This window comes from Pantoea sp. WEP (genome assembly GCF_041678305.1).
Lineage (GTDB): Bacteria > Pseudomonadota > Gammaproteobacteria > Enterobacterales > Enterobacteriaceae > Pantoea > Pantoea dispersa.
In genome coordinates, this window is sequence record NZ_JBGNXB010000002.1 from 56,825 (window position 1) to 114,495 (window position 57,671).

General features: G+C 58.6%; 48 protein-coding genes and 1 pseudogene (1 of these 49 cut by a window edge). 27 read left to right on the plus strand and 22 right to left on the minus strand.

What is annotated here, in order from left to right:
- The first annotated feature begins 255 nt into the window (after positions 1-255).
- Together ABVR31_RS19425 and ABVR31_RS19430 are read left to right on the plus strand one after the other, a co-directional pair.
- A complete protein-coding gene (locus ABVR31_RS19425; RefSeq protein ID WP_372774158.1) occupies positions 256-3,780 on the plus strand; it encodes an autotransporter outer membrane beta-barrel domain-containing protein in 3,525 nt (1,174 codons plus the stop codon).
- Between the two features lie 73 nt (positions 3,781-3,853).
- A complete protein-coding gene (locus ABVR31_RS19430; RefSeq protein WP_371221426.1) occupies positions 3,854-4,279 on the plus strand; it encodes a thiol-disulfide oxidoreductase DCC family protein in 426 nt (141 codons plus the stop codon).
- Here ABVR31_RS19430 and arsC read toward each other — a convergent pair.
- The 3 genes from arsC to ABVR31_RS19445 form a co-directional block, all read right to left on the minus strand.
- Positions 4,276-4,704 (minus strand): arsenate reductase (glutaredoxin), encoded by a 429-nt coding sequence (arsC, locus tag ABVR31_RS19435; protein WP_059012276.1) that lies wholly within the window; start codon positions 4,702-4,704, stop codon positions 4,276-4,278. The genes ABVR31_RS19430 and arsC overlap by 4 nt on opposite strands.
- A 17-nt stretch (positions 4,705-4,721) precedes the next feature.
- The gene (locus tag ABVR31_RS19440) at positions 4,722-6,005 is read right to left on the minus strand and encodes an arsenic transporter (RefSeq protein WP_372774161.1); all 1,284 of its coding nucleotides are present in this window, start codon (positions 6,003-6,005) and stop codon (positions 4,722-4,724) included.
- A 69-nt stretch (positions 6,006-6,074) separates the two neighbouring features.
- Complete coding sequence (locus ABVR31_RS19445) at positions 6,075-6,428, minus strand: metalloregulator ArsR/SmtB family transcription factor (RefSeq protein WP_021509466.1); 354 nt, start codon at positions 6,426-6,428, stop codon at positions 6,075-6,077.
- A 348-nt stretch (positions 6,429-6,776) separates the two neighbouring features.
- Here ABVR31_RS19445 and ABVR31_RS19450 point away from each other — a divergent pair, with 348 nt between their 5' ends.
- On the plus strand, positions 6,777-8,072 hold the full coding sequence (locus ABVR31_RS19450) for an MFS transporter (protein WP_222952343.1): 1,296 nt from the start codon (positions 6,777-6,779) through the stop codon (positions 8,070-8,072).
- Here ABVR31_RS19450 and ABVR31_RS19455 read toward each other — a convergent pair.
- From ABVR31_RS19455 to ABVR31_RS19485, 7 genes are all read right to left on the minus strand, one after another.
- Positions 8,069-8,968, minus strand: a complete 900-nt coding sequence (locus ABVR31_RS19455) for a LysR family transcriptional regulator (RefSeq protein ID WP_127834868.1) — start codon at positions 8,966-8,968, stop codon at positions 8,069-8,071. The two genes, ABVR31_RS19450 and ABVR31_RS19455, sit on opposite strands and share 4 nt — an antisense overlap.
- Before the next feature lie 142 nt (positions 8,969-9,110).
- Positions 9,111-10,226 (minus strand): M20 family metallopeptidase, encoded by a 1,116-nt coding sequence (locus tag ABVR31_RS19460; protein WP_371221424.1) that lies wholly within the window; start codon positions 10,224-10,226, stop codon positions 9,111-9,113.
- Positions 10,226-10,981 (minus strand): glutamine amidotransferase, encoded by a 756-nt coding sequence (locus tag ABVR31_RS19465; protein ID WP_136547742.1) that lies wholly within the window; start codon positions 10,979-10,981, stop codon positions 10,226-10,228. The genes ABVR31_RS19460 and ABVR31_RS19465 overlap by 1 nt, the downstream gene beginning before the upstream one ends.
- A 14-nt stretch (positions 10,982-10,995) precedes the next feature.
- Positions 10,996-12,075 carry a phosphotriesterase gene (locus tag ABVR31_RS19470; protein WP_371221423.1) on the minus strand — a complete coding sequence of 360 codons (1,080 nt, stop codon included), beginning with the start codon at positions 12,073-12,075 and terminating at the stop codon, positions 10,996-10,998.
- Between the two features lie 3 nt (positions 12,076-12,078).
- On the minus strand, positions 12,079-13,080 hold the full coding sequence (locus ABVR31_RS19475) for an ABC transporter permease (protein WP_164861075.1): 1,002 nt from the start codon (positions 13,078-13,080) through the stop codon (positions 12,079-12,081).
- An 18-nt stretch (positions 13,081-13,098) separates the two neighbouring features.
- Positions 13,099-13,845, minus strand: a complete 747-nt coding sequence (locus ABVR31_RS19480) for an ATP-binding cassette domain-containing protein (RefSeq protein ID WP_021509459.1) — start codon at positions 13,843-13,845, stop codon at positions 13,099-13,101.
- A 360-nt stretch (positions 13,846-14,205) separates the two neighbouring features.
- Positions 14,206-15,243 (minus strand): LacI family DNA-binding transcriptional regulator, encoded by a 1,038-nt coding sequence (locus ABVR31_RS19485; protein ID WP_371221422.1) that lies wholly within the window; start codon positions 15,241-15,243, stop codon positions 14,206-14,208.
- A 340-nt stretch (positions 15,244-15,583) separates the two neighbouring features.
- Here ABVR31_RS19485 and ABVR31_RS19490 point away from each other — a divergent pair, with 340 nt between their 5' ends.
- Complete coding sequence (locus ABVR31_RS19490) at positions 15,584-16,534, plus strand: substrate-binding domain-containing protein (protein ID WP_371221421.1); 951 nt, start codon at positions 15,584-15,586, stop codon at positions 16,532-16,534.
- 35 nt (positions 16,535-16,569) lie between these two features.
- On the opposite strand, the gene ABVR31_RS19495 is transcribed toward ABVR31_RS19490, so the two are convergent.
- Positions 16,570-17,433: a PfkB family carbohydrate kinase gene (locus ABVR31_RS19495; protein ID WP_372774165.1), complete on the minus strand. Its 864-nt coding sequence runs from the start codon at positions 17,431-17,433 to the stop codon at positions 16,570-16,572.
- Between the two features lie 27 nt (positions 17,434-17,460).
- Between ABVR31_RS19495 and ABVR31_RS19500 the strand changes: the two genes are divergently transcribed.
- The 7 genes from ABVR31_RS19500 to ABVR31_RS19530 are packed head-to-tail and all read left to right on the plus strand — an operon-like array spanning position 17,461 to position 23,950.
- Positions 17,461-18,306: a BtpA/SgcQ family protein gene (locus tag ABVR31_RS19500; protein WP_288425110.1), complete on the plus strand. Its 846-nt coding sequence runs from the start codon at positions 17,461-17,463 to the stop codon at positions 18,304-18,306.
- Positions 18,306-18,962: a TenA family protein gene (locus ABVR31_RS19505; protein WP_372774167.1), complete on the plus strand. Its 657-nt coding sequence runs from the start codon at positions 18,306-18,308 to the stop codon at positions 18,960-18,962. The genes ABVR31_RS19500 and ABVR31_RS19505 overlap by 1 nt, the downstream gene beginning before the upstream one ends.
- On the plus strand, positions 18,955-19,722 hold the full coding sequence (locus tag ABVR31_RS19510) for an ATP-binding cassette domain-containing protein (RefSeq protein WP_104093608.1): 768 nt from the start codon (positions 18,955-18,957) through the stop codon (positions 19,720-19,722). Before ABVR31_RS19505 ends, ABVR31_RS19510 begins: the two co-directional genes overlap by 8 nt.
- Before the next feature lie 24 nt (positions 19,723-19,746).
- A complete protein-coding gene (locus tag ABVR31_RS19515; RefSeq protein ID WP_058758760.1) occupies positions 19,747-20,718 on the plus strand; it encodes an autoinducer 2 ABC transporter substrate-binding protein in 972 nt (323 codons plus the stop codon).
- 11 nt (positions 20,719-20,729) lie between these two features.
- A complete protein-coding gene (locus ABVR31_RS19520) occupies positions 20,730-21,671 on the plus strand; it encodes an ABC transporter permease (RefSeq protein ID WP_315657104.1) in 942 nt (313 codons plus the stop codon).
- Entirely contained in the window at positions 21,668-22,612 is a 945-nt protein-coding gene (locus tag ABVR31_RS19525) for an ABC transporter permease (protein WP_058775026.1), read from the plus strand. Before ABVR31_RS19520 ends, ABVR31_RS19525 begins: the two co-directional genes overlap by 4 nt.
- Positions 22,613-22,615: 3 nt before the next feature.
- Positions 22,616-23,950, plus strand: coding sequence for a M20 family metallopeptidase (locus tag ABVR31_RS19530; protein WP_058758757.1), 1,335 nt, complete (start codon positions 22,616-22,618; stop codon positions 23,948-23,950).
- 145 nt (positions 23,951-24,095) lie between these two features.
- On the opposite strand, the gene paoC is transcribed toward ABVR31_RS19530, so the two are convergent.
- The 3 genes from paoC to paoA are packed head-to-tail and all read right to left on the minus strand — an operon-like array spanning position 24,096 to position 27,855.
- Positions 24,096-26,285 carry an aldehyde oxidoreductase molybdenum-binding subunit PaoC gene (paoC, locus tag ABVR31_RS19535; RefSeq protein WP_372774170.1) on the minus strand — a complete coding sequence of 730 codons (2,190 nt, stop codon included), beginning with the start codon at positions 26,283-26,285 and terminating at the stop codon, positions 24,096-24,098.
- Positions 26,282-27,238, minus strand: a complete 957-nt coding sequence (locus ABVR31_RS19540) for a xanthine dehydrogenase family protein subunit M (RefSeq protein ID WP_371221417.1) — start codon at positions 27,236-27,238, stop codon at positions 26,282-26,284. Before ABVR31_RS19540 ends, paoC begins: the two co-directional genes overlap by 4 nt.
- Positions 27,235-27,855 (minus strand): aldehyde dehydrogenase iron-sulfur subunit PaoA, encoded by a 621-nt coding sequence (gene paoA / locus ABVR31_RS19545; RefSeq protein ID WP_021509446.1) that lies wholly within the window; start codon positions 27,853-27,855, stop codon positions 27,235-27,237. Before paoA ends, ABVR31_RS19540 begins: the two co-directional genes overlap by 4 nt.
- Before the next feature lie 236 nt (positions 27,856-28,091).
- Between paoA and ABVR31_RS19550 the strand changes: the two genes are divergently transcribed.
- The 5 genes from ABVR31_RS19550 to ABVR31_RS19570 all read left to right on the plus strand — a co-directional run bounded on the left by ABVR31_RS19550 (position 28,092) and on the right by ABVR31_RS19570 (position 34,588).
- Entirely contained in the window at positions 28,092-29,018 is a 927-nt protein-coding gene (locus ABVR31_RS19550; protein ID WP_058758754.1) for an aminoimidazole riboside kinase, read from the plus strand.
- A 129-nt stretch (positions 29,019-29,147) separates the two neighbouring features.
- Entirely contained in the window at positions 29,148-30,704 is a 1,557-nt protein-coding gene (locus ABVR31_RS19555; protein ID WP_372774173.1) for a carbohydrate porin, read from the plus strand.
- Positions 30,705-30,768: 64 nt separating this feature from the next.
- On the plus strand, positions 30,769-32,139 hold the full coding sequence (locus tag ABVR31_RS19560) for a sucrose-specific PTS transporter subunit IIBC (RefSeq protein WP_372774175.1): 1,371 nt from the start codon (positions 30,769-30,771) through the stop codon (positions 32,137-32,139).
- Entirely contained in the window at positions 32,139-33,548 is a 1,410-nt protein-coding gene (locus ABVR31_RS19565; protein ID WP_372774177.1) for a sucrose-6-phosphate hydrolase, read from the plus strand. Before ABVR31_RS19560 ends, ABVR31_RS19565 begins: the two co-directional genes overlap by 1 nt.
- Before the next feature lie 29 nt (positions 33,549-33,577).
- Positions 33,578-34,588 carry a substrate-binding domain-containing protein gene (locus ABVR31_RS19570; protein WP_127834884.1) on the plus strand — a complete coding sequence of 337 codons (1,011 nt, stop codon included), beginning with the start codon at positions 33,578-33,580 and terminating at the stop codon, positions 34,586-34,588.
- A 24-nt stretch (positions 34,589-34,612) separates the two neighbouring features.
- On the opposite strand, the gene ABVR31_RS19575 is transcribed toward ABVR31_RS19570, so the two are convergent.
- Complete coding sequence (locus ABVR31_RS19575) at positions 34,613-35,317, minus strand: MgtC/SapB family protein (RefSeq protein ID WP_372774179.1); 705 nt, start codon at positions 35,315-35,317, stop codon at positions 34,613-34,615.
- A gap of 387 nt (positions 35,318-35,704) precedes the next feature.
- Here ABVR31_RS19575 and ABVR31_RS19580 point away from each other — a divergent pair, with 387 nt between their 5' ends.
- Positions 35,705-36,397: a hypothetical protein gene (locus ABVR31_RS19580; RefSeq protein WP_372774181.1), complete on the plus strand. Its 693-nt coding sequence runs from the start codon at positions 35,705-35,707 to the stop codon at positions 36,395-36,397.
- A 350-nt stretch (positions 36,398-36,747) separates the two neighbouring features.
- Here ABVR31_RS19580 and ABVR31_RS19585 read toward each other — a convergent pair whose 3' ends face one another.
- Both ABVR31_RS19585 and ABVR31_RS19590 read right to left on the minus strand, forming a co-directional pair.
- Positions 36,748-37,212 carry an SMI1/KNR4 family protein gene (locus ABVR31_RS19585; RefSeq protein WP_222952361.1) on the minus strand — a complete coding sequence of 155 codons (465 nt, stop codon included), beginning with the start codon at positions 37,210-37,212 and terminating at the stop codon, positions 36,748-36,750.
- A gap of 984 nt (positions 37,213-38,196) precedes the next feature.
- Positions 38,197-39,273 (minus strand): LacI family DNA-binding transcriptional regulator, encoded by a 1,077-nt coding sequence (locus ABVR31_RS19590; RefSeq protein ID WP_150059026.1) that lies wholly within the window; start codon positions 39,271-39,273, stop codon positions 38,197-38,199.
- A 195-nt stretch (positions 39,274-39,468) separates the two neighbouring features.
- Between ABVR31_RS19590 and ABVR31_RS19595 the strand changes: the two genes are divergently transcribed.
- The 7 genes and pseudogenes from ABVR31_RS19595 (at position 39,469) to ABVR31_RS19625 (ending at position 47,232) form a co-directional block, all read left to right on the plus strand.
- Positions 39,469-40,290, plus strand: a complete 822-nt coding sequence (locus ABVR31_RS19595) for an ABC transporter substrate-binding protein (protein WP_058759175.1) — start codon at positions 39,469-39,471, stop codon at positions 40,288-40,290.
- Positions 40,291-40,363: 73 nt separating this feature from the next.
- The gene (locus ABVR31_RS19600) at positions 40,364-41,170 is read left to right on the plus strand and encodes an amino acid ABC transporter permease (protein WP_021509434.1); all 807 of its coding nucleotides are present in this window, start codon (positions 40,364-40,366) and stop codon (positions 41,168-41,170) included.
- A gap of 1 nt (position 41,171) precedes the next feature.
- Entirely contained in the window at positions 41,172-41,918 is a 747-nt protein-coding gene (locus ABVR31_RS19605) for an amino acid ABC transporter ATP-binding protein (protein ID WP_058759174.1), read from the plus strand.
- Positions 41,918-42,991: a Gfo/Idh/MocA family oxidoreductase gene (locus ABVR31_RS19610; protein ID WP_372774184.1), complete on the plus strand. Its 1,074-nt coding sequence runs from the start codon at positions 41,918-41,920 to the stop codon at positions 42,989-42,991. Before ABVR31_RS19605 ends, ABVR31_RS19610 begins: the two co-directional genes overlap by 1 nt.
- Before the next feature lie 33 nt (positions 42,992-43,024).
- Complete coding sequence (locus ABVR31_RS19615; RefSeq protein WP_058770162.1) at positions 43,025-44,143, plus strand: FAD-binding oxidoreductase; 1,119 nt, start codon at positions 43,025-43,027, stop codon at positions 44,141-44,143.
- A gap of 271 nt (positions 44,144-44,414) precedes the next feature.
- Complete coding sequence (locus tag ABVR31_RS19620) at positions 44,415-45,425, plus strand: GlxA family transcriptional regulator (protein ID WP_372774186.1); 1,011 nt, start codon at positions 44,415-44,417, stop codon at positions 45,423-45,425.
- Positions 45,426-45,583: 158 nt separating this feature from the next.
- A pseudogene (locus ABVR31_RS19625) lies at positions 45,584-47,232 on the plus strand (methyl-accepting chemotaxis protein).
- Positions 47,233-47,323: 91 nt separating this feature from the next.
- Here ABVR31_RS19625 and alsS read toward each other — a convergent pair.
- A complete protein-coding gene (gene alsS / locus ABVR31_RS19630) occupies positions 47,324-49,003 on the minus strand; it encodes an acetolactate synthase AlsS (RefSeq protein WP_058759171.1) in 1,680 nt (559 codons plus the stop codon).
- Positions 49,004-49,017: 14 nt separating this feature from the next.
- Positions 49,018-49,800 (minus strand): acetolactate decarboxylase, encoded by a 783-nt coding sequence (gene budA, locus ABVR31_RS19635; RefSeq protein ID WP_031280091.1) that lies wholly within the window; start codon positions 49,798-49,800, stop codon positions 49,018-49,020.
- Between the two features lie 104 nt (positions 49,801-49,904).
- Here budA and ABVR31_RS19640 point away from each other — a divergent pair, with 104 nt between their 5' ends.
- Positions 49,905-50,786 carry a LysR family transcriptional regulator gene (locus ABVR31_RS19640; RefSeq protein ID WP_150059021.1) on the plus strand — a complete coding sequence of 294 codons (882 nt, stop codon included), beginning with the start codon at positions 49,905-49,907 and terminating at the stop codon, positions 50,784-50,786.
- Between the two features lie 497 nt (positions 50,787-51,283).
- The gene (locus tag ABVR31_RS19645; protein ID WP_371221410.1) at positions 51,284-53,065 is read left to right on the plus strand and encodes an EAL domain-containing protein; all 1,782 of its coding nucleotides are present in this window, start codon (positions 51,284-51,286) and stop codon (positions 53,063-53,065) included.
- Positions 53,066-53,183: 118 nt separating this feature from the next.
- Here ABVR31_RS19645 and ABVR31_RS19650 read toward each other — a convergent pair whose 3' ends face one another.
- The 3 genes from ABVR31_RS19650 to malT form a co-directional block, all read right to left on the minus strand.
- A complete protein-coding gene (locus ABVR31_RS19650; protein WP_021509424.1) occupies positions 53,184-53,471 on the minus strand; it encodes a type II toxin-antitoxin system RelE/ParE family toxin in 288 nt (95 codons plus the stop codon).
- Entirely contained in the window at positions 53,471-53,710 is a 240-nt protein-coding gene (gene relB / locus ABVR31_RS19655; protein ID WP_058759167.1) for a type II toxin-antitoxin system antitoxin RelB, read from the minus strand. The genes ABVR31_RS19650 and relB overlap by 1 nt, the downstream gene beginning before the upstream one ends.
- Before the next feature lie 126 nt (positions 53,711-53,836).
- Complete coding sequence (malT, locus tag ABVR31_RS19660; protein ID WP_372774191.1) at positions 53,837-56,539, minus strand: HTH-type transcriptional regulator MalT; 2,703 nt, start codon at positions 56,537-56,539, stop codon at positions 53,837-53,839.
- Positions 56,540-56,815: 276 nt separating this feature from the next.
- On the opposite strand from malT, the gene malP reads away from it, so the two are divergent.
- Positions 56,816-57,671 carry the beginning of a maltodextrin phosphorylase gene (gene malP, locus ABVR31_RS19665; protein ID WP_372774193.1) on the plus strand. 1,547 nt of this gene lie beyond the right edge of the window, so 856 of the gene's 2,403 nt are visible here — the first part of the coding sequence; its start codon is at positions 56,816-56,818; its stop codon lies off the right edge, out of view.

Sequence of the window (57,671 nt, forward strand, 5' to 3'; positions counted from 1 at the left end):
ATCCCCGCCATTTACCCTCGCCCTCAGCAGACTTCTTCTGCAGCCAGGTTTTCTCCGCTGCATTGCACGATTTATTGATCCTGAACATAGCGCGACAGCTTGCTTTTTGTAGTCCGGCGACTACAGCCGCCTGCCGGTGCTCTCATGTTCACCCCCTGACGATTTTGCGAAGATTTTTTCATCGGCCACTTCAGGCTGAACGGCAGAAAGAGAGTTAAGCCGCAAGATTTTGATTGAATCCGGGTCAGGAAAATTATGAACAAAAGTTATCGCGTTATCTGGAATTATGCCCTGCAATGTTATGTCGTCACCTCTGAACTGGCGCGCGGCAAAGTCAAATTATCCTGTTCAGGTAAAGCGGCGGGTAAATCACGGCTGATCGGCGGCGCGCTGGGCTCGGCGCTGCTGCTGGCAGGTTCACCGGCGGCGCTGGCCGCCAACGGTGCCACCATCAGCGACCCGGCGCAGCCGGTGGAGCTGAATAATCAGACGCTGCAGGCGACCGGCGACAAATACTACGGGCTGCTGGTGCAGAACGGCGGAAAAGCTACCGCCACCGACGTAACGGTGCTTAACGCGGGCACCAGCGGCTACGGCGTGTTTTCTACCGCCGGCTCGGCTTCTGCGGAGATGATGCGCGGCAGCGTGACCACCAGCGGCGCGGGTGGCTACGGTGTAGTGGCCAGCCTGACCGGCGTGGTGAAAACCAACGGCACAAAAGTGGAAACTTCCGGCCAGTCTGCCCACGCCGCCTACGCCTCTTCTGGCGGTATCATTAACAGTACGGATACTGACTATATTACCCACGGCGACGGCGCGTACGGCATTTATTCGCGTGCCGCGGGCTCGCTGATCGATCTGCGCGGCGGCAGCGTGACGACCGACGGCAGTAAAGCCTACGGTCTGGTGGCGGGTTCTGGCGGCGGGCTCGTTGCCAGCGATGTGAATATCACCACCCGTGGTGACGATTCATCGGGTGTTTTTAGTAACCTGGCCAACACGGACATCACTCTGACAGGCGGAACAGTGACGACCAGCGGCACCAGAGCCTCCGGTCTTGCAGCGGATTCTGGCGGCAAACTCAGCGCCAGCGATGTGCAGGTTAGCACCAGCGGTGCGCAGTCCAATGGCGTGACCGCCAGCAATGCCGGCACGGAAGTCACGCTGACGGGCGGAACGTACTCCACCAGCGGTGAAAGTGCGCATGGTATCTATGCCGGGAGCACCGCAACATTGGATGCCCGCGGGGTGCAGGTTGTAACCGGCGGCGTTAAGTCTTATGGCGCTTACGCTGACAATGCCGGCACGGAGTTGACGCTGGCAGACAGTACGCTGACAACTACCGGAAGAAACGCTTATGGCGCATATGCCGCGAGCGGCGCGAAGCTGAACATTTCAGGAATAAAATTAAATACTTCAGGTGATTATGCTGATGGAGGGTATGTCAGTGGTGAAGGCTCTCTTCTGAATGTGAATGACAGTACAATTGCAACCAGTGGCAACGGGGCAAATGGTTTAAAGGCAGACGGAAAATCAACGCTTAATGCCAGCAATACCGTGATTGCAATTACGGGCAACGGCTCCGGCACCTACTCGTCAGGAAAAGGAACAGTTTTGAACCTTTCCGACAGCAAGATCGAAATGGGACAAAGTGCAGGAAATGCCGTTCTGAGCATATCGGATAGCACAACTAATCTTAAAAATGCTGAAATTATCACTGATTCCAGTAATTCGGCATTGGCAGCGGCTTTTGGCGGTACATTAAATAGTGAAAATGTTTCCGTGCAGGCGCGCAGCGGCGGTTACGGGATTGAAGTACAGGATGGCAGCACATTTAATGGTAATAACGTTACCATTGAAAAAAGCGGCACGGATGCTGAAGGGTTTAACGCGGCCATCAACGTGCTGAATTTATATTCTCCGGATGCACATAATACGCTTTCCCTGAGTGATTCCGCTATTAATGTCTCCGGCGAAAGCGCCACTGGTATTGTCTCCAAACGACAGGCCACGCTGGCGGATATTAAACTGGCGAACACCGCCATCACCGCCACCGAGGGCACCGCCGTTAACGTGCTGACCGGCACCGACATGCACATCGACGCTGATAACTCGCTGCTGAGCGGCAGCACGCTGCTGAAAACCGGCTACAGCACCACCGAAGGCGCGACCGCCGGCTCGGTGGTACTGAACGGCAGCAACCACTCGCTGTTCGAAGGCAACGTGGACATTGACCGCAGCCAGACCACCGACAGCCAGATCAACCTGAGCGGCAGCTCGGCGTGGACCGGCGCGTCATCCGGCCTGAATACGCTGACGCTGAATGACAACAGCCAGTGGAACATTACCGGCGACAGCAGCGTTGACGCGCTGAGCGCCAGCAACAGCACGCTGAACTTCACCCACGACGGGTCTGGCTTCAGCACCCTGACGGTCAACGGCAACTACAGCGGCGATAACAGCACGCTGGTAATGAACGCGGCGCTGGGCGGCGACAACTCGGCGACGGATAAACTGCACATCCTCGGCGACAGCAGCGGCAGCACCAACTTGGTGGTGAACAACGCCGGCGGCAGCGGCGCGCAGACCATTCAGGGCCTGAACATTATTCAGGTGGACGGTGCCAGCAACGGTGAATTCCGTCAGAAAGGACGTATCGTCGCCGGTGCCTATGACTACAACCTGGTGAAGGGCGCGGATCAGCACGGCTGGTATCTGGTGAGCGACAAAAACGGCAGCGAGCCCGATCCGGTGGTGACGCCGGGCGAGGGCGAGGGCGGTGAAGTCGTCGAGCCACCGGTGAGCCAGCACGACATGATCGTGCGTCCGGAAGCGGCGAGCTACAGCGCCAACCTCGCGGCGGCCAACACGCTGTTTACCACCAGCATGGATGACCGTCCGGCGGAAACCTTCTATACCGACGCGAACGGCCAGCAGCAGAGCACGCGCCTGTGGCTGCACAACAGCGCCGGCCACAGCCGGGTGAAAGACAGCAGCGGCCAGCTGAAGTCCGACACCAACCGCTACGCCATCCAGCTGGGCGGCGACGTGGCGGGCGGCACGCTGACCGGCAGCGACAGCCTGCGCCTCGGCGCGATGGCCGGCTACGGCAACGCGCAGAGCAAGTCGCGCTCGGCGGTGAGCGGCTATCAGTCGCGTGGCCAGGTGAACGGCTACAGTCTGGGCGTGTATGGCAGCTGGCTGCAGAACGCGGCGGAGCAGAGCGGTGCATTTGTTGACAGCTCACTGAGCTACGGCTGGTTTGACAACAGCGTGAAGGGTGATGACATCGGCCAGCAGTCGTACAAATCCAAAGGCATCAGCGCGTCGCTGGCCGGCGGCTACCGCGCAGAAGTGGCGAGGCTGAGCGACAGCACCAGCCTGTGGCTGCGTCCGCAGGCGCAGCTGAACTGGCAGGGCGTGAAGGCGAACGACGTGAAAGAGCAGAACGGCAGCCGCGTGCAGGCCACCGGTCAGGACAACCTGCAGAGCCGCCTCGGCGTGCGCGCCTCGCTGCGCACGCTGCTGGATCCGCAGTCGCAGAGCGCCATCGAGCCGTACGCCGAAGCGAACTGGCTGCACAACAGCAGGGCGTTTGGCACCGCGCTGAACGGCGTCAATATCCAGCAGGCGGGCACGCGCAATGCCGCCGAGGTGAAGCTGGGCTTGGACGCGCGGCTGAACGCGAACGTCAACCTGTGGGGCGGCGTGGCGCAGCAGCTGGGCAATCACAGCTACAGCGACACCAGCGCAGTGGCGGGCGTGAAAGTCAGCTTCTGATAAGTGACATATAATAGAACCGGTGGGGCGTGTCGCCTCACCGGTTTTTTTGTATCTGTAATGCGGAGGTCAGGTGTCATCATTTGTGCAACCCGAGTCCGGCCAGCCGATCATTCTTTATGATGGACAATGCAAGCTGTGTAATGCCTGGGTGATTTTTCTGCTGCGCCACCGCCTGCCGCGCGATTATCACTTTGCAGCGATCCAGAGCGAGCGCGGCAAACAGCTGCTGCAGCGTGCCGGATTACCGCACGATAACATCCGCACCATCGTGTTACTGCGCGATGGGCAGCACTGGCTGCGCGCGCAGGCCATCTGTCGCATTATGCACTCGCTGCCCTGGCCGTGGCGCGCCTGCGGCGTTCTGCGTTATCTGCCGGACGGGCTCACTAACCTGATCTACAACCTGATTGCCCGCAATCGCTATCGCCTGTTTGGCCGTTACGACCAGGTGCACGCGATTGAAGCAGATTATCCCGGACGATTTCTGACCGACTAAAGACTGACGCGCCGGCCCTGGGCATCAATCACCACCTCACCATCCTCTTTAGTAAACGGACCGCGCTGCGCATCGGGCAGGATATCCAGCACCTGCTCAGAAGGACGGCACAGACGCGTTCCCAGTGGCGTCACCACAATCGGGCGGTTGATGAGAATCGGCTGCGCCAGCATGACATCCAGCAGCTGCTCATCGCTCAGCGCTTCACGTGCGGGCCCCAGCGCCTGCCAGGCGTCGGTGTTTTGGCGCACCAGCGCGCGCAGGCCAATCCCCATGGCGTCGATCAATTGCTGCAACGTTTCACGCGTGGGCGGCGTAACCAGATAAAGCACAATGGTGGGCTCGACGCCGCTGTTGCGAATCAGTGCCAGCGTATTGCGCGAGGTGCCGCAGTCCGGGTTGTGATAGATCGTAATGTTAGTCATTGTCAGTCTCTTAACGGTCAAAGGGAAAGGCGCAGCGCCAGAGCTGCCAGCGTCACGGCCAGCACCGGTAACGTCAGGGTGATGCCGACGCGAAAATAGTAGCCCCAGCTGATGCGAATCTCTTTTTGTGCCAGCACGTGCAGCCACAGCAGCGTTGCCAGACTGCCAATCGGGGTGATTTTCGGGCCCAGATCGCAGCCGATAATGTTGGCGTAAATCATCGCCTCGCGCACCACGCCCTGCGCCGTGCTGGCATCAATCGCCAGGGCGCCCACCAGCACCGTCGGCATATTGTTCATGATGGAGGAGAGCAGGGCGCTGAAGAAGCCCGTGGCAAACGTTGCGCCCCACAGGCCGGTTGCAGAAAAACTATTCAGCAAGCCGGTAAGCCAGAGGGTCAGCCCGGCGTTGCGCAAACCATACACCACCAGGTACATGCCGAGCGAAAACACCACAATCTGCCACGGCGCGCTGCGCAGCACTTTACCCGTATCAATCACCTGACCCCGCCGCGCCACCAGCCACAGCATCAGTGCGCCTGCGGCGGCCACGGCACTTACCGGTACGCCCAGCGGCTCCAGGGCAAAAAAGCCAGCCAGCAATAAGAGCAGCACCAGCCATCCCGCGCGGAAAGTAGCTCGATCCCGAATCGCCGCCGCGGGCGAGGTCAGCCGGGCGCTATCGTAGCTGAGCGGTAGCTCTTTGCGGAAAAACAGGTGCAGCATCAGCAATGTCGCCAGTACTGCCGCGAGCGTGACCGGCACCATCACGGCGGCGTAATCGCCAAAGCCGAGCCGGAAATAGTCGGCGGAGACGATGTTAACCAGATTGGACACCACCAGCGGCAGGCTGGCGGTATCGGCGATAAACCCGGCCGCCATGACAAACGCCAGCGTGGCCCCCCGGCTGAAACCCAGCGCCAGCAGCATCGCGATCACGATAGGCGTCAGAATCAGCGCGGCGCCGTCATTGGCAAACAGCGCGGCGACTGCGGCACCCAGCAGGATAATAAAGGAGAACAATTTCTTACCGCTGCCACCGCCCCAGCGCGCCACATGCAGCGCCGCCCAGGCAAAAAAGCCAGCCTCATCAAGCAGCAGGCTAATGATGATCACCGCGATAAAGGTGGCGGTGGCGTTCCAGACAATCTGCCACACTGCCGGGATATCGCCGGGATGCACCACGCCCGTCAGCAGCGCCAGAAGCGCGCCGGCGCTGGCGCTCCAGCCAATGCCTAGCCCGCGCGGTTGCCAGATCACCAGCAGTAAAGTCATGGCGAAAATAGTCCCTGCCAGTAACATGTTTCCTCCGGAAAGTCAGGTTGTGTTCGTTTCATATATGGTAAATCGAATATGTATGGGTAAAATTTTTTACAGACACACCGCCCGGCCATCGGTGGTCAGCTGGTCACGCTGCACCGGCAGCAGCAGGGCATGGATCGCATCGCGCTGGCATTGCCATGCCTGTTCGATCACCGTCGCTGCCCACACCGGCATATGTGGCGAAAGGCGATAGTGGATCCACTTGCCGTCACGGCGATCGCTCAGCAAACCGCTGTTGCGTAGCAGCGCCAGATGACGGGAAATCTTCGGCTGCGGCAGTTGCAGAATGGCAGACAGCTCGCACACGCACAGCTCCTGACGTTCTTTCAGCAGCAGCACCAGCGTCAGACGCGTCTCGTCGGAAAGGTTTTTAAACAGCTGCAGTGGCGTTAGCGGCGACATAATCCCTCCTGAATGGAAAGCAAACAGTGTGGTGCGGCAACGTGATGAAGTCAACTACATATGCGAAAAAAGAGATGTGTTAATCCTGTGATGCGCCAGGCGCACGGTGGGCGGCTTGAAGCGGGTCACAAATCTGTATTGTAGTGCCGGCGGGCCTGAGCGAAGTAAAAACGGGTCTGGCTTTGTTAACTCATTGTTAATATTGAGGACAGCCCATTGCCGGCAGCGATTAATGCGTCAGATGCATCACGCCATGCGTTTATTGCGCTTATTAACCTTAACGTTCTGATCCAGTCTTCCGAAGCAGGCGCGATTGATAACAGCGCCAGGGACAAACTGGAGATACTTATGCATTCCTCTGCCTTACCGATGACCACCCGAGCCCGGGTTGGCGCTATTTTCCGCGTCACCTCCGGCAACTTCCTCGAACAGTTCGATTTCTTCCTGTTCGGTTTCTATGCCACCTATATCGCGCACACCTTTTTCCCCGCCAGCAGCGAATTCGCGTCGCTGATGATGACCTTTGCGGTGTTCGGTGCCGGCTTCCTAATGCGGCCGATTGGCGCGATTGTGCTGGGCGCTTATATCGATAAGGTTGGCCGGCGCAAAGGGCTGATCGTCACGCTGTCGATCATGGCGGCGGGCACCTTCCTGATCGTGCTGATCCCGTCGTACCAGTCGATTGGCCTGTGGGCGCCGCTGCTGGTGCTGATTGGCCGTTTGCTGCAGGGCTTCTCGGCCGGGGCAGAACTGGGTGGCGTGTCGGTTTATCTGGCAGAGATTGCCACGCCAGGGCGCAAAGGTTTCTACACCAGCTGGCAATCCGGCAGTCAGCAGGTTGCCATCATGGTCGCTGCCGCAATGGGCTTCGCGCTCAATGCTGCGCTGGAGCAGAGCGCCATCAGCGCCTGGGGCTGGCGTATTCCATTCCTGTTTGGCTGCCTGATCGTGCCGTTTATCTTTATTCTGCGTCGCCGTCTGGAGGAAACGCAGGAGTTCAGCGCGCGCCGTCATCATCTGGATATGCGTCAGGTATTTAGCACGCTGTTACAAAACTGGCCGGTGGTGATTGCCGGGATGCTGATGGTGGCGATGACCACCACCGCGTTCTACCTCATTACCGTCTATGCACCTACCTTCGGCAAAAAAGTGCTGATGCTGAGCGCCTCGGACAGCCTGCTGGTGACGCTGCTGGTGGCGATCTCCAACTTTATCTGGCTGCCAGTTGGCGGTGCGCTGTCGGACCGCTTTGGGCGTAAACCGGTGCTGCTGGCGATGACGCTGCTGGCGCTGGCGACCGCTTATCCGGCACTGACGCTGCTGGCGCAGACGCCGACCTTCAGCATGATGCTGAGCGTGCTGCTGTGGCTGTCGTTTATTTACGGCCTGTATAACGGTGCGATGATCCCGGCGCTGACTGAAGTGATGCCGGCAGAAGTGCGCGTCGCCGGTTTCTCGCTGGCCTACAGCCTGGCAACCGCGCTGTTTGGCGGCTTCACGCCGGTGGTGTCTACCGCGCTGATCGAATACACCGGCGACAAGGCGTCACCGGGTTACTGGATGAGCTTTGCAGCGATTTGCGCGCTGCTGGCGACGCTGTACCTGTATCGCCGCCGCGCGCTGACGTTGCAAACCGCGCGTTAAGCGTGCTGAGACTGTTCGATAATCAGCTTTTCCAGCTCCGCAGCGACGTAAGATTGCATACGTCCGCTGCGGCGAATTAATCCTACCGAACGGGTGACCTGCGGATCGGTCAGCGCCAGCTGGCGCAGCAGCGGATGCCCGTTCGCCGGCATCGACATCGCGGGCACGGCAGCAATGCCGATGCCCGCTTCTACCATCCCCAGCAGCGTCGTGACATGGCGCGTTTCGCAGATACTTTGCCGGGCGGGCGTAAGATGCGCCAGCGCACTGTCCAGCAGATTGCGGTTACCGGACACCTTATCCAGCGCCACATAATCCTGCGCAAAATACTCCTGCCAGCTGAGCTGCTGGCGCGTCGCCAGCGGATGATCGTGGCGACAGGCGGCGACGTAAACATCCTCCACCAGCGGCGTGAAGGTGAGCTCCGGCGGTAAATTGCGCGCAAAGCAGATACCGAAATCGGCCTGTCCGCTGCTCACTGCATCCATCACGTTGCCGACGCTGCTATCAATCAGCTTGATGCGCACGCGCGGGTAACGCGTCTGAAAGCGGCGGATCACCTCCGGCATAAAATAGTAAGCGCCTGAGGGCACGGTAGCGACGGTGATCAGGCCAGTGCGATCCTGGCTGGCGCGCTCGACGTCGGCCAGCATCGATTCGACATTATCCAGCAACTGCTCCGAGCGCTGAGCAAAGTTCTGACCATACAGCGTCAGCGTGACGCGCCGCGTGGTGCGGTCAAACAGCCGGGCACCGAGCGCCGCTTCCAGCTTCTCAATTCTGCGGCTGAGCGCTGACTGCGACAGGCAGATTGACTCCGCCGCCAGACGAAAGTTGCCGTACTCCACCAGCGCGCGGAAGGCGTAGAGATCGTTGAGGTCAAAATTGACGGGCATAACCGCGACTATCCTGCGTAATAACGCCAGCACACTGCGCCGCTGACGTTAAAAAGTTGTTATAGCCGACGAGTGTAACAGGCTGCAGGGCGTTTCCGGCGGCGCAGAGGGAAAAAATCCGCTTTTAGCGCATCAGCGGCACTCAGCGCATCCATTCAGCGATGAGCTGCCCGTAAATCTGCTCAGCCTCGCTCAGACGGCTCACCAGGCAGTATTCATCAGTCTGATGCGCCTGCGTCGGCTCACCGGGACCGAGAATAATGCAGGGCAGATCGCCGAGCGCCGGCATCAGCAGTGAGGCATCGGTAAAATAGGGCACGATGCGCGCTTCCGCAGGTTGCTGCGTCACGGCTTCGCAGGCACGGTACACCGACTGAATCCACTGGTGCCGTTCCGGGGTCAGCACCGCTGGCAGATCGACCAGCGTGCTGATGTGCACGCTGTCACCGAGAAAGGTCGCCAGCTGCTGGCGAATCACCGCGTGTTGCAGGTTGGGCGCGCTGCGGATATCCACATCAAACGCGGCGCGGTCAGGCACCGAGTTGATGTTGAGGCCGCCCTCAATGCGGCCGACGTTCAGCGTCGGCTGTTTCATCAGCGGATGCGGCGCGCCCGGTGAAAAGTGACGAATTTTACCCAGCGCATCAGCCGCCAGGTAGATGGCGTTGATACCCAGCTCCGGCATGGCTCCGTGCGCGGTTTTGCCACGCGTTTCGCAGCGCAGCCACAGCGCGCCTTTGTGGCCGATCACCGGCTGGTTGGCGGTCGGCTCGCCCACGATCAGCGCGCCAATTTCAGGCAACTGCCCGGCCGCGATCAGCGCCTGCGCACCATGGCAGCCGGTCTCTTCACCGCCGGTCAGCAGCAGTACCACGCCGCGCCCGGCAGCAATCGCCGCTTTATGCTGCACGCAGGCCAGCACAAACGCCGCTACCGCCGCTTTCATATCGCTGGCGCCGCGCCCGTAGAGCCGGTCGCCATCAATGTCGTGACCAAACGGATCAAACTGCCACGGCTGATTACCCAGCGGCACGGTGTCCAGATGGCCGGTAAAGGCCAGCGGTTTGCCCGGCATCTGGCCCGGCAGGCGGGCGATCAGGTTGGCGCGCTGCTCGCCAAACCCCGTCAGTTCGACAACGAAGCCCTGCTCTTGTAGCCACGCGGCGAGGAATTGCACACAGGCCAGCTCATTGCCCGGTGGATTGATGGTGTCAAAGCTCAGCAGCTGCTGCGCCAGAGGCAGTGAGCGCGCTGGCATCAGTCACGCTCCGTCAGCCAGTCGAGGCAGTTGATCCACAGCTGGCGATAGCCCGGCCAGCGGCTGAACTCTTCCGGCAGCCAGTGAGCTGACATGTCACTGGTCCACACCAGCGAGCGGCCTTGCTGATATTCGCGCACCGCCAGCAGCGGATGGCCGGTGCCCGCCACGGTGGCCAGCAGCGTGCCTTCCGGCTGCATCTCCACTTCGTTGTAACCGAGCAGCCACGGCCAGTCGCCGGGAAGATCGGTAACCACTTTGTGTGACATTGTCACCTCGGCGTAACTGCCCTCCGGCGTTTCGATGCGGTCATCCCAGGCCAGACAGCGCACCGGCAGCACTTTCTCCACCAGCGTATTGCGATAGCGTGCGCCACCGTTAATCCCCTGAAAACTGTAATAACCGCCCACCATCATCAATGCGCCACCCGCGGCAACATAGTCGTGAATCAGCGCCAGGCGATTGGGCGTACGCCGGCTTTTCAGCCAGGTGTCCGGATGCAGCAGCAGGGTATTGGCACCGATATCGGACAGAATAATCACGTCCCAGCGCTGCAAATCCTCCAGCGTCTGCGGAAAATCAGTGGCGGCGGCGTGAGCCGGCATATGCGTGACGGCATAGGTGCTATCCTGCAGCGCAGCGAGAAAATCCGCCGCACCGCTGTGCCAGGTGGCGGTAGCAAACTGATCAAAGCCTTTTACGTGCGTTGCGGTACTGGTCCAGGATTCACCGACCAGCAAGACGTTCTTTTGCATGCCAACTTCTCCGTTTATCCGCCAAACACCCGTTGCGGATTAGTGATCATCAGGGTTTCGAGTTGTTCGCCGCTGACGCCATGACGTTTCAGGCGCGGCACAAAATGTTTGAGGATGTAGCCATAGCCGTGACCGCCGTAACGCGTCAGCATGGTTTTCAGGAATACGTCCTGGGACAGCAAAATCTGCGGCAGATAACCGTCGTCGATCAGTGCGCAAATGGCGCGCGCGTTCTCCTCATCGGACGGTGACTGCGCCGATTCGTCGGCGTAGTAGTAGCTCATGCCGATCATGTCGTATTCGAGGAACACGCCGCGATCCGCCAGCTCGCGCTGGTAGGTTTTGTCGGCAAAGCTGGGGTTCATGTGACATAGCACGGTGTGGCGCAGATCGGCACCTTCCTGCGCCAGAATATCCAGCACCTTATGGCCGAGCCGCTCCCAGCCCGGCAGATGCACCTGAATCGGCACGCCGGTGGCCGCGCTGGCGCGCCCGGCGGCACGCAGCGATTTTTCTTCATCGGACGTGAAGCGGCTGGATATGCCGATTTCACCGATCAGCCCGGCCAGCACCTCCGGCTTCTCCGGCAGTCCGCCGAGGTCGTAAATCAGCTTGTCGGTCAGCTGTTCCACGCTGATGGTTTTTACCCACTCGGGATGCGACGGCTCCAGATACAGACCGGTGCCCATCACAATATTCAGGCCGGTGAGACGGGCAATGCGCTGCAGCGCTTTACCATCGCGGCCGATGCCGATATTGGTCGGATCGATCACCGTTTCGCCGCCCAGCGCGCGGTATTTCATTAGCTCTTCAATTGCGGTGTCGACGTCAAACAGCTGGCAGTTGTCGCGACTCATCAGCGGGTTGAGCGACAGCTCGCCGAGGTTCTCGATGCGCACCGGCATTTCAGCAATGTGGCGGTCGCTACAGCAGCAGGGCGGCACCCATTTACCGGAGGCATCCAGTAAAATGTGCTCGTGCATCAGCGTGACGCCCATCTCCGCCACCGGCAGCGGACCGAGCACCGTCATCACCTGACCGCTGCTGACGCCGAGCGGCAACGGATCCGCATGGCGAAAAATTGATCCTTTCATGGGCTATCCTTTGGCGGGCGCGCGGCTCGGGTTGAGAATGCGGGTGTTGAGCCAGATGGCGAGCAAAATGATGGTGCCGGTGGCGATCTGGGTATAAAACGGTGAGATATGCGATAAAATCAGGCCGTTCTGGATAATGGCAATCGACAGCGCGCCGAGCAGCGTACCGATCACGGTTCCAAAGCCGCCAAACAGGCTGGTACTGCCCAGCACCACCGCCGCAATCACCTGCAGTTCAAAACCTTCGCCCTGGTTAGAGGAGCCGCTGCCGAGGCGCGCGGTGATGATCATGCCAGCCAGCGCCGCCGCCATGCCGCTGAGAATGTACACTTTCATGGTCACCGCTTTGGTATTGATACCGCTGCGGCGTGCACCTTCCGCGTTGGCACCGATGGCGGTGACGTAGCGGCCAAAGCGCAGGTGATTAAGCACAATGTGACCAGCCAGCAGCACCACGATGCCGATCAGCGCCGGCATGGGAATCCCCAGCACCCAGGCGCGACCCATAAAGGTGAACAGGCTGTCAGCCGGCACCGGGATCGAATAGCCCTGCGTCACCAGCAGCGCGATGCCGCGCACCACTGCCAGCGTGGCCAGTGTGACGATAAATGCCGGTATCCCTTCCCAGGCGATAAAGAAGCCGTTGATGGCGCCCACCAGCGCACCGAGCAGCAGCCCGCCAATCAGCACCACCGGCCACGGCAGGCCCCAGTTATTGAGCGCAATGGCCGACAGCGCGCCCACCAGCGCCAGCGTTGAGCCGACCGACAAATCGATGCCGCCGGTAGTAATCACCAGCGTCATCGCGGTGGCGACGATCAGCAGCGGCGCACTTTGCCGGATGATATTCAGCCAGTTGGTACTGGTAAGAAAGTTGCTGGTGATCAGCGAAAACACCACGCAGCAAAAGACAAAAAACAGCGCGATGCTCACCACACCCGAATGGTTATGCAACAAGCGGCGCGGCAGAGAGTGCTGGATCATGCGTGAACTGCCTAAATTCATGATGCTCATCCTGTTACCTCAGTGTGCTGCCGCGGACTGCGCGGTAAATTTCTCACCTACGATCAGGTTGACGATATCGCTCAGGCTGGTGTCCGCCACACGGCGGTCGGCCACGTTGGTGCCCTCGTACATCACCATGATGCGATCGCACACCAGGAACAGATCCTGCAGCCGATGGGTGATGAGGATCACGCTGACGCCGCGCGCCGACACGCGGCGAATCAGTTCCAGCACCGCTTCGACTTCCGCTACCGCCAGCGCGGCAGTGGGTTCATCCATAATCAGCACTTTAGGATCGAACGCGGCGGCACGGGCGATAGCAATGGCCTGACGCTGCCCGCCGGAGAGGTTACGCACCAGCAGACGGGTATCGGGAATCGAGATGCCCAGACCTTTCAGCATCTCACGCGCCTGCGCATGCATTGTGGCCTGATCGAGAAACGGCACGCCGAGGATACGTCTGGTCGGTTCGCGGCCCATGAACAGGTTACCGGCCACGTCGACCGTGTCGCACAGCGACAGATCCTGATAAACCATTTCGATATGGCAACGGCGCGAATCCGCCGGATTGCTGAAGTGCTGCTGCTCGCCATCAATGCGGATCGCGCCGCTGGTAGGGATCACCGCGCCGGACAGCACTTTGGTCAGCGTCGATTTGCCGGCGCCGTTGTCGCCCACCAGACCGAGCACTTCACCGGGGGCCAGCTGCAGATTGACGCCGCGCAGAGAACGAATTGAGCCGTAGGTTTTGGTGATGTTAATCATCTCCACCCGGGCCGGAAGAGCTTGTAATTGCTGCATTGGATCACTCCCATCAACGCCTGTGGGAAATGTTTAGCCGGTCGGGAAAAAGAGGCTATCTGACACGATTTACAATCTAGTAAACCGGTTTACCTGTCAGATAAACCCTTAATTCACAGCAACAGGGTAAACGCTACAATGATATTTACTCGCCAGGTATGACATTGCAGCATCCATGCCAGCCTGAATAACATGCACTGCACTCGCGGCTAACTTGTTGTAATACATCGTATGTTATGTAATCAGCAAGTAAACCGGTTTACTCACTATACCGCTAACGGAAAAAATCGCTCACTTTTTGCGCCATGATTGTGCAGTTTTGCCTCATTTTGGGACATCGCTAACAAATCCCACCGAATCGCGACCGATCCATTCCACCGGTAAACGTGTCTCCATCGGGATGCTGCTGTCGTTGTTGAGCAGGCGCAGCATAATGCTTACCGCCGTGTGGCCCAGCTGGCGCGCTGGCTGGCGGATGGTGGAGATCCGCGGCTGGGTCAGATCGCTGTAGTTGGCGTCATCGAAGCCGACCAGCGACAGCGCCGCCGGTGCCTGCAGGCCGATGGCGCGCAGACCGTCGAGCAGTCCCAGCACCAGATAGTCACTGGCGGCGAACACAGCGGTAGGGCGCGGCGTGCAGCGGAACAGGTGCTGCAACGCCTGCTGACCAAATTCGCGTTCGTAGTTGCCATACATCACCCATTGCGGCGGTACGATTAAACCGGCCTGCTGCATCGCGGTGCAAAAGCCAAGATAGCGTTCGCGCACGCTCATCAGCTGCTCCGGGCCGCCGATAAACGCTATCTGCGTGTGCCCGGCGGCGATCAGCTGCTCGGTGGCCATGCGGCCACCCTGCACGTTATCCGCAAAGACCTTCGGCACGTTACTGCCGGGAATGTCTTCATCCAGCAAAACCACATGGCGCTGCCGCTGGATCTCGTCGCGCAGCAGGCCGTTGTCCGGCCGGTTGGTGGTGAACAGCAGGCCATCCACCTGGCGCGTATCCAGCCAGCGGATAAACTGCGCCTCTTTGTCCGGATTGTTGCGCGTGATGCACAGCACCAGACTGTAACCGTGTGCCGACGCCGCTTCTTCGGCGGCATCCGCCAGTTCGGCAAAAAACGGGTTAGTGATATCCGGCAGCACCAGACCCAGGGTTTCGCTGCCGCCTTTGCTTAAACGCCGCGCAAGAGAATTACCGCGATAGTCCAGCGTGCGGATCGCGCTTTCAATGCGGTCAACGGTGTCCTGCGGCAGCACAATACTGTGATTCAGATAGCGTGACACCGTGGCTTTTGACAGGCCAGCCAGCTTTGCCACGTCAGATAACAACACGCGTTTTGTACTCATCCATTTCGCCATGTTTGCCGGGGTGGCTTATCTGTAACACAGTTAAGCGCGACTAATACAGCGCTTTCCCGATTGCGTCGCTGGAGAAATAAACACTTGACAAAAAAATTCGTCGGGCGAATTGTATAAAGCGTTTACCGCAGTACCGGGATTAACTTCCCAACCCGACATTGTTTTTTTCACCCCGCACTCCCAGTGGATGGGATGCCGAAAAAGACGACGCCGGCGGCATCAAAACACGGCATTATCGCCGTGCTCAGAATCATTGAACTGATATTTACCTGCCAAAAAAAACGCTCAGCGGTACGTCGCTGAGAAGCGCTGGTTATTATTATTCCCGACGAGGAACTCAATGATGTCATCTTTCAACGGAAAACTGCGTTCACTGTTCATTGCGAGTGGTTTACTCGCCGCAGGTTCATTATGCGTTCAGGCTCATGCCGCACCCACTTATGCGTTAGTCCAGATTAATCAGCAGGCGCTGTTTTTTAACCTGATGAATCAGGGTGCGCAGGAAGCGGCCAAAGCCAGCGGTAAACAGCTGGTGATTTATAACGCCAACGATAATCCCGTGGCGCAAAACGATGCGATTGAAAACTATATTCAGCAGGGAGTGAAAGGCATTCTGGTGGATGCAATTGATGTCAACGGTATTATGCCAGCGATAAAAGAAGCCGCAGCGGCGAATATTCCGGTGATTGCGATTGATGCCGTATTACCTGCCGGTCCGCAGGCAGCGCAGGTGGGCGTAGATAACCTCGAAGGTGGAAAAATCCTCGGTAAATACTTTGTCGATTATGTTGCGAAAGAGATGGACGGTAAAGCGCGACTGGGAATTGTCGGCGCGCTCAATTCGGCCATCCAGAACCAGCGCCAGAAAGGCTTTGAAGAGACGATTAAAAGCAACAGCCAGATAACGGTCGCCGATGTGGTCGATGGCCAGAATATTCAGGACAACGCCATGACCGCTGCCGAAAACCTGATTACCGGCAACCCGGATCTCACCGCGATCTATGCCACCGGCGAGCCGGCGCTGCTGGGTGCCATTGCCGCAGTAGAAAACCAGGGGCGGCAGAAGGACATCAAGGTATTCGGCTGGGATCTGACGGCAAAAGCCATCAGCGGCATTGACGGTGGCTACGTTACCGCCGTGCTGCAGCAGGATCCGAAGAAAATGGGTGAAGAAGCGCTGAAAGCGCTGAATAGCCTGACGGCCGGCAAAACTGTGAGCAAAACCATTCTGGTTCCGGCCACGGTGGTGACCAAAGCCAACGTCGACAGCTACCGTTCGCTGTTTAAGTAACCGCCAGGCGCAGACGCAAACGTCTGCGCCCAGGCTTAGCGCTGCGCCAGAATACGTTGTAATTCATCAGCATCAGGAAACGCGTTCAGCGTGCCGGTGCGACTGACGGTAATCGCCGCCGCCGCGCTGGCATGCTGCAGCGCCAGCAGGTCGGGCGCGACGCCGCGCAGCAGGGCAGACGCCAGCAGCACGGCGAGGAAGGTGTCACCGGCGCCGGTGGTATCGACGGCCGCGACGTTGATCGCCGGGCAGTACACGCGCTGATTGCCACGCATCAGCAGCGCACCGGCGGCACCCTGAGTAATCACCAGTGTGTTAACGCCGGTGGGTTGCAGCAGATCGGCTTCCGGTTGATTGACCACCGCGATGTCAATCAGTGGCCAGAGATCGGCGAAGTCCGGATTGACCGGTGAAGGATTAAATACCGTGGTTAAGCCGTGCGCCTTTGCCCAGCTAAATAACCGGCGGGTTTTATCCGCAGAAAAATTGCCCTGCTGCAGCAGAATATCGCCGGCTGCGGCATCGGCTAAGTAAGCCAGGATAATATCGGCTGCCAGCGCGTCGGCCGCGGCGGTGGTAGTAATAATGGCATTATCGCCATCGCTGCTATTAAAAATAATTGAGGTGTCACTGTGAGCAGACAAAAACTGAGGCGGCAGCAAGGTTAATGTTTCGTGCCGGATGCGTTCGCGGATCCACTGGCCGTTAATATCATCGCCGGTGGCGCTAATTAAGCGCGTATCGATGCCGCAACGCGAAAGTATGATTGCCTGATTGGCACCTTTGCCACCGATATCCTGCGCAATTTTTTTGCCATGAATTGAGGCGCCTTTTTCAGGGAGTTGATCGATGGACCAGGTTTCATCCACCACAATATTGCCTGCAACATAGACACGCATAGTTTTCTCGTTAATAAGGTGAAAGAGATGGCTTCTATATCAGCAGAAAAAAGTAACGCGATACAAGATATTTTTTCACGCAGTAAAGCGGTGATTGGGGTTATTCACTGCGATGCCTTTCCCGGCTCGCCGAAATACCGTGGTAAACCGGTGAGTGAAATTATCGATTGCGCCCTGCGCGATGCGGATAATTATCTCGCTGGCGGCGTGCACGGTTTAATCGTTGAGAATCATGGCGATATTCCCTTTGCCAAGCCTGAGGATATTGGCCCGGAAACGGCGGCATTAATGGCGGTGATTACCGATAAAATTCGCGAGCGTTTTGCTGCACCGCTGGGAATTAACGTGCTGGCCAATGCGGCAATCCCGGCAATTGCCACGGCATTAGCCGGTGGGGCAGATTTTGTGCGCGTTAACCAGTGGGCCAATGCCTATATCGCCAATGAAGGTTTTATCGAAGGGGCAGCCGCTAAAGCGCTGCGCTATCGCAATCAACTGCGGGCCGATCATATCCGCGTATTTGCCGATAGCCATGTTAAACACGGCAGCCACGCCATTGTCGCCGACCGCTCGATTCAGGAGCTGACGCGTGACGTCGACTTCTTCGAAGCCGATGCGGTGATCGCCACCGGCCAGCGCACCGGCGACAGCGCCACGCTGAGTGAAATCGACGAAATCCGCGCCGCAACGGCCTTGCCGCTGCTGGTGGGCTCAGGCGTAACGCCGGACAACGTCTGCCAGATCCTTGGCCGCACGCAGGGGGTGATTGTCGCCAGCACGCTGAAAGTTGATGGCGTGTGGTGGAACCCGGTGGAACTGGCGCGCGTGAAGCACTTCATGGCGGTGGCGCAGGCTGCGCTGGAGGAGGCGTGATGGAAAGCTTCAGCGATCGGCTGCTGACGCAGCATCAGGCGCTATGGCAGGCGATGCAGCAGCACCGCTTTGTCATCGACATTGAGCACGATCGGCTGCCGGCCAGCGTGTTTAATCGCTATCTGGTGTTTGAGGGTAACTTCGTCGCCACCGCCATCGCTATTTTTGCGCTGGCGGTGAGCAAGGCGCCCGGCATTCGTCAGCAGCGCTGGCTGATTGGCGTGCTCAATGCGCTGGTGGATAAGCAAATCGCCTGGTTTGAGGCGGTGCTGGCGCGGCGCGGCATTCAGCCGGCGGATTATCCGGACGATCTGCCCGGCGTCAGCGCATTCCGCGATGGCATGCTGAAAGTCGCGCAGCAGGGCAGCTACACGGAAATCATCACCCTGATGTTCGGTGCCGAGTGGATGTATTACCACTGGTGCCTGCGCGTCAGCGCGCAACCGCAGCAGGACGCTGACGTGCGCCGCTGGGTAGAGATGCATGCTGAAGACGAATTTCATAAGCAGGCGCAGTGGCTGAAAACCGAACTGGACCAGTGCGCACTGACGCTCAGCGCGGCGCAACAGGCGCAGCTGTCACAGCTTTACGCCCGCGTACTGCAGTGGGAGATCGATTTCCACAGCGCGGCTTACCCGGAGAGCGCCCATGACTAGCTGTTTCATCGAAGCGCGCAACATCGGCAAACGCTTCGGCGCGTTAACAGCGCTTAGCCAGGTCAATCTGTCGATCCATCGTGGCGAAGTGCTGGCGCTGCTGGGTGACAACGGCGCGGGCAAATCGACCTTTACCAAAGTGTTATCCGGCGCGTACAGCGCCAGTGATGGCGAGCTGTGGGTGGACGGCAGGGCGGTGAAATTCACCTCGCCGCGCCAGGCCGCCGATCACGGTATTGCCACCATCTATCAGGAGCTGGCGCTGGCAGAGAATCTGTCGATCGCCGAGAACGTGTTTCTTGGCCGCGAGCTGAAGCGCCGCGTGCTCGGCATCCCTTTTCTGCGCCGCCGCGCGATGCGCGAAACGGTGGATCGACTGCTGACCGAACTCGATGCGCACATTTCCGATGCCGAAGCGGCGGTTGGCAGTCTGTCCGGTGGTCAGCGCCAGGCGGTGGCGATCTGCCGCGCACTCAATCTCAACGCGCAGCTGGTGATCATGGATGAACCCACCGCCGCGCTGGCGGTCGCGGAGACGCAGAAAGTCCTGCAGCTGACGCGCCGCCTGGCGGAACGCGGCTGCGCCGTGGTGCTGATCAGCCACAACATCAGCGATGTGTTTGCCGTGGCCGATCGCATGGTGGTGTTTCGTCGCGGCCGCAAAATCGCCGAGCGCCGTCACGCGGATACCACGCCAGACGAAATTGTTGCACTCATTACCGGTGCGCATCCTGATGCGCGCATTTTCGAAAACACCTAAGCACTCACACCAGGGGAAATCATCATGCATCGCATTGCTACTGCTGTTTGTTCGCTGTCGCTGCTGGTATCGGGTTACGCCTTCGCGGCACAAAAGGTGGCCTTCGTGCCGCAAATCATCGGTATTCCCTATTTTCAGGCGATGGAGGCGGGCGGCAAGCGCGCCGCGCACGATCTCGGCGTGGAGTTTGTCTATAGCGGTCCGGTAGATACCAATCCGATGGATCAGCTGCAGATCGTGCAGAACCTGATTGCGCAGAAGGTCAATGCGATTGGCATCAGCGTGCTGGATGCCTCCAGTATTGCGCCGGTGATGGCGCAGGCGCAGGCGAGTAATGTGCATCTGTTCACCAGCGACAGCGATGCGCCCGACAGCGGGCGGCCGGTCTATGTGGCGCAGGCCACCGATGAGGGACTGGGCGATACGGTGATCGATGAGATGGTCAAACGCGTCGGCGAGCGCGGCAAAATTGGCATCGTCTCTGGCGAAGCTACCGCGTCCAACCTCAACAGCTGGATTGGCTTTATGCAGCAGCGGGTGAAAAGCAAATATCCGCACATTACGCTGCTCAAACCCCAGTACGCCGGTGGCTCCGCCAGCCGCGCGGCGCAAATCACCACCGATTTGATGTCCGCTAACCCCGATCTGAAAGGGGTGATTGCCATGGCCTCTACAACCTGTCCGGGCGTGGCGCAGGCCATCGAAACCGCTGGCAAAAACGGCAAGGTGATTGGCAGCGGTTTCTGCAGCCCGAACACCGCGCGCGCCTACCTGAAAAGCGGGGCGTTTGGCTACACCGTGCTGTGGGACCCGGAAAAGCTTGGCTATCTGACGGTGTGGGCGGGCAAACAGCTGATCGACGGGAAAGCGTTTGCTGCCGAAAATCACGTTCCCGGCTTCGCTCAACCGGTGACCTTTGACAGCAAAACCGGTGTGCTGCTGCTCGGCAAGCCGGCGGTGTTCACCAAAGATAACGTCGACCAGTTCAAATTCTGACGAGGCCTGTGATGCATATGACTTCGCGGGAAATCGTCCTGCTGGCGATCGCCGTGCTGGCTGGCGCCTGCTTTACGTGGTTTTCGCCGTGGTTTGCTACCGCTGACAACCTGCTGACCATTCTGCGCAACAGCAGCGAACTGCTGTTGATCGCGCTGGGTATGACGCTGGTCATCGCCATGGGCGGCGTCGATGTGTCGGTGGGCGTGGTGATGGGCGTGGCCGCGTGGGGTGTCGGACAACTGCTGATGCTGCAATCCCCGCTGCTGGCGGCGCTGGCCGGACCGCTTATTGGCCTGCTGGCAGGGCTGATCACCGCGCTGGTGGTGGTGATCGGCCGCATTCCGGCAATTGTTGGCACGCTGGGGCTGTTCGGCGTCTGGCGCACGGCGCTGTTTGTGTTGCTGGGCGGGCAGTGGCTTTCCGGTCTGCCGGGCGATCTGACGCATGCGCTGATGCGGCCGCTGCTGGGATTGCCGCTAATGGCCTGGCTGATTGTCGCGGCCTGGGCGCTGGTGTGGCTGGCGCTGCGCCATACGCCGTACGGGTTATGGCTGCTGGCAGCCGGCAACTCCGAAGAAAAAGCGCGGCTGGCGGGCATTCCGGTGACCCAGGTGCGTGTCGCGACCTTTGCTCTCAGCGGCGTGCTATGCGGCCTGGCCGCCACCTGCTACATCGCCACCTATCGTAACGTGGAGATGACCGTCGGCGGCACGCTGGCACTGGAGGCGATTGCCGCGGTGGTGCTGGGCGGCACGCGCATTACCGGCGGCTCCTGCAGTCTGCTCGGCACGCTGCTCGGCGTGCTGCTGTTGCGCATTCTGCAAAATGGCCTGCTGCTGATTGGCGTACCCTCGCTGTGGCAAACCGTGGTCATCGGGGCGGTGCTGTTGCTGGTGCTGAGCAGTGAAGCAGCCAGTGGGCGGCTGTTATCGCTAAGGAGGCTGGCATGAAACTGTGGCGCAAAGCCCCCGATCTGACGCTGCTGCTGGCGCTGTGGCTGTTGCTGCTGGGTGCCATCGCGATTGTGCTTCCGCAGATGCTGGCGGCATGGTCGCTGACCTCCATCCTGCAGTTTGCCACGCTGCTGTCGCTGGTGGCGCTCGGGCAGTCGCTGGTGGTGATGACTGGCGGCGGCGGCATTGATTTGTCGGTTGGCGGTAACGTTTCGCTCTCGGCGGTCATTGGCATGCTGGCACTCGATCAGGGCATTGCGCCCGGCTGGCTGCCGCTGATTTGCCTGCTAAGCGGCAGCCTGGCCGGCGCGCTGAACGGCCTGCTGGTGGCGCGCTTACGCCTCTGGCCGCTGATCGTTACGCTGGGCAGTTTTTATCTGTTTTCCGGCCTGGCGCTGGCATTGACCGGTGGTGCGGCGCTGGCCGGCGTGCCGCCGCTGCTGACGCAGTGGGGCCGGGCGGCCATGCTGTCCGTTCCGTTGCCTTTCTTAACCTGTGTCATCCCGGCGTTTCTGCTGGCGTGGCTGATCCTCAGCAACAGCGCGTGGGGCAAATGGATCTACGCCTGCGGCTTCAATGAGCACGCTACGCGGCTGGTGGGCATTCCGGTCGATCGTCTGCGGCTGCTGGTTTACTGCCTGAGCGGCGCGCTCGCCGGCTGCGCCGGTTTTATTTCCCTGTGCTGGCTCGGCAGCGCCCGCCCGGAAATTGGCGTCAATCTTGAGCTGGAGTCGCTGACCGCCGCGCTGCTGGGTGGCGTGGCGATCTTTGGCGGGCGCGGCAGCGTAGCTGGCGTTCTCGCCGCCGCGCTGATGCTGGTCACCCTCAAAACCTGCATGTTGCAGCTGGGGCTGAACAGCGTGTGGCAACTGGGCGTGGTGGGCATGCTGTTAATCATGGTGTTAATGGCACAACGACTTTTTATCTATCGGAGATAACACATGAGTCTGACTGAAAAAATTAGCGCACACGTCGATGCCAGCGCGCAGCGTATCGCGCAGACATTATGCGACCTGCTGGCGTTTCCCTCAGTGGTAAAGGTCGATCCGCGCGAGGCCGGGCCAGGCGAGCGCGACTGCCAGCGCTATCTGCAGCAGCGGCTGATGGCGCTGGGCATGGACACCGATCTGTGGGATCCGGATGGCCCGGCGCTGTACCAGAAGTATCAGGGCCGCCCGGGCGCCAATAAAGGCCGCACCTTCGAAGGCCGTCCTAATCTGGGCGGCACCCTGAGCGGATCCGGTGGCGGCAGGTCGCTGATGCTTACCGGCCATATTGACGTGGTACCACCGGGTCCGGCTGAGCACTGGCACAGCGATCCATTTGTGCCGGAGATCCGCAACGAGGCGGTGTATGGTCGCGGTGCGGTGGACATGAAAGGCGGCGTGGCCTGCATGCTGATGGCGGTGGAGCTGCTGCAGGATCTCAACGTGCAGCTGGCCGGCGACGTGGTATTCACCACGGTAGTGGATGAAGAGATCGGCGGCATGGGCTCGCTGGCAATGGTGGATCGCGGCTTCAAAGCCGATGCCGGTATCATGACGGAGCCCACTGCCAATCGCATCGCGCCGATTTGCCACGGCATTTTGTGGGCGCGCATCATCCTCGATGGCATCGGCGGTCATGCGGAATTAACGCCGAACAGCTGGGACAGCAGCGGTCCGGTTGATGCCGTGATGTTGTGTCGCCAGATGCTGGACGGGCTCGATGTGCTGAACCGCCGCTGGCAGACGCAGCCCGACAAAAACCATCCACTCATGGATCTGCCCAACCAGATTATCGTGACGCAGCTGAAAGTGGGCGAGCACCCGGCGTCAATTGCCGGCCGTGCCGAGATCGTCATAGACGTGCAGTATCTGCCGGCAGAAAAGGATGAGATGGGGCTGGGCGGTAAGGTAAAACAGGAGATTGAGGCGCACGTGGCGAAGGTGTGCGCGCTGGATCCTTACCTGGCAAAGCATCCGGCGCGCGTGGAATGGATACTGGACGCCGACTGCGCCGAGATCCCGGCCGATCATCCTTTTGTCAGCGCTTTTCAGCAGGGCGTGAGTGACGCGGCACTGAGCCCGCAGCTGGCCGGCTTTGGTGCCCACAGCGACATTGGCCTGCCCAGCACGCTGGGCCAGACGCCGACGGTCAACTTTGGTCCCGGCGATCCGGCGCTGTCGCATCAGCCTAACGAACATGTGCCGATTGCCGATCTGGTGGCCTGTACCAAAGCCATTGCGCTGACGCTGGTGCACTGGTGCGGGCTGGCTAAGGAAGCGGGGCGCTGAGAGCATTAACCACCGCAGTGACGCTGGCCGCAGAGGGCCGGCGTCATGCGTTAGCGCATTCTGTCACTGAGCAGTCCTGACGGCTTAGCCACTTACGCTTTTCCACCCTCCGCCAGCCAGCATGCACTGGCGGAGGGGACCTGCATTACGGCTGATCGGGCAGCGCGGCGAGTAACTTATCCAGCGTCACCGGATAGTCTCTCACTCGTACGCCGGTGGCATTGTAGACCGCATTAACCAGCGCGGCACCGACGCCACACAGCCCCAGTTCACCGACGCCTTTGGCTTTCATCGGCGAAGAGACCGGATCGGTATCATCGAGGAAAATCACCTCCTGCTCGGGCACATCGGCGTGTACCGGCACTTCATAGCCTGCCATGTCGTGATTGACGAAGTAGCCGAGCCGGGTGTCCACCGCCAGCTCCTCCATCAGCGCGGCGCCGAGGCCCATGGTCATCGCGCCGATCACCTGACTGCGCGCGGTTTTGGGGTTGAGAATGCGCCCTGCAGCACACACCGCCAGCATGCGCCGCACGCGCACTTCGCCGGTGGCGCTATCGACCGCCACTTCGACAAAATGACCGGCAAAGGTGGATTGCTGGAAGGTTTTGTCCAGATCGCCGAATTCCATGGTCTCTTCCGCCATCAGCGGACCCGCCGCAGTGAGTGGCAGGCGCTGCCCGCTGGCGTGAATGTGCCCATCGGCAAACTCTGCGCTTTCCGCATCCAGACCCAACTGTGCGGCAACCTTCTCGCGTAGCCGGACGCAGGCCGCATACACCCCGGCCGTGGAGGTATTGGCTCCCCACTGGCCACCCGAACCCGCCGAAACAGGAAACGCCGAATCGCCGAGCCGCACGCTGACCTGCTCAATCGGCACGCCCATCATCTCGGCTGCCGTCTGGGCGATGATGGTATAGCTGCCGGTGCCGATATCGGTCATGTCGGTTTCGACGGTGATTGTGCCTTGCGCATCCAGCTGCACGCGCGCGGCGGAGGGTGCCAGCAGGTTGTTACGGAAACCGGCTGCCACGCCCATGCCCACCAGCCAGCGCCCCTCGCGCCGCTGCCCGGGTTGGGCACAGCGCTCCGCCCAGCCAAATTTGCTGGCGCCGGTGCGCAGGCATTGCACCAGCTGGCGGCGTGAAAAGAAGCGCTCCGGATGCAGTGGATCGACCTGTGTATCATTGATGATGCGAAACTCTACCGGGTCGATACCGGCGATGGCGGCCATTTCATCCATGGCAATCTCCAGCGCCATCAGACCGGGTGCTTCACCCGGCGCACGCATCGCGTTGCCCTCGGGAAGATCGAGTTCGGCGAGGCGCAGCCCGGTAAGCCGATTGGCGGCGGCGTAGAGTAATTCAGTCTGCTGCACCGCAGTTTCCGGCGTTCCGCCCGGCAGATTACCGGACCAGCTTTCATGGGCAATGGCGGTGAGATGGCCATGCGCATCGGTAGCTAATCGGATGCGCTGCCGCGTTGCTGGCCGGTGCGTGGTGTTGTTGGGGATCATCGGGCGTGGCACCATCACTTTCACCGCGCGTCCCACGGCGCGCGCACCCAGAGCCGCCAGCAGCGCATCGCTTCGTAGAAACAGTTTGCTGCCGAAGCCACCGCCGACGTAAGGAGAGAGCACGCGCACCTTTTCCATCGGCATGTCGAGCGTGTGCGCCAGGTCGGTGTGGCACCAGTTAATCATCTGATTCGAGGTCCAGACCGTCAGGTGATCGTCCTGCCACAGCGCCATGGAAGCGTGCGGTTCCATTGCCATATGGCTTTGATCGGGCGTGGTGTAGGTGGCGTCCAGCGTAAAGGCTGCGCTGTGCAGGGCAGCATCGACGTCGCCCAGTGTTTTATCCGGCTCACCTTCGGGTGACGTTGTCACCTCTGGCTGGGCCGCTTCAAGATCGTAAGCTCCCGTTTCAGCCTGGCAGTTAACCTTAACCAGCTGCGCGGCGGCACGTGCCTGCTCAAAGGTCTCCGCCACCACCAGCGCCACGGCCTGGTGATAGTGTTCGATTTTATTATTCGCCAGCAGCGTCGCGGTATTGCGCTCTGCCTTGTTGAGCTTGCCGGCGGTTGCTCCGGTGACGATGCCGAGCACGCCCGGTGCCTGTGCTGCGGCGTGGGTGTCAATCGAGAGAATATTGCCTTTGGCAACTGGCGCGCCGACCACATAACCGTAGGCCGCATCCGGTGCTTCAGCGTGCCATTCATAGGCGTAATGCGCCGAGCCGGTGGTTTTTAACGGCCCGTCGATGCGCGCCAGCGGCTGGCCGACGACGCGCTGCCGATCGATAGGATTGGCGGTTGCTGGTGTGTCAAATTTCATGCGTTGCTCCTCGCTTCCGCGATCGCTGAGGCGAGCGTGCGCTGCGCCAGCAACAATTTGTATCGGTTGGCTTCAGTGGGACGTGCATCAGCAAACAGCACATCGCAGACCGCCTGCGCCCCGTGAGGAAGTTCAGCATCCGCCGCCGCGCTGCGCCACGGCTGATGGGCCACGCCGCCGACGGCCACCCGGCCGCCACCCTCAGGCAGGATAACCGCTGCTACTGAGACCAGCGCAAAGGCGTAAGAAGCGCGATCGCGCACCTTACGGTAAATGTGCGTGCCACCCAGCGGTGCAGGCAGGGTAACCGCGACGATCAGCTCACCCGGCTGCAGCACGGTTTCGATATGCGGCGTGTCGCCCGGTGCGCAGTAGAATTCAGCGATGGGAATAGCGCGCTGGCTGCCATCAGGGCTGACGGTTTCAATCACCGCATCCAGCACTCGCATCGCCACCGCCATATCGCTGGGATGGGTGGCAATACAGGCTTCGCTGACCCCCACCACCGCATGCTGGCGGCTGAATCCTTCGCGTGCGGCACAGCCCGTACCCGGCTGACGCTTATTACAGGGTTGATTAACATCATAAAAATAGGGACAGCGCGTGCGCTGCAGCAGGTTGCCAGCGGTGGTGGCCTGATTGCGCAGCTGGCCTGAAGCACCCGCCACCAGCGCGCGCGTCAGCACGGCATAGTCGCGCCGGATGCGCGCATCTGCCGCCAGATCGGTATTGCGCACCAGCGCACCAATACGTAAGCCGCCCTCGGCGGTGGGTTCAATGCTGTCCAGCGCCAGTCCGTTAACATCAATCAGGTGCGACGGGGTTTCAATTTCCAGCTTCATCAAATCGAGCAGATTGGTACCGCCGGCGATAAAGCGTGCGCCCGGATGCTGCATCGCGCTGCTGGCGGCCTGTGCAGGCGTCGCAGCCCGTTCAAAGGTAAAGGCTCTCATGCTTTCTGGCCTCCGGCGTACTCTTCAATGGCGGCAAGAATGTTGGCATAGGCGCCGCAGCGGCAGATGTTGCCGCTCATGCGTTCACGAATCTCTTCATCGCTCAGCGCTGGCGCGGCGGTCAGATCGCCCGTGACATGGCTGGGAATGCCCGCCGCAATTTCCTGGAGCACCGCCAGCGAGGAACAAATTTGCCCCGGCGTGCAGTAGCCGCACTGATAGCCGTCGTGGCGGATAAAGGCGGACTGCAGCGGATGCAGATCATCCGGCGTGCCGACGCCTTCAATGGTGGTCACTTCGGCATCCTGCTGCATCACCGCGAGAGTGAGGCAGGCGTTGATGCGCCGGCCGTTGACCAGCACGGTACAGGCACCGCACTGACCGTGATCGCAGCCTTTTTTGGTGCCGGTCAGGTGTAAATGTTCGCGCAGCGCGTCCAGCAGCGTGGTACGGGTATCCACGTTAAGCTGCTGAGGTTCGCCGTTCACCTGCAGCGTGACCGGCACCGTGACGGGGGCCGGCGCGGCGGAACCGGCACCGGCTGTCAGCCGGGCTCGCTCTGTCTCTTCCTGCTGCGGTGAATACCGCTGCGTCTTCTCATCGCGTGGGTTGCTCATGCCTTTGCCTCCGGACAAGTGGCGAAATGAAATCTCAATGACACCGATTTTTATAAGGTTTTGGAAAACTTTAAGCATAGACGTCAATACGCAGACGACCATGCGGCAGGGCAAAACCGATCCCAGCAACGGACAAGTCTGAAGCCTGTCTGTCTGTTCACGGTGACAAATACCCGCATTCATGATTAATATGCATGCTTTGCTAAACCGTTTTAGCGATTAAGTGAGACTGAATTATGATGAAACGTATCTGGTGTCTGGGTGATGCCGTAGTGGATTTGCTGCCTGATGACGAGGGCCGTTTGTTGCAGTGTCCCGGTGGCGCGCCCGCCAACGTGGCAGTGGGTATCGCCCGGCTGGCGGGTAACAGCGGATTTATCGGACGGGTGGGCGACGATCCTTTTGGCCAGTTTTTGTGTCAGACCCTGGCGCAGGAAAAGGTGGATGTTTCCCATATGCGCAAAGATGTGCAGCAGCGCACCTCCACGGTGGTCGTGGCCCTGGATGAGCAGGGCGAGCGTACCTTCACTTTCATGGTGCGCCCCAGCGCCGACTTGTTTCTCACGCCAGACGATTTGCCGCGGTTTCAGTGTGGCGAGTGGCTGCACTGCTGTTCGATTGCGTTACTCGCCGAGCCGTCGCGCATGGCGGCATTAACCGCCATGCAGCGTGTGCGTGAGGCGGGCGGTTTTGTCAGCTTCGATCCCAATATCCGTCTTGATTTGTGGTCCGATGCGGCGGAGTTGCTGCAATGCCTCAGTGCGGCCCTGCAACGGGCGGATGTGGTGAAGCTCTCCGTGGAAGAACTGGCCTTTATGACGGACACCGCCGACATTGACAGCGGCATCGCGCAACTGGCGCAGCGCTTCTCCGTTAAATTGTTGTTAGTCACACAGGGCAGCGCTGGCGTGCGTGCTTATTTTGATGGCCGGCAAACTCACTATCCCGCGCGTGCGGTGATCAGCGTGGATACCACCGGTGCCGGCGATGCCTTCGTGGCGGGACTGCTGTGGGAACTGGCGCAGCGGGGTCTGCCGGCGGATGAAGCGCAGCTGGCGGCCTGCCTGCGCACGGCGCAGGCGTGCGGGGCGCTGGCTACCACCGCCAAAGGCGCAATGACCGCGTTACCCAACCATCAACAGCTACAGCAGCACAGTATCTGACCCCGCCGTTTTCCCTGTTTTGCGATGTATCTCACATCCACTAAATCGGTTTAGCAAAATCCATTGCGCTTTAAAAAATGGCACCGCTATGATGCGGTTCCTAAATCGGTTTAGCAAAAAATACATCTGATGATAGCCTTGCCTCAGGGATGCAAAACAGTGAAAAAAAGCATAATCGCTATAACCCTTAGTACCGTGTTAGGCTCAGGCTCAGCCTGGGCGGCAGACGACATGAGCAGTATTGAAGCGCGCCTGGCGGCGATGGAAAAACGACTGGCCGCGGCTGAACAGCGTGCCAGCTTAGCGGAGCAGCGCGCGCAGGCGGCGGAACAGCAGGTGCAAAAGCTGGCTGCGGTGCAGCAGCAGAACCCGACGCCGGTTGCCGTGGCACAGACCGAACCGCGCGCCGCTCAGCCTGTTGCGCCCGCCGCCAGCAGCGAGTCAGAGGGCTTTGAGTTTCATGGCTACGCACGCTCTGGCCTGTTGATGAACAGTTCCGCTGCGAAAACTCAGGGCGGGCCCACCCTCACGCCGGCCGGTGAGACCGGCGGTCACGTCGGGCGGCTCGGCAATGAGCCGGATACCTACGTTGAACTTAACCTCGAACATAAACAAACGCTGGCCAACGGTGCCACCACGCGCTTCAAGGCGATGCTGGCCGACGGACAGCGCACCTACAACGACTGGACTGCCGCCAGCAGCGATCTCAACCTGCGTCAGGCGTTTGTCGAACTGGGGCAGCTACCGACCTTCACCGGTGCGTTCAAAGACTCCACGGTGTGGGCCGGTAAGCGTTTCGACCGGGATAACTTCGACATCCACTGGATCGATTCCGATGTGGTGTTCCTCGCCGGAACCGGGGCCGGTATTTACGACATGAAGTGGGGCGATGACGCCCGCAGCAACCTGTCGATTTATGGCCGCACCTTCGGGGACATCGAAAATAACGACAACACCGCGCAAAACTACATTCTGTCGCTGAATAACTTCGTCGGGCCGCTACAGCTGATGGTGAGCGGCATGCGCGCGAAAGATAACGATCAGCGCACCGATATTGACGGCAACCGCGTGAAAAGTGATGCCGCCAGTGACGGTGTGCACGCCCTGGTCGGATTGCACAACGACAGCTTCTACGGCCTGGGTGAGGGTTCAGCGAAAACCGCGCTGCTGTACGGTCATGGCCTCGGCGCAGAAGTTAAAAGCATTGGTTCCGACGGCGCGCTGTTGCCGCAGGCGGACACCTGGCGGCTCGCCAGCTACGGCATGACGCCGCTGGGCGCGGGCTGGCACATCGCGCCGGCGCTGCTGGCGCAGAGCAGCAAAGACCGCTATGTCAAAGGCGACAGCTATGAGTGGGCCACCGTGAACCTGCGCCTGATTCAGGCATTTACCCAGAACTTTGAGATGCAGTATGAAGGCTCATATCAGTACATGGATTTGCGGCCTGAAGGCTATAACAATCGTCAGGCCGTCAGCGGCAACTTCTACAAGCTCACCGTCGCCCCCACGCTCAAAGCCAGCGATGTGGGCGAATTCCTCAAGCGTCCGGAAATCCGCCTGTTCGCCAGCTGGATGGACTGGGATCATCGTCTGGATAACTACGCCAGCGATGACGCCTTTGGCAGCACCGGCTTTAAGTCCGGCGGCGAGTGGAACTTTGGCGTGCAAATGGAAACCTGGTTCTGATGAAACGGCCCGCGTGCGGGCCGCTTAGCGCATGATGGCATAACAACCAAAAACAGAGGTTACTATGGATTTTGTTACTCTTTCCCGGTCGCTGCTGCCGCTGCTGGGAGGCCGGGAAAATATCGCCAGTGCGGCGCACTGTGCCACACGTTTGCGCCTGGTACTGGTGGATGACGCCAAAGCCGACACCGCCGCGATTGGCAAGCTGGAGGGCGTGAAGGGCTGTTTTCGCAATGCCGGACAGCTGCAGGTGATTTTTGGCACTGGCGTGGTGAATAAAGTGTATGCCGCGTTTATCCGCGAAGCTGGCATCAGTGAAACCAGCAAGTCGGAAGCGGCGGATATCGGTGCGCGCAAGCTCAATCCGTTCCAGCGCATTGCGCGTCTGCTGTCGAACATTTTTGTACCGATCATCCCGGCGATTGTGGCCTCTGGCCTGCTAATGGGACTGCTCGGCATGGTTAAAACCTACGGCTGGGTTAACCCCGACAACGCGCTGTATATCATGCTGGATATGTGCAGCTCGGCGGCCTTTATCATCCTGCCAATCCTGATTGGCTTTACCGCGGCACGTGAGTTTGGCGGTAACCCATTCCTCGGTGCCACGCTCGGCGGCATCCTGACGCATCCGGCGCTCACCAACGCCTGGGGCGTGGCGGCCGGCTTCCATACCATGAACTTTTTCGGTATCGAAGTGGCGATGATCGGCTACCAGGGCACGGTGTTTCCGGTGCTGCTGGCGGTGTGGTTTATGAGCATGCTGGAGAAGCAGCTGCGCCGGGTGATTCCGGACGCGCTGGATCTGATCCTGACGCCGTTCCTGACGGTGATTATCGCCGGCTTCGTTGCGCTGCTGGTGATTGGTCCGGCAGGGCGGATGCTGGGCGACGGTATTTCATTCGTTCTCAGCACGCTGATTGCCCATGCCGGCTGGCTGGCCGGACTGGTGTTTGGCGGGCTTTACTCGGTTATCGTGATCACCGGCGTGCACCACAGCTTCCATGCGATTGAAGCCGGGCTGCTGGGCAATCCGGCGATTGGCGTCAACTTCCTGCTGCCGATTTGGGCGATGGCTAACGTGGCGCAGGGCGGTGCCTGTCTGGCGGTATGGTTCAAAACCAAAGATGTGAAAATCAAAGCCATTTCGCTGCCGTCCGGCTTTTCAGCGCTGCTGGGTATTACCGAGGCGGCGATTTTCGGTATCAACCTGCGCTTTATGAAACCCTTTATCGCCGGCCTGATCGGCGGCGCGCTGGGCGGTGCCTGGGTAGTGTCGGTGCATGTGTATATGACGGCTGTCGGTTTGACCGGTCTGCCGGGCATGGCGATTGTGCAGGCCAGCTCGTTGCTTAATTATGCCATTGGCATGGTGATTGCCTTCAGCAGCGCATTTGTGATCTCTTATCTGCTCAAATACAAAACGGATGCGGAATAATGGCGGCTTCTACATTGTTACCCGATATTTTACAGGCGGTGATGCGCGGTCAGCCGCGCGCGCTGAACGATGCGCATTATCCGGGCTGGCATCTGGCACCCGTCACCGGATTACTTAACGATCCGAACGGCTTTATTCACTTCGCCGGGCGTTACCATCTGTTCTATCAGTGGAATGCGCTGGGCTGTCAGCATCAGCATAAATGCTGGGGCCACTGGAGTTCCGCCGATCTGCTGCACTGGCAGCATGAACCCATAGCGTTAATGCCGGATGAAGAGTATGACCGCAGCGGCTGCTATTCGGGCAGCGCCGTTGATGATAATGGCGCGCTGACCCTGATCTATACCGGCAACGTGAAGTTTGCCGATGGTTCGCGCACCGCCTGGCAGTGTCTGGCGGTGCAGAATGCGCAGGGCGGCTTTGACAAACTCGGGCCGGTGATCGCGCTGCCCGACGGCTATACCGGACACGTGCGCGACCCGAAAGTGTGGCGGCATGGCGAGCACTGGTTCATGGTGCTGGGTGCGCAGGATCAACAAAAGCAGGGCAAAGTATTGCTGCTGCGCTCGGCGGACCTGCGTGAGTGGCACAATCTGGGCGAGATTGCCGGCAGCGGCCTGAACGGGCTGGCGGCAGCCAGTTACATGTGGGAATGCCCGGACATGTTTACCCTCGGCGATAGCACCTTCCTGATTTGCTGTCCGCAGGGGCTTGCCCGGGAACAGCATCGTTTTCTCAATGCACATCCGAGCGCGTGGCTCTCCGGCGATCTTGATTACGCTAACGCCCGCTTTAGCCATGGCGAATTACATGAGCTTGACGCCGGTTTCGAATTTTACGCGCCGCAAACCACGCTAACCGCCGACGGACGCCGGCTGCTGGTGGGCTGGATGGGCGTGCCGGACGGCGAGGAGATGCTGCAGCCCACGGTGGCCAATGGCTGGATCCATCAGATGACCTGCGTGCGCGAACTGGGCACGCGCGATGGCCGGCTGTTCCAGCGTCCGGTCACTGAACTGCAGGCGCTGCGCAGCGCTGAACAGCACTATCAGGGGCCATCCGCCGATGCGCCGGTCATTGATGCGCAGCGGCTGGAGTTACTGCTGAGCGGGCAGGGCGACATCACCCTGAACTTCGCCGACCAGCTACGGCTGGAGTGGCGCGCCGACGGGCTGCGGCTCGCGCGGCGCAGTCTGGCAAACGGCGAGTGGCAGTTCCGTTACTGGCGCGGCGCGGTGAATCAGCTCCAGTTACTGTGCGATCACTCAAGCGTCGAGATTTTCATTAATGAAGGGGAAGGGGTGATGAGCAGCCGCTACTTCCCGGCGCATCCGGCGCAATTAACCCTGACCGGACACGCAGAAGTGACGGCGCGCTACTGGTCGTTGCGGCCGTGCATGGTAGAATAAGTCATTGTTTCCTTAACCGATGCACTGACGTGAGAAAAACCAAACGCGTTACCATAGCGGATATCGCCGCGCTGGCGGGGGTGTCCAAAGCCACCGCCAGCCTGGTGCTGAATGGCCGTGGCAAAGAGTTGCGCGTGGCGAAAGAAACGCGCGAACGGGTATTAACGCTGGCGCGCGAACATCACTACCAGGCCAGTATTCACGCGCGCTCGCTGCGCGATAATCGCAGCCATACGCTGGGTTTAGTGGTACCGGAGATCACCAACCATGGTTTTGCCGTGTTCTCGCACGCGCTGGAAAATCTGTGTCGCGAGGCGGGCTTACAGCTGCTGATCTCCTGCACTGACGAGAACGCCGGGCAGGAGCGGGTGGTGGTGGATAATCTGGTGGCGCGTCAGGTGGATGGGTTGATCGTGGCGTCCAGCATGTTAAGCGACAGTGACTACGTCAAACTGAGCGATCAGCTGCCGATCGTGCTGTTTGACCGCTACGTTAATGATACGCAGTTGCCGCTGGTGATGACCGATTCGGTCACGCCGACTGCCGAGCTGGTGGAACGGCTGGCGCGCGCCAATCCGGATGAAATTTATTTCCTCGGCGGTCAGCCGCGTCTGTCACCCACCAAAGACCGTCTGGCCGGTTTTATGCAGGGCCTTGAGCGGGCAGGTGTGACGCCGCGGCCGGAGTGGATCATTCACGGCAACTATCACCCGAGCAGCGGTTATGAAATGTTTGCCGCACTGTGCGCCCGGCTGGGGCGTCCGCCCAAAGCGATTTTTACCGCCGCCTGCGGTCTGCTGGAAGGGGTGTTGCGCTACATGAGCCAGCATCACCTGCTGCACAGCGACATCCGCGTGGCCAGCTTTGACGACCACTATCTGTATGACTCACTGACTCTGCCGATCGATACCGTCGAGCAGGATGTGCCGCGCCTGGCGCAGGAGTGTTTTTCGCTGCTCACTACCATGATTAACAGCGATGAACCCATCAGCCAGCATACCGTGCTGCCGGCAACGCTGCGGCTGCGCTTTGGCAGGTAGCGCAGCCGCATTGCGTTTGATGAATTAATCGGTTTCTGGTTCACACACCTGCCATCTGACCGAGCTGACACCTTTTTCCAGGCTGATGCGGCTGACCAGATTTTCCAGCTGATCGGTCAGGCTGGGTTTACCCAGCACTTCCGCATTCACCGCCATGCGGTGTGAGGGTTCCAGATCCTCACTGTGCAGGGATTGCAGCCGCAGACCGCTGCCGCCAAGGCTATGCAGCATCAGGCTGCGCACCTGCACCTCATCGGCCGCCAGACAGATGATCTGCACTTTGTAATACTGGCTGGCGTCCTCCGCAGTAATGATGCTCTGCCGATTGATGCCTTGCGCCAGTTCGCGCAGCAGGATATTGGCGCACAGAATTACTACGCAACCGATGCCTGCTTCCAGCAGCAAGCCCATGCTGCATAACACGCCAATCGCCGCGGTGCACCACAGCGTGGCGGCGGTGTTAAGGCCGCGCACATTCAGGCCATCGCGCATGATGACGCCACCGCCGAGGAAGCCAATGCCGGAAACCACATAGGCCGCCACGCGCGTGGCATCTGCGGCAATTCCCGGTACGCTTTGCGTCATCAGCACAAACAAACAGGCACCGGTGCTGACCAGCGCATTGGTGCGCAGCCCGGTCAGGCGCTGGCGCAGCTGGCGCTCGCTGCCAATTAGCGCGCCCAGAATCAGCGCGACCGTGACGCGCAATAAAAAGATTTTCCAATCCATGTCACACCTCACTCCATCACCGCCGGGCAATGGATATGCAGAGTTATAAGAATGGATTACAGCGGGGCCAGACAGAACGCAGGAAAAAGGGGGAGGAAAATCCACCGTCTTAACGCAGGGCTAAGACAGCGATGAGGCTATCTCAGCATCGGCACCGATTGTAATCGTGTGGGACAGGTGTCCAATTGTGTATCCTCATCAGTAAAAATTTCGCCGGCATTGTAGACGCTTTGATGCGCCAGAGCGAAGACAAATCGCGCATCGTTTAAGCGGTGTTGAACAGGCATGAGATAATCACGCGTTTTCATTACAATCAGGCTGGGGTATCTGCTAAAAAACGTTTCATAATTAATTATGTGCGCTCATCCAAATACCTTAAGGTCTGACATGCAACCAATCAGTCTGCAAACCCGGTACCGTTCTGCGAACGAAAACACCATTGCGCTGTGGGCGAAAAATGCAGGCATCGGAAACATCCGTGAAGAGAATTACTACGATCCGGTAAAACTGGCGCTTGCCGCAGGGATAAAGCCGTCAGTTTCCTTACCGGTGTTACGTCTGATTGATGAATTGCAACGACTCACGCTGGCAGATCCGCTTGCTGATACGCTGCCAGCGCAAGGCCTTCATTTTACTTTTTTGCCTCTGACTTTGCCGCTGTATAACGTCAACGAGCCTTTACCAGCGAAAGCGGCGCAACTGACCACGATCTGGCAGGAATTTGCTGCGAAAAAAATCGTTATCCGGGATCTGCGCTTAGTGGCGTTGCCCAGTCAGTTATTGCTTGCGGGTATACCTGATACGCCTGCGATTGCCATGCGTCAGTCATTCTGCGACAAGGTTCTGGATTCAGACTGGAAAAAAGAATTGCTGATGCGGCATGGCAACAGCCCATTGCCGGCACCATTCTGGCACAGCACGTTACTGCGCTACAGCGCTGAGTTTTTACCCGCAGTTTTGCGTCAATTCTTTTATGAACGTCAGGACATCAATTTTGGTGCGGTGGCGGGAGAATTGATGTTGACGAAGACTAACTACAACTGGACAAAGTGTTATCCGTTATTGCCGGCGAGGGTTTAAATATGGTGAGTGCGCCATAACTGGCAGCCTCAGACTAATGGAGCTGTGTGTGGATACTACTGATTTACCTTTCGGGCTAAAGTGCGCATAATCATGATTATGTTAAATAAGATGTCTCGTCAGGTATCGCAGTCCTTCAGTTTCGTCCTTTACGCCTCTTATCCCCACAGCGGCACTGATGATTATTGACTGATACTCTTAACATTCCCGGCTCGATGGCCGGGATTGTATTTGTTGGGTCAAAATAGTGCGTGTAACAGTGAATCTTCCCTTACTCAGCTCTTCACCATTAAGGCTTAAGAATATCATTTCGATCAGTCAGATGTAGCTTAAAGGCAAGCTAACCCCCCCTATTTCAGGTGAGCTTTAATTCGCTTACACAAAAACTCATAGAAGTTGTTCGCATAATGCAGTGAATTCCCAGAGGGTAACCTCTGAAATATTGGACACTCTCCATCTTTAAGTTGCGAGTAGTCAAAATAGAATATTTCACCAAAATCAGTTTCACTCACAACTAGTTGTTTTTCTTTTGCCTTACCATTTTTCACGTCAGTTAAATTCTGATAAACAATATCTCCACCACAGACATCCTTAAAATCTATGCCATAAATACTATATATTTCCTCGCCACCAATTTCGCCGCCAACATACTCCTTTAAAAAAGCTTTATAGGATGGCGTAAATGGAAGACCAAGAGTTTTTTCAGCTCGTTCAATCCACTCACTATCAACGGCATTTTCAGCATTTCCAAAATCTACTAAATCACTATTATTAGCAATAAGCTCCGCAACATCTGATAGCGCAAAATCGCTCATAATTCATTCACCATATCCCGCAGCAATGATCATTATCACATAACTCAATCTCGATAACCATAAAAACAAATTCCTTGATGATAGATTGATATTAGTAAACATTTCGTTCAGACATTTAACATCCTTTCCATTATAGGTTTCGTTAGAAAATGATCTGCAATGAACAAAGAAAAGAAATGTAGAAATAAAGCCAATTGAATTTATGTATAAAGCTGAGGTGTTCTGATTTTTGACGAAGTCAAAGAGGTTACCAAATATCAAGGTGCCTCCAATCGATATGGCTGAGATATTAGATAACCGGCCAGGCTTAAAAAGCATGAAGTCAAAAAAAAGAAATGTGGCTTTTGCTGGTGTTTTCCTGCTTAAACTGGAATGCGCAAAAAGGAAGAAACAAACAATGAATGTTAGCATGGAAATTACTGTTATAGATAAGCTAGTGTAGTAAATATCATTTAGATTCATGACCATAAAACTTCTGTTAAGAACTCCCTTTAAAATGAATACTACGGAATTTGATGCGACTAATCTCAGGAGATGATCCCACACCAATGAGAGACTAATCATTCCAACATTTTTCGTTATGTCTCACACCTGATGGAGGAAGAAATCATTGCATCAATTACTGCGTTCTACCGCGTTTCTTACCGGTGCCGCTGATTCTTAATTATCCAGGTGCGCATGAATGCGCACCCTACGAGATATAGCACAATTTAGTGTTTCTCCGGTGTGCATGAATGCGCACCTTGCGAGGCATCGCACAACTGAATGTGTCACCGGTGCGCATCAATGCGCACCCTGCGAGATATCGCACAACTGAATGTGTCACCGGTGTGCATGAATGCGCACCCTGCGAGGCATCGCACAATTTACTTTTTCTCTGGCGCGTTTTAAGAAACAAAACCGCGCCGTTTTCTGTAGGAGCGCCCTTCATGGCGACCAAAAAAAGCAGGGTGAAATTCCATAAGCCCGCCGCCGCACATTGTATCACCGGGCCGACGGGTTTTCCCCCACCGAACCGCGCACCACCATCCAGCTGTCAAACGCGGGTAAGGCGCCGGCGGATTGCTGGCGGATGTGGCAAATCAACCGGCGCGCGGCTTCGCGCCCCATTTCATACACCGGCTGGGCGACCACGGTCAGCGGCGGTGACATCAGCTCGGTCCAGGGAAAATCGTCGTACATCACAAAAGAGATATCTTCGGGTACGCGCAGGCCGCGTTTGGCCAGACCGCGCAGGATGCCCATCGCAATCAGGTTATCGGAGGCAATCAGCGCGCTGGGCGGTTCGGCGAGCGCCAGCAGTTCAGTCAGGATCTGCTCAATGATGGCTTCGCTGAGCGCATTAAGCCGAATCAGCGCCGGATCCAGTTCCTTACCCGCGGCCCGGTAGGCATCAATCATTCCGCTAACACGTTGCGCCACCGGTGTGGGGCCCAGCGTGATTGACGGCGAATACGGTGCAGCGCTGCGCATGCTGGAGAGATAAGCAATTCGCTGATGCCCGGCCGCCAGTAACAGCTCCGTCGCCTGTTTGGCCACTGCGACAAAGTTCGCCTGGATAGTCTCCACCTCCATCCCCTGCACTGCCCGGTCGAACATCATTAATGAACGCCCTTCTGCCAGCACCTGGCGAAGATGCTCGTTATCCTCAAACAATGAGCTGCACGGCGCGACGATGATGCCATCGACGCGCTTATCCAGCATTACGCGCACGGCTTCCCGTTCCTCGTCCAGCGTTTCATCGCTGTTACTCAGCAGCAGGTGAAAGCCCGCCTGGCGCGCAACATCCGCCATACCGCGCAGCGCGAGGCCAAAGTGCGGGTTTTCAATGTCGCCGACAATCACCCCGATAGTATTGGAGCGGCCAGTGTTCATGCTGCGCGCCAGCTCGTTCGGTCGGTATCCCAGCGCTTCAGCAGCCTGATTCACCCGCGTCTGCACGTCTTCACTGACGGAACCATACCCGCCCAGCGCGCGTGCCGCCTGAGCTTTGGAAACATTGGCGGCGCGGGCGACGTCGGCAACGGTCGGACCGCGTGAACGAGCATTTTCATTGGTCATAATTATTTCGAATCACAAGTTGATAACAACATAATTGACGCTGCTGATAGCGTGTGCTTAATATCAGTATATCCGAATGAGACCGGTCTCACAACCAGAGCCGGTTTCATTTTGCCCCGCGTTGAGACCGGTCTCAATAACAATAAACCGGCTCGGCGAACTCTGAAGTTTCACCTGCACAGACGGAAGAGCCTTATGACATCGCACAAACGTTTCAATCACCTGACCGCCGCCCTGTTCGGCACGGCAATGCTGGTTTCCGCCAGCTGGAGCGCCCATGCCGCCAGCGACAGTAATCCCTGGGGTTTGATCGAACCCGGTCATCTCCGCGTTGCCAGCCTTGGCGACGCGAAGCCCTACACCTTCACCGATAAAAACGGCAACTTCACCGGCTTTGACGTCGAATTCTTCAAAAATGTGGCGCATCGCATGGGCATCGATCAGGTGGATTTTATCGGTCAGGACTTCTCCGCCATTCTGCCGGCGGTGGCAAATGGCCAGTATGATGCCGGCGTCGCCGCGATTGGCATCACCCCGCTGCGCGAAAAAACCGTCGATTTCTCCACCGGCTATCTTGCGGGCTATCTGACGGTGCTGACCCGCAGCGATTCTGGGGTGAAAAACGTTGAAACCCTGGCGCATAAACGGCTGGGGGTGATTCAGGGCACGCTGCAGGAGAACTATGCGCTGCAGCACTTCAAACAGACCGATCTGGTGCGTTTCCCCGATAACAACGCAGCAGTGTCCGCGCTGAATAACGGCACGCTGGATGCCATGTTCCTCGATTACGAAGCCGCCAAAGATTATGCCACCCGCTTCAAGCTGGTCACGGCGGCGAACATCCCTTCATTTGACGCGCCTGCGGGTGTCGCCATCGCCAAAGGCAAGCCCGAGTTCAAAGCAGCGCTGGATAAAGCCATCAAAGCGGCGATGCAGGATGGGACCTGGAAACAGCTGTACCAGAAGTGGTTCCCGGGTTCGCCAATGCCGCAACAATATCTGCCCGGCGGCCAATAACCCTGCGCATCGTTATGCGTGAGACTGCATCCGGTGACGGCGCATGTCCGTCACCCGCAACCGAGAATCGGCTATGGATCTGATCACTATTCTTTCCCGTACGTTTTTTGATATTCCATCAATGATGGATGTCCTGCCACAGCTGCTGGCAACCGGACTGGTCAACACCATCATTATCTCCGTGGCGGCCACCGTGCTGGGCACGTTATTCGGCCTGATCCTGGCGCTGATGGGCATCTCGCCCTCGCGCTGGCTGCGTGTGCCCGCGCGGCTGTATACCGATCTGTTTCGCGGCTTGCCTTCCATCCTCACCATTCTGTTGATTGGTCAGGGTCTGGCGCGTTTCAGCTATCAGCTATTTGGCCCGACGCCGTATCCGCTCGGCATTTTTGCCCTGAGCCTGATTGCCAGCGCCTACATGGGCGAGATTTTCCGCTCCGGTATCCAGAGCGTGGAACAGGGGCAGATGGAAGCCTGCCGGGCGCTGGGAATGAGCTATGGCCGGGCGATGCGCCTGGTGATCATTCCGCAGGGCATCCGCCGCGTGTTGCCTGCGATAGTCAATCAGTTCATCGCCATCATCAAAGACTCCTCGCTGGTTTATCTGCTGGGCCTGATGACCGGTCAGCGTGAGCTGTTCCGCGTCGGTCAGGATGCCGCCGTGCTGAGCGGCAACCTGTCACCCCTGATGCTGGCCGGGCTGTTCTATCTGGTGATCACCGTGCCGCTCACCCACGCCGTGAACTACATCGACGTCCGCTACCGTACCGGACGTCGCCGCGCCACCGCGCCACAAAGCGGCCTGAAGGAGCTCGATGAAGTGCAGCAAAAGCGCAACGTGGTTCCGGCGGTCTCCCTTACCAGCGAGCGAGGACACTAATATGACCATGCCATCTGCATTTCACGGTGCCAGTCTCGAGCTGCGCAATCTCACACTGGCGTACGGCCCGATTGAGGTGCTGCGCAATGTGTCGCTGAGCATCGAACCGGGCACCACCACCTGCATCATCGGTCCCTCGGGATCGGGAAAATCCACCTTGCTGCGCGGCATTAATCGCCTGCATGAGCCGAAGAACGGCGATGTCTTACTGGCCGGGCGTTCTGTCCTGAAGGACAAGCCCGATGCGCTGCGGCTGAGAATTGGCATGGTGTTTCAGCATTTCAACCTGTTTCCCGATCACAGCGCGCTGGAAAACGTGGCGCTGGCACCGTGGAAAGTAAAAGGCCGTCCGAAAGCCGAAGCACTGGAGATTGCCCGTCAGCGGCTGGCCGAAGTGGGCCTTGCTCAGCGAGCCGATCACCGTCCGCGCGATCTCTCCGGAGGTCAGCAGCAGCGCGTGGCAATAGCGCGCGCGCTGGCGATGGAGCCGGAAGTGATGCTGTTCGATGAAGCCACCTCGGCACTCGATCCTGAGCTGGTGAAAGGCGTTCTGACGCTAATGGCCGATTTGTGCCAGCGCGGCATGACCATGGTTGTCGTGACTCATGAGATGGGCTTTGCCCGGCGCGTGGCCGACCAGGTGGTGTTTATGGATGAAGGCGAAATCGTGGAAGCCGGCACGCCGGAACAAATCTTTGACCGTCCGCAATCCGCGCGCCTGCAGCGTTTTCTGTCGGAGGTGCTGTGATGACACATTTTCAGGTTAGCGGCCCAATCCGCACGGCCCTGGTGGGGTTTGGCGTCGCCGGCAGCGTGTTTCATGCGCCGCTGCTTGCCCATAACGCTGACTACCGTCTCGACGTCATCGTCACTGGCGATGCCCAACGCGTAGCGACCGCGCAGCAACGTTACCCTCAGGCGCGCGTGCTGCCGGACTGGCCAGCGCTGCTCAAGGCCATTGATGGCGGCGAGATCGGCATCGATCTCATCGTGCTGGCCACGCCGCCGGCGCAACACGCGGAGCAGGCTGTACAGGCCAGCCAGCGCGCGATCCATCTGGTGGTGGATAAACCGTTCGCACCGGACGTGCAGGCGGCAGAAATGATGATCGCCGCCGCGCAGCAGGCCAATACCTTGCTCACCGTGTTTCATAACCGACGCTGGGACGGCGATTTTCTGACGTTGCAGCGCCTGGTGCACCAGGAAGCCTTCGGCACCGTAAGGAGTTTTGAGTCGCGTTTCGAATGGTGGCGACCGCAGGGATTCGGCAACTGGCGTGACAGCGTCACGCTGGCACAGGGCGGTGGTTTATTGCTGGATCTCGGCAGCCATCTGATTGACCAGGCCATCCAGCTCTTTGGCCCGGTAGAACACGCCACGGCAGAGCTGGCGCGCCATTCCGGCCCGCAATCCGACAGTGACGAGGACTGTTTTGTCTCATTGCTGCACCACAACGGCGTGCGCTCGCGGCTGTGGATGAATGGCCAGGCGGCACTGAATGCGCCGCGCTTTCACCTGCTGGGCAGTAAAGGCGCCTTCACCCACTGGGGGCTGGACAATCAGGAGCCGCAGCTGGCGGCTGGCATGTCACCCGGCGACAGCCAGTACGGCGTGACGCCGGCAGAAAACTCTGCCCGGGCCGGCACGGTCGGGGCAACCACAACGGTGCCGATTGAACGTGGTCACTACCCCGCTTTCTATCAGCTGTTAGCTCACGCGCTGGTACATGGCGGGCCGCCGCCGGTTGATGCGCGTGAAGCGCTCGGCGTTTTACAGCTTATTGAGCAGCTCCATCAGCAGCATCGCGTACGTATTGCCTGAAGGGCGAACATTTTTTAACAGAAGGAATGAATGATGTCTGACAAAACCGTGGCAAAAACCGTCATCGTGCTGGGTGGCGGCATCCTCGGCGTCTCAACCGCCTGGCAGCTGGCGCAGGCGGGCGCGCAGGTCACACTGGTGACGGAAGCGGCACTCTGCTCCGGCGCCACCGGCCGATCCCTCTCCTGGCTCAACTCCGCGGGCGAGCGTTCGCAGCCTTACCATGCGCTGCGCATGGCGGGCATTGACCGCTATCGCACGCTGTTTGCTCGCCATCCGCAGCTCGACTGGCTGCGCTTCGACGGCGCGATTTACTGGGCCGCAGACGATGACGCGGGCACCAAAGCGCGCCATCACTATGAAAAAGCGCAGGGCTACGACTCAAAGCTGATCAATCGCGCCACGGTCGGTGATGTCGATGCACAGGTGAATCCGGCCAGCCTGAGTCAGGTGGCGATTGCCAACCCCGGTGAAGGCTGGGTCAGCCTGCCGCACCTGGTTGAGCATCTGGTTCAGGCATTGCGCGCGCTGGGCGGAGAGATCGTTGAGCACGCCGGTAAAGCCAGCGTGATCACCAAAGACGGCCGGGCCAGCGGCATTCGCAGCGAAAAGCGCGGTGAGCTGCTGGCCGATCGCGTGCTGGTAGCGTGTGGCCCGTGGACGCCGGAAGTGGTTGCCCCGCTCGGCGTGCACATCCCCAACGGTTCTCCGGTCTCTATGCTGGTGACCAGCCAACCCGGCGATCACCGGCTGCAGGTGGTAATGAATACGCCGCGCGCGGCGGTCCGGCCTAATCCCGGCAACACCATCGCCGTCGATCATGACTGGTATGAAGAGCACATCGTCGCGCAGGCCGACGGGCAGTACAGCATTGATACCGCAGTCATTAACCAGCTGATGGCGGAAGCGGGTAACCTGATCGCTGACGGCGCGCCGCTGAAAGCCAGCAGCTGGAAAATCGGTCTCAAGCCGATTCCCGGCGATGGCGAACCGGTGGTCGGTGAGCTGCAGCAGGTTCCCGGCTGTTTTGTTGTCTTCACCCATTCCGGCGCCACGCTGGCGTTGATCCTCGGTGAGATACTGACGCAGGAGATGCTCACCGGCGTTAAACACCCGATGCTGGCGACCTTCCGCCCGGAAAGATTCAGCTAACGTCAGCACCAGCGCCACGAAGAAAGTGGCGCTGGCTACACGCCCTGTTGTCTGTCACACACCGCGACTTTGCCCAATCCCATCGCCTCATCCCTGCGCCCTTTTCGCCTCCCTGCTGGTCTGATATCCGCGTATTGCCGGTTTCTTTTCCGATGACAACCGCCAGGGCCAGATAAACTAAGAGTCCGCTATTGAGGCCACAAAGCTTCAGCGGCGGAAAATGTCACATTTTTCACGCAAATCACGACAATCTGAACACAGGAAAACCCATATGCGTATCGCCATACTCGCCCTGGAAGGCAGCGTACTGTCCGCCGTTGCCGGAATGACCGACCTTTTCTGGATAACCAACAAAGCGATTGCCTCTTCCCCCGTGCACGCCGCACGCTTTCCCGATAAAGCTTTTGAAACGCTGATTGTCAGCGCCAACGGTGACCCGGTGTGGGATACGGAAGGCCGCCTGATTCACATCGACAGCTCATTTCAGGGAGCCGGTGCGGTTGATGTGGTGATTGCGCCCGGCATGTTGCTGGGGCCCGACCTGCAACCGATCAACCTTGACAGTATCCGTCAGGCTGCTGGCTGGTTTAACAAACTCTATCAGCAGGGTGTCTGGGTGGCTGCTGCGGGCACCGGTGGCGTGATCCTTGGCGAGGCGGGTTTGCTGAATGACCGTTCCTTTACCACCACCTGGTGGGTCAGCCATATGTTGCAGGCGCACTATCCGCAGGCGCGACTGGCGAAAGGCAAGACGCTGGAGGAAGACGATCGCGTCATTACCAGCGGCGGCTGTTTTTCGTGGATATCGCTGGCCCTGTATATCATTGAAAAAAGCGCCGGCAAGGCGGTGGCGGATCTCACCCGGGAGATGTCGCTGGCCGATAACCCTGTGCTGCACACCCACCTTCCCGGCTCGCCGGGTACGGGGAAAAGCAGCACGCCGTTTCTGGTGCGGGCGCAGGAGATCATCCGCATGGAAAATCCCGCCATCAATGCCGCGCAGCTGGCAACCGCACTCAACGTTACCGGGCGCACCCTGCAGCGCAGAATGAAAGCCCTGTCGCAGGAAACGCCAAAAGAGTTTATTACCCGCATCCGCATTGAACTGGCCTGTACCATTCTGGCCAGCACCGACGTCAGCGTGCGTCAGACCGCCTTGCAGTGCGGTTACAGCGAAGATACCGCCTTTCGTAAAGCTTTCCATCAGGTGATGGCGATGACGCCGGCCCAGTATCGTGAGTGGATAGCACACCGTAAGGCGCGGGTAATTAGCGCAAAATAATACGCCACGCATTTTGAAAGTTATTTAATTACTTCAAAATTAATGATCCTGAAAAGTTAATTTATTCATAATTTTTGAAATAACCTTTTGTGAGGTCCTGCCGATGTACGGTGGGTTGTCGCTTTATTCCTTTTAACTTTTTACCAGGTAACAATATGATGAATATTACTCAAAGACTTACCCTGGCTTTCATTTTACTCTCAGCTTCACTGGTGGTGACGGGCATTATTTCTGTGCGACTGTTAGGCGGTTTTCAGGAGCGCTTTGAATATGTTCAGGTCAATGCGATTCCCTCTATTCGCGATCTGTCCGAACTGATTGATCGCAGCAATAAACTGTCGCTCTCCCTGTATAAACATCAAAGCCAGACTGACAATGCGCGCATGCCGCCGGTCGAGAAAGAGATCGCCCAGCGCCTGGCCGACATTAAAACGCTGGCAGAATATTATTTAGCCAATGATATCTCCAGCGACGAAGATAAGCAGATGACCATTAAAGGCCTGGCGACGCTGCGCGTGGTTGAATCACGGTTGCCGGCGTTTCTTGCTGCTTCGCATGCTCATCAGGATGACGTCACGCTCGGCATGCTGGAAGCCAGAACGGTATTGGCGGCGCCATCAGCCAGTTAAAAAATGATTATCGCCAGCAGATGGCGCTTAATTTGTCGCTTGGTGACGGCTTGCGCGTGGTCAACCAGGAGATTTATCACCGCACATTCTGGGGATTGAGTGCCGGGGTCGCGGTGACACTGCTGTTACTGGGTACGCTCACCGCGTTAACCCTGATGCGCATTCGTCAGAGCCTGAAAGCGATTGGTCAGGTGATGGATCACGTTGGCAGCAGCCTTGATCTGAGCGTCACCGCCGATGACAGCAAAAAAGACGAGGTCGGCAATATGGCCCGCGCCTTTAACCAGCTGCTTGACCGGGTTGGCAGCGCGCTGGCGCAGGTCAGTACCGCTTCTCACGCCGTCAGTTCGGCGTCGGCACAAATCGCCGCCGGCAACGAAGATCTCTCCTCGCGGACGGAACAGCAGGCCGCCTCGCTGGAACAGACGGCGGCCAGTATGGCGGAATTGAGCGAAACCGTGCGTCAGACGGCCGACAATACCCGCCAGGCTAATCGTCTGGCCGGTAACGCGACAGAACTTTCAGACGCCAGCGCGGTATCGCTGGGCAATATGCTCAACACCATGGCGGAGATCCGCTCCAGCTCGAAAAAAATCACCGAAATTGTCACGCTGATCGAAGGCATTGCCTTCCAGACCAATATTCTGGCACTGAATGCTGCCGTCGAAGCGGCGCGCGCCGGCGAACACGGAAAGGGCTTTGCGGTGGTCGCGGGTGAAGTACGCAATCTCTCGCAGCGTTCGACGCAGGCGGCCAGGGAGATCAAACAGCTGATTGATACCTCCTACAGCCTGGTGGAATCGGGTGCGGTACAGGCCGAAGCGGTGGAAGAGAACATGACAGGACTGAAAACCGCGTTCCGTCAGGTGAATGACCTGGTAAGCGAAATCGCTGCCGCCGCCGAAGAGCAAAACACCGGCATCTCGCAGGTGCACCTGGCGATTAATCAGATGGATGATGTCACGCAGCAGAATGCGGCGCTGGTAGAGGAGGCTTCTGCCGCATCGGCGTCATTGCAGGATCAGGCGCAAACCCTGTCCGGCCTGGTGAATCAGTTTTCACTGGCCGGGTCCGCGCGACCTGCTGAGCGCCCGAAAACGGTCTCCGCGCTGAAACGTCCGGCTGCTGTACCCGTAGCCGCCGGGCACGGCATGGACGCGGACTGGCAGAGCTTTTAACCCCATCCGGCAAGCCAGGCGCTAAATAGCGCATTATTCCGGATCGCCGTGACGTTGACGGCCGGTCCGGACTGGCTCGGGTGACAGCCGATCAAAGCAGCTGGCTGAGGTGCAGCTGCCCCATCAACAGCGGGTTATCGCTGTAATCTACCGGGATGGCGACCACAGCCGGTCCTTCCACCTCCATCGCCCGCCGCAACGTGGGTTCCAGTTCAGCGGCGCTGTTCACCGAAAATCCTGCGGCACCAAACGCCTGCGCGTAAGCTTTGAAATCCACCGGCCCAAAGTTCACGCCGGACACGCGCTGGTATTTCTTCTCTTCCTGAATCGCCACCATGTTATAGCCATTGTCGACCCAGATGATGTGCAGAATATTGGCCTTTAACCTGACGGCGGTTTCCAGCTCCATGCTGGATTGCAGAAAGCCGCCGTCGCCCGACACCGAAACCACTTTACGGGACGGATCGACCAGCCAGGCGCCAATCGCCCACGGCAGCGCCACGCCCATGGTTTGCTGCCCGTTGGAAATCATGATTTGCCGTGCCCGGAAGCTGTAGAGGTAACGGGCAATCCAGATATGAAAACTGCCCATGTCGACCGTCAGGCTGACGTCACTGTTAATGATGTCCTGCATCGCCCGGACGATACGCAGCGGATGCAGGGCGAACTGATCGAGGCTGGCACCCTGCATCGCCAGCAGCTGACGCTGTTGCTGACGATCCTGCAGAATGGTGGCGGCAGCGTCGCTGAGCTGCAGCGGCGACGCGATTTGCGCGGCGATTTTGCGCACTGTCCCGGCGATATCGCCCACCAGCTCGGCGTCGGGTTGATAGTGGTTATCGGTCTCGGCGGGCAGCACGTCGATGTGCACCAGCAAGGCATTGCTGCTGTTCCACATGGCCGGTTCATACTCGACCGGGCTGTAACCAATGGTGATAATCAAATCCGCCTGCTGGAGCAGGCGGTCACCGGCCTGATTGTTAAACAGGCCAACCCGTCCGGCAAAGCGTGAGAAGTGCTCCTGCCGCACCGCGCCCGCCGCCTGATAGGTGCTGGTCACCGGAATACGGCTTTTGCTCAGCAGTTCATGAATCGCCGCGCTGTTCTCCGGCTGGCTGGCCATCAGGCCCAGCAGAATCACCGGATTTTTCGCCCGCGCAATCTCGCGGCTTACGGCATTCACCAGCGCGTCGGGCGCAGCGCCCAGCGTGATGTGTCCTGAACGCTGTAACAGGCTGCCTGACACCGGCTGGTCAACAATGTCCTGAGGCAGACTGAGGAACGATGCGCCGCCGCGCCCGTTTTCGGCATGGCGAAACGCGTTCGATACGCACTCCGCGAGCGCCGAGGCATCAGTGACTTCTACGGCAAATTTGGTCACCGGGCGAAACATCGCCACCGTGTCCATACTTTGATGCACCTGTTTGGCACTGTCGGAGCGCTTAACCGCCCCGCCGATCGCCACCACCGGATCGCCTTCGCTGGTGGCGGTGGCCATGCCGGTCACCAGGTTTGAGCAGCCGGGCCCGGAAGTCACCAGCGCTACGCCGGCGTGGCCGGTCAGACGACCCATTGCCGCGGCCATAAACGCCGCGTTAGCCTCATGACGCACCGGAATCAGCTGAATGGAAGAATCCACCAGCGAATCAAACACCTTGTCGATTTTGGCACCGGGAATGCCAAAAATATGGTTTACGCCCTGCGCTTCCAGCTGAGCGACAACCAGGTCTGCGCCACTGTTCCACAGCGTCTGGGTTTTAAGCTGTTTCATGATCACCTCTGCGATTAACTTTCGACGGAACGGATCGCGGCATCCAGATCCTGAGGATTAAGATCGGCCTGTAAAAACTCGCGATCCTGTGGCAGGTCGACCACCAGCTTGCTGATGGCACCAAACGTCAGCGTGCCCTGCTCCAGCACATAGTCGAGGATATGCCCGCCGCCCTGACGATCGTCAGTGATGAAGTGCTCGTGATAGCCGGCGACGTTAATCCCCTGCATATATTGCGGCGTGCGGAAACCAATCAGCTCACCGTCGCGCTGGCGAAAATCGAAGGTGGGCTGATTGCCGAGCACTTCCGGCATCGAGCGATACGGGCGGCACTGGCAGGGAACGGTGCGCGTCTGTACCGAGGCAAAGCGACCGCTCAGGCGCAGCGCGCAGAAATGGTTATCGGAGGTGATGATGCGATCAATCACCTGATGGACGTCATCGCGCGTGGCGGTATGCGCAAAGCGGTGCTGATGTTCCGGTTTGAAGAAGGTCATCACGGCGAACGGGGTTTGTTGTTCAGGCCGTGCCGGGCTGGCGCTGCCATCGGCGCGCAGCTGATAAACCTGCCGGTCAAATGCCACCAGTTCTCCATCAAGCTGATTGAACGTGCCGAGGCCAAAATCGCCCTTCTGTAACAGCTGCGCGACGGTGGTTGAACCGTCATAGACGCCGTTGAGCAACGCACTCATCAGGGAGGTCTGATAGATAACCTTTTCTGGTGATTGCTGTCCCAGTTGAGTGACGGATGCCTTTAGCTGATCTTCGCATGAACAATCAGATACAAAGTTACACATTTGCTGCCTCACAATCAGATAGTTAAGCCGTGTTAATATCATGGTGGGCTATATAGCTCACAGAATCCAATAGTGAAAACTGCCAACTTCGAGACGTTTTTGATATGGAACTTCGCCACCTGCGTTATTTCGTTGCCGTTGCTGAAACGCAGCACTTTACCCGCGCCGCCGAGTTGCTGGGCATGTCGCAGCCACCGCTCAGCCAGCAAATCCAGCGGCTGGAGCACGAGATCGGCACGCCGTTGCTGAAGCGCCTGACGCGCGGCGTGGAACTGACCGATGCGGGCCGCGCGTTTCTGCCCGATGCAATAGCGATTGTGCAGCTGGCCGATATGGCGCTGGAAAAGGCGCGCGGCGTGGCGCGCGGCATGAGCGGCCAGATGTCACTGGGTTTTGCCAGCTCGGTGGCGTTTGGCGCGCCGGTGTTTGATCTGATTCGCGCCTTCAAAACGCGCTACCCGGCGATGGAGCTCATCACCCGGGAAGAGAACATGGCGCTGCTGATGCAGGACTTAGGGGAAGGTTTGCTGGATGCGGCGTTCATTCGTCTGCCGTGTGAGAGCAGTAAGGCGTTTAACCTGAAAGTGATCGCTACCGAGGAGATGAAAGTGGCGCTGCCGGCCAGCCATGCGCTCAGCCAGCAGCAAAGTGTTGCGCTAACGCAGCTGGCCGAAGAATCACTGATTATTTTCCCGCGCGAGGTGGCGCCCAGCCTGTACGAATTAATCGTCAGTGCCTGTCTGCGCGCCGGCTTTGATGCAACCCGCTTTCAGCAGGCTCCGCAGATTACCTCCTCGCTCGGCATGGTGGGCGCAGGCTGCGGGATTGCGCTGGTGCCGGCTTCGCTGTGCTGTGTCAACAATCCACAGCTGGTATTTCGTGACATTGAAAACAATACGCTGTTCACCGACATTGCTTTTGCCTGGCGGCGTAATCATCCGGCCAAAACGGTGTTACACCTGCTGAGTTTGCTTAACGGGGAATAATTTGAGGGGGAAATCTGATGTCTGTGGTGACAGAGCGGACTGAACAATACGCTTATATAACATTAGCCGGGATAATAAATATACCGGCAGGTGCGTTTTTATCAGGATAATAATACGCAGCGATACTATTATTTTGCTCATCAATCACTAAAAATCAGCATTATTACCCGACTCATCCCTGCCAGAGATTAATAACGTCTTCATTGGCAATGTCTAATACCTGCACCTTCTACTTAATTAGAGTTAGCAGTAAGGATGCGTAACCTGTTATCAATCAGACTGATAAAAATATTACGATAAATTATCAGAATCGTCGCTGCTTAAAAATTTCGTTAAAGAAAATAAAAATGACAGATGCCAGTGTTAAGCCTACCATGAGAAAGACCATTATAATATTTACGCTTATTAACCACGCCAGCGGCAGGGTGTTGCAGGCCGCATACTGTACTTTTTGCTGTTAAATTTCGCACCGGAACCAGGCCGGCGCGGAGGAAATTATGCTGATGAATTTCAACGGTGACGACGATCGCCGCGCACGGGCATTGAAGGCGCTGCGCAGTCGCGACGAAAGCCGTGACGACGTATTACAAAACTTTGTCCGGCTGACCAGTCAGGCACTGGGTATTCCAGGTAGCTTTGTCTCCGTTCTGGATGATGAACATCAGTATATCTGCGCCGCCCACAATTTTGCGTTGAAGCACTCGTCCCGTGACGACTCGCTGTGCCGCCACGCCGTGGACAGTGACGGCGCGGTAGTTATCTCCGACACCCTGCTGGATGCGCGTTTTGCCCGCCATCCGCTGATCATCGGTGCCCCTTTTATCCGCTTTTACGCCGGTGTGCCGCTCAGGCATCGCGATGGCTATGTGCTGGGCACGCTGTGCGTCACGGACGTCGCGCCACACTCATTCAGCGCTGATCAGGTGAAGGTATTACAGCTGCTGGCCGATCTGGTGATGTCATTCCTCGAAGCGTGGCACTGTGCCGGCTTCACCGATCCGGTCACGGCACTGCCTAACCGCCAGCGCCTGATTCGTGACCTGCAGCGGCTGGCCTCCATCGGGGACCGTACGCCGCAGCGGCTGATCCTGATCGACTGCATTGATATGCCGCGCGCCTATGAGCTGGCGCGCTCCATGGGCATGGGGCCGGTGGAAAGCCTGCTGAAGCACGTCACCACGTTACTGCCTTTGCGCCTGCAGCCCGGTGCGGACGACATCATTTATACCGTCGCCACCGGGCGTTTTGCGGTTCTCACCATGGACAACAGCCCGCTGACCGCCGCATCGGTGGCAGAAAACCTGGCAGGGATCAGCGCGGATTTGGACGCGGGCATCTCTGTCGCCCTCACCTGCTTTACCGGCGAGGTCATTTTCATTCCAGCAGAACTTCGCGCGCAGGAAGTGCTGCGCCGGGCGGTAAGTGCGCTGCATGAGGCGATTGGCAACCGGGTGCCCGCCATGAGCTTCAGCCTGGTAGCCGATCAGCGCCGCACTCAGGACTTTCTGCTGATGAACGATCTGGCTGCGGCATTGCAACAGGATCAGGGCCTGTGGCTGGCGTTCCAGCCGAAGATCTGCCTGAACAGTGGCCGGCCCGTTGGCCTGGAGGCACTGGTGCGCTGGCGGCATCCGCAGCGCGGCGAACTCGCTCCCGATCTGTTTATCCCGCTGGCGGAACAGACCGAGCTGCTCAGCGCCTTAACCAGCTGGGTGACCGACAAGGCGATCGCCAGGTTAAAACGCCTGCAGCACAGCCCCCTCCAGCTGCCAGTGACCATCAATATCAGCAGCCGCGACTTCTCTGATCCTGGCTTTGCCGATGCGCTGGAAATGAAAATGCTGCAGGCCCGCCTGCCGACCTCGCTGCTGGGCATTGAATGCCTGGAGACCGAGCAGATTATTAACAGTCCCGCGGCGCTACAGGGGCTGGAGATGCTGAAGCTGCGTGGGTTTGGCATCTCGCTGGATGACTTTGGCACCGGCTACAGCAATATCGGCTACCTGCGACGGATGCCGCTGGATGTAATCAAGCTTGATCGCGCGCTGATCAGCGAAATTGCCTCAGATACCGCGTCGCGGATTATCGCGCGCAGCATCATTACCATGCTGAAACAGCTGGATTACACCGTACTGGCTGAAGGCGTAGAGAATGTCGACACCGTTGCTGCGCTGGCGGAGTACGGCTGCGATCAGGCGCAGGGTTACTTCTATGCGCGCCCGCTGCCGGAAAGCGAACTGGATGCGTGGCTGACGCGCCAGCTCGCGGCACAACGCTGAGGTGTGGTTCAGTGTACGCCGGAGAGCGTCTGGAGCAGATTCAGTGGCGATACGATGACTCTGTTAGCTTAAAGCAGAATGATACTTTAAAGGTGAAACAGAAATACCCGGCTTAGTTTTAGAGAATGCGCTTCACGGCCTCGTTATAAACCTCCGCGCGTTCTCTTTTACCAACCGAAATCACGAAAACCACCACCTTCTCGTCTATCACCTGATAGACAAGGCGATAACCTGAAGACCTGAGCTTTATTTTGTAGCAGTCAGGCATACCGCGAAGCTTGTTCGCTTCAATACGGGGTGCCTCAAGTACTTCAGCCAGCTTTTTTTTTAATTGTTCACGTACCGTCGAGCCCAGCTTTCGCCATTCCTTTAGTGCCCGCTCGTCAAAATCCAGAAAATAGGCCATCAAAGGTCATCCAGCGTCACACGAACTGGCTTAGGATTGCGAAGCCGCTCTTTCACTATTTCGACCAGCTCAGCATCTTCGTCGCTCAGCAGTGTCTGTTTGAACGGTAAACGTTCATTTTCGGCGATATACTCAAGCATGAGACGAAGCGCTTCAGAGGGAGTCACCCCCATTTTTTCAAGCGCAGCGTAAGAACGTGCTTTGAGTTCATCATCAATACGCAGGTTGATGCTGCCCATGTCCTACACCTCTTGTACATACAAATGTCATTACAAGTATTTCACTCCCTCATGTATATATCAAGTCCTGCCCAGCGTTATACGCGCTCTGCAGGTAATGAGATTCACCGCCACACGACTTCTGCCTTAAACGTAGCCCATCAGTTTCAGCATTGACTGTGCCTGGTGCATCGCTTCGGCACGATGGGTGACGCCCAGCTTCTGGTACAGATTACGGATATGGGTTTTGATGGTGGTTGCCGCGACGTCCAGCTCGCCGGCGATCTGATCGTTGCTGTAGCCGGAGTAGATCAACCCCAGCACCTGCCATTCGCGCTGGGTCAGCGGACTGGTGCGAATCAGCTCCGGCACATCCGGGTGGTTCAACAGCCGGCTGACGAAGCCCTCATCGAAATGGGCAAACTTATGCCGGTGATACTTGTTGATCTCATTGAGAATGCGCCGGGCCCGATGCTGATCGAGTTCGCTCAGCGTATTGAGCTGAATTAACTGGCGCAGCTGCTGCGCCATCATTTCGCCCTCAATCACGAAGTGGCTGACGAAGCCGGTGCTGCGTGCCAGCTTCAGCGCTTCGATCAGCGCCTGCTGTGCCTCTGCTTTGCGCGCGGTTTGCCAGTAGATTTGATTCAGCAGCAGCAGGTTACGGTTTAAATCACTCATCAGCCGCAGCGCGTGCGCATTTTCATTCAGCTCATCGAGGATCACTTCGGCCTGGCTGAGATTGCCCAGCAGGATCTGCGCCCGCGCCACATTGCGCCACTGGCCCTGCAAAAAATGATTGTTGGCAAAGGCGGGTTTATCGGTATGGCGCATCCAGTGGCTGGCGCTCTGCGCATCGCCCGTCATCTGCCAGTAGATCAGCCGCACTTTGTCGGCGTTGGCAATCCAGTCGCTGTGCAGCACGCCGTTATTCATCAGGTTTTCCAGCCGACTGAGATAGCTGCGTGCATTATCCAGATTGCCGCGTGCCAGCGAGCACTGAATCAATAGCCCAAGGCACTGGATTTGCTGCTGGGGCGGATAGCCTTTCAGGACTTTGATGCCCGCGCGCGCGGCGTGTTCGGCCTCATCCAGCCGGCCCCACGCCCACATCAGCTGCGCACGGATGCGCAGTAAAAACTCGTGCAGCGGGATGTTCGCCAGATGCTGTTCACTTACCAGCACAAACGCTTTTTCCTGAATCTCCCACGCTGATTGTAAAAAGCCCTGCGCGAACAGGATTTCGCTCTGCTGAATCAAACTCCACAGCGCGTAGTGCCAGGCTTCATCGCGGCGCGCCATCTGTTCGGTTTGCCGCATCAGCGCCAGCGAGTTGGTCAGGTCGCCTTTGCAATGCATCACTTCGCCGTGCACTGAGGTGGCCACAATGCGGCTGTAGCGACGCGTTTCCGGCAGCGTTTCCAGCGCCAGCCGTGCCAGCCGCTCTGCTTCGTCGGCGTTGCCGTGATTGATGGCCACCTGCGCGCGCACCGCATTGAATTCACCCTGCAGCGCAGCGTCGATTTCACAGTTGCAGCCTTCCTCGAAGCGTGCCAGCAGCCGGTTAACTTCGGAAAATCGATGCTGGCTCTGCATCAGCCAGGCCTGCAGCAGTACCAGTTTCGGACTGGCCAGCAGCGTGCGCCACGGCAGCGCATTCAGCGACTGCTCCAGCAGTGCCAGTTCGCTGCGGTTGAACAGCGTCCACGCGTGCTGCAGCAGCACATCGCGCAGCATATCGGTATCACCGGACGCCAGCGCATGATGAATCGCTTCGCCGGGAAAACCCTGCGCCATCCAGCTTTGCGCAGCCGCGCGGTGAATGGCCGGTAGCTCGCTGGCCAGCTCCCATTCGCAGCGCTGACGCAAAAAGCTGCCGAATAGCGGGTGATAGCTGAACCACTGTCCTGAATCATCCATGCGCTGAATAAAAAGCCCCTGACGTTCAATTTCTTCCAGCCGCATGCGCCCGTTGTCTTCACCGGTCACGCAGGCGACCAGCGCATCATTCATCGACTGCAATAACGCGCTCTTCAGCAAAAAATGGCGCGTGGCGGCATCGACGTTATCCAGCACTTCCTCGACCAGATAATCGGAAAGGTGGCTGGCATTAATACCGGAGAGCCGGCGAGCGGAGTCCTGCGCCGATGCCGCGCCCTGACGGGTGGACAGTGCGATCAGCTGTAACGCGGTCGCCCAGCCTGCTACATCATCACACAGACGGTTGCTCTCATCCGGCGCGAGCGGCGCACTCAGGCGGCAGTCGAAGAACTGTTTCGCCTCCTGATGGGTGAAGGCCAGCTGCTGGCTGCCCAGCTCCAGCAGTTGTTCACGCACGCGCAGATTAGCAATACCCAACTGCGGCAGATTGCGGGACAGCACCACCAGCGTCAGGTTATCCGGCTGATGGCGCAGGAAAAAGCGCATCGCTTCATGCACGGCAGGATTGGTGATGTGATGATAATCATCGATGATCAGCCACAGCGGCTGCTGCCACGCGGCCAGCTCATTAAACAGCTGGGCGAACAGCGCATTGAGGTTCACGTACTGACGCTTTTGCGCCAGCGTCTCGCTGCGGCTGCATGCGCCGCGGGTAGCCTGCTGCAGCGCGGCGATCAGGTAATCGGCGAAGCGCTCCGGCTGATTGTCGCCCTCGTCTAATGAATACCAGCCCAGCTCGCTTTTATCAGCCGCCCACTGCGATACCAGCGTGGTTTTGCCGTAGCCCGCCGGGCTGGCAATCAGCACCAGCCGGTAATTCGCCGCTGCGCTGAGCTTTTGCAGCAGACGATCGCGGGTAACCGTGCTTTCAGGACGAACGGGACGACTCAGTTTTGAGGGTATCAACATGGGCGCACGCTTCTCCGTTAACGTTCAGCGCATCATTTTTTTACGCTTCGTAATTAATAGTCATACACGTTCGGAGATTCGGTTACTGAATGCAAGCGAACTGATTAGTTACGCTTTACAAAAGCGAGTGTTATCACACTCCTGCCGCGCTTTCAGATTTACCTCAGCCTCTCCACCCTCCCTGTCCTCCCCGTGGAATTTTTTACAGGAGGAGGTAGCCGCCTGGCGGCAGCGTCACACTGCCTGTAACCCTATTTATTCGACTGGAGTTTCCCTATGGCACTGCCCACATTTGACCCTGACCGTTTTTCTGCCGCGCTGGTGCGCCAGTGGCAACGTTTTGGCCTGCCGGATGCGCAGGAAATGAGCCCCGACCAGTGGTGGCAGGCGCTGAGCGGCGCGCTGGCCGAACTGCTGGCGGATATACCGGTGCAGCCGGCCGCTGGCGGACAGCGCCACGTTAATTATCTGTCGATGGAGTTTCTGCTGGGCAGGCTGACCGGCAACAATCTGCTGAATCTCGGCTGGTACGACGGCGTCAAAGCGACGCTGGCCGCAGCAGGCGTGACGCTGAGTGACGTGCTGGAGCGTGAAACCGATCCGGCACTGGGCAACGGCGGTCTGGGACGGCTGGCCGCCTGTTTTCTCGATGCGATGGCGACCACCGGCCAGCCTGCGATCGGCTATGGCCTGAACTACCAGTACGGCCTGTTTCGCCAGCATTTTGTCGGGGGCGCGCAGCACGAACAGCCGGATGACTGGCAGCGCGATCGTTATCCCTGGTTTCGCCACAACGCGGCGCTTGACGTGCAGGTCGGACTGGGCGGCAGTGTGACCACCATTGACGGCGTGACGCACTGGCAGCCTGCTTTTGTTGTGCAGGGTGAAGCCTGGGATCTGCCGGTGGTCGGTTTCCGCAACGGCATCACGCAGCCCTTGCGTCTGTGGCAGGCAAAGCATGCCCGACCGTTTGATCTCCAGCGTTTCAACAACGGCGATTTCCTGCGTGCGGAACAACAAGGCATTGAGGCGGAAAAACTGACCAAAGTGCTTTATCCGAATGACAACCATCAGGCCGGCAAAAAACTGCGTCTGATGCAGCAGTATTTCCAGTGTGCCTGTACGCTGGCGG

Bases quoted from the DNA above. Each gene is read 5' to 3' on its own strand.
- ABVR31_RS19465 (WP_136547742.1), bottom strand. From the start codon at position 10,981: ATGCAAAAGAACGTCTTGCTGGTCGGTGAATCCTGGACCAGTACCGCA.
- ABVR31_RS19645 (WP_371221410.1), top strand. From the start codon at position 51,284: ATGCTGATGAATTTCAACGGTGACGACGATCGCCGCGCACGGGCATTG.
- ABVR31_RS19595 (WP_058759175.1), top strand. From the start codon at position 39,469: ATGACATCGCACAAACGTTTCAATCACCTGACCGCCGCCCTGTTCGGC.
- ABVR31_RS19610 (WP_372774184.1), top strand. From the start codon at position 41,918: ATGACACATTTTCAGGTTAGCGGCCCAATCCGCACGGCCCTGGTGGGG.
- arsC (WP_059012276.1), bottom strand. From the start codon at position 4,704: ATGACTAACATTACGATCTATCACAACCCGGACTGCGGCACCTCGCGC.
- ABVR31_RS19590 (WP_150059026.1), bottom strand. From the start codon at position 39,273: ATGACCAATGAAAATGCTCGTTCACGCGGTCCGACCGTTGCCGACGTC.
- ABVR31_RS19515 (WP_058758760.1), top strand. From the start codon at position 19,747: ATGCATCGCATTGCTACTGCTGTTTGTTCGCTGTCGCTGCTGGTATCG.
- ABVR31_RS19650 (WP_021509424.1), bottom strand. From the start codon at position 53,471: ATGGCCTATTTTCTGGATTTTGACGAGCGGGCACTAAAGGAATGGCGA.
- ABVR31_RS19600 (WP_021509434.1), top strand. From the start codon at position 40,364: ATGGATCTGATCACTATTCTTTCCCGTACGTTTTTTGATATTCCATCA.
- ABVR31_RS19640 (WP_150059021.1), top strand. From the start codon at position 49,905: ATGGAACTTCGCCACCTGCGTTATTTCGTTGCCGTTGCTGAAACGCAG.
- ABVR31_RS19605 (WP_058759174.1), top strand. From the start codon at position 41,172: ATGACCATGCCATCTGCATTTCACGGTGCCAGTCTCGAGCTGCGCAAT.
- ABVR31_RS19455 (WP_127834868.1), bottom strand. From the start codon at position 8,968: ATGCCCGTCAATTTTGACCTCAACGATCTCTACGCCTTCCGCGCGCTG.
- ABVR31_RS19480 (WP_021509459.1), bottom strand. From the start codon at position 13,845: ATGATTAACATCACCAAAACCTACGGCTCAATTCGTTCTCTGCGCGGC.
- ABVR31_RS19575 (WP_372774179.1), bottom strand. From the start codon at position 35,317: ATGGATTGGAAAATCTTTTTATTGCGCGTCACGGTCGCGCTGATTCTG.
- ABVR31_RS19505 (WP_372774167.1), top strand. From the start codon at position 18,306: ATGGAAAGCTTCAGCGATCGGCTGCTGACGCAGCATCAGGCGCTATGG.
- ABVR31_RS19565 (WP_372774177.1), top strand. From the start codon at position 32,139: ATGGCGGCTTCTACATTGTTACCCGATATTTTACAGGCGGTGATGCGC.
- ABVR31_RS19540 (WP_371221417.1), bottom strand. From the start codon at position 27,238: ATGAGAGCCTTTACCTTTGAACGGGCTGCGACGCCTGCACAGGCCGCC.
- ABVR31_RS19475 (WP_164861075.1), bottom strand. From the start codon at position 13,080: ATGAATTTAGGCAGTTCACGCATGATCCAGCACTCTCTGCCGCGCCGC.
- ABVR31_RS19495 (WP_372774165.1), bottom strand. From the start codon at position 17,433: ATGCGTGTCTATGTTGCAGGCAATATTGTGGTGGATGAAACCTGGTCC.
- ABVR31_RS19620 (WP_372774186.1), top strand. From the start codon at position 44,415: ATGCGTATCGCCATACTCGCCCTGGAAGGCAGCGTACTGTCCGCCGTT.
- ABVR31_RS19580 (WP_372774181.1), top strand. From the start codon at position 35,705: ATGCAACCAATCAGTCTGCAAACCCGGTACCGTTCTGCGAACGAAAAC.
- ABVR31_RS19615 (WP_058770162.1), top strand. From the start codon at position 43,025: ATGTCTGACAAAACCGTGGCAAAAACCGTCATCGTGCTGGGTGGCGGC.
- ABVR31_RS19460 (WP_371221424.1), bottom strand. From the start codon at position 10,226: ATGCCAGCGCGCTCACTGCCTCTGGCGCAGCAGCTGCTGAGCTTTGAC.
- alsS (WP_058759171.1), bottom strand. From the start codon at position 49,003: ATGAAACAGCTTAAAACCCAGACGCTGTGGAACAGTGGCGCAGACCTG.
- budA (WP_031280091.1), bottom strand. From the start codon at position 49,800: ATGTGTAACTTTGTATCTGATTGTTCATGCGAAGATCAGCTAAAGGCA.
- ABVR31_RS19445 (WP_021509466.1), bottom strand. From the start codon at position 6,428: ATGTCGCCGCTAACGCCACTGCAGCTGTTTAAAAACCTTTCCGACGAG.
- malT (WP_372774191.1), bottom strand. From the start codon at position 56,539: ATGTTGATACCCTCAAAACTGAGTCGTCCCGTTCGTCCTGAAAGCACG.
- ABVR31_RS19485 (WP_371221422.1), bottom strand. From the start codon at position 15,243: ATGGCGAAATGGATGAGTACAAAACGCGTGTTGTTATCTGACGTGGCA.
- ABVR31_RS19470 (WP_371221423.1), bottom strand. From the start codon at position 12,075: ATGAAAGGATCAATTTTTCGCCATGCGGATCCGTTGCCGCTCGGCGTC.
- ABVR31_RS19520 (WP_315657104.1), top strand. From the start codon at position 20,730: ATGCATATGACTTCGCGGGAAATCGTCCTGCTGGCGATCGCCGTGCTG.
- ABVR31_RS19555 (WP_372774173.1), top strand. From the start codon at position 29,148: ATGATAGCCTTGCCTCAGGGATGCAAAACAGTGAAAAAAAGCATAATC.
- paoA (WP_021509446.1), bottom strand. From the start codon at position 27,855: ATGAGCAACCCACGCGATGAGAAGACGCAGCGGTATTCACCGCAGCAG.
- ABVR31_RS19530 (WP_058758757.1), top strand. From the start codon at position 22,616: ATGAGTCTGACTGAAAAAATTAGCGCACACGTCGATGCCAGCGCGCAG.
- ABVR31_RS19550 (WP_058758754.1), top strand. From the start codon at position 28,092: ATGATGAAACGTATCTGGTGTCTGGGTGATGCCGTAGTGGATTTGCTG.
- ABVR31_RS19560 (WP_372774175.1), top strand. From the start codon at position 30,769: ATGGATTTTGTTACTCTTTCCCGGTCGCTGCTGCCGCTGCTGGGAGGC.
- ABVR31_RS19500 (WP_288425110.1), top strand. From the start codon at position 17,461: ATGGCTTCTATATCAGCAGAAAAAAGTAACGCGATACAAGATATTTTT.
- ABVR31_RS19425 (WP_372774158.1), top strand. From the start codon at position 256: ATGAACAAAAGTTATCGCGTTATCTGGAATTATGCCCTGCAATGTTAT.
- relB (WP_058759167.1), bottom strand. From the start codon at position 53,710: ATGGGCAGCATCAACCTGCGTATTGATGATGAACTCAAAGCACGTTCT.
- ABVR31_RS19525 (WP_058775026.1), top strand. From the start codon at position 21,668: ATGAAACTGTGGCGCAAAGCCCCCGATCTGACGCTGCTGCTGGCGCTG.
- ABVR31_RS19490 (WP_371221421.1), top strand. From the start codon at position 15,584: ATGATGTCATCTTTCAACGGAAAACTGCGTTCACTGTTCATTGCGAGT.
- paoC (WP_372774170.1), bottom strand. From the start codon at position 26,285: ATGAAATTTGACACACCAGCAACCGCCAATCCTATCGATCGGCAGCGC.
- ABVR31_RS19450 (WP_222952343.1), top strand. From the start codon at position 6,777: ATGCATTCCTCTGCCTTACCGATGACCACCCGAGCCCGGGTTGGCGCT.
- ABVR31_RS19440 (WP_372774161.1), bottom strand. From the start codon at position 6,005: ATGTTACTGGCAGGGACTATTTTCGCCATGACTTTACTGCTGGTGATC.
- ABVR31_RS19585 (WP_222952361.1), bottom strand. From the start codon at position 37,212: ATGAGCGATTTTGCGCTATCAGATGTTGCGGAGCTTATTGCTAATAAT.
- ABVR31_RS19510 (WP_104093608.1), top strand. From the start codon at position 18,955: ATGACTAGCTGTTTCATCGAAGCGCGCAACATCGGCAAACGCTTCGGC.